The organism is Flavobacterium sandaracinum (assembly GCF_004349135.1).
Classification (GTDB): domain Bacteria; phylum Bacteroidota; class Bacteroidia; order Flavobacteriales; family Flavobacteriaceae; genus Flavobacterium; species Flavobacterium sandaracinum.
Map to the genome: position 1 here is coordinate 1 of NZ_SMFN01000026.1, position 43777 is coordinate 43777.

Sequence of the window (43777 nt, forward strand, 5' to 3'; positions counted from 1 at the left end):
TCTTTACCGTATTTCTTGAAAGGGATAAGTAGCTACTTATAAATAACTTACTCTTTCCATTACAATAGAATTTAATTACTTTTCTAATTTTACTCATGTCTGTTATTTTGTTTGCCATAATCCGTATATTTTTAACGAATGTATGGTTCTAACAACATGAAAAAATCAATAGTTTTTAATCGTTAATTAACCACAAAACCTGGTGGTCAATTTGCTCCGGAATTAGGTGGTCAGTTTGCTCCGGAACGGGTGGTCAATTTACTCCGGAATTAGGTGGTCAAATTCACCGGTTTTTCCAGCTTCATGGCGATCTGTTATTTAAATCTCATGTAAAAGTATTTAATACCAACATTGGAGATAATACATGTCCTTTAAAGGGGGAGTTTGGCTTTTAATTTCCAATGATTACTGGTTAAAGGACTATAAGAAATCTAATCCATTAAGGAGAAATGTTGGTTCGAACTGTTCGGTCAAGTAGCCCCGTCCAAACAAATGTCGAACTATTTTATTGAAGATTTGGAAAAATTAGAAAATATTTCCAAGTAAGTATTTCGAATTTAAGTTATAGATTCAATCCTTGATTCATGTTAATAATTAATTGTAAAATAGCTATACCAAATTAAAACTTCATTCGCTGTATTCTAACTGCATTCAAAATAGCTAATAAAGCCACACCAACATCGGCAAAAACAGCTTCCCACATGGTGGCTAAACCTCAGGCACCAAGAACCATTACAATTGCTTTTACTGTGAATGCCAACCCAATGTTTTGCCAAACGATTTGTTTTGTTTTTCTACCAATATTTATTGCTGTAAAAATTTTCGTGGGCTGGTCGTTTTGAATAACAATGTCGGCAGTTTCGATAGTGGCATCGCTTCCTAAATCTCCCTTGGCAATTCCTGCATCGACCAAAGCGATTACTTGTGCATCATATAGAATTGTAGTCGCGTTTTTCATATTAAAATTTAACTAGCACAACAGCTCAATTTGGCAACATCTTTTCCGAAAGTGATGGCTGCTAGTTTTATGCCTTCGCCTAATGTTAAATAAGGATAAAAACTTTCTGCCAATTCTTTTACGGTTATATTATACTTGATAGCCATACTCAATTGCTGAATGAGTTCGCCACCTTCGGGAGCAACAATTCTAGCACCAATCAATTTATCGGTTTCGGTATTTCGTATTAATTTGATAAATCCTCTTGTGTCATTGGCTGCAATAGCTCTTGGAACGTTATTTAATTCTAATTTGCTTACTTCAAAAGGAATGTTTTGGACTTCTGCCTGTGCTTCGTCCAATCCTGCTCCTGCTACTTGTGGATCGGTAAAAACTACCCAAGGCAAGGAAGAATAATCGGCTTCATTATTGGCTCCCGTAAAAGCATTTTCTACGGCAATTTTACCTTCAAAGGCTGCCGTGTAAACAAATGCAGGCGTGTTGGTAACATCGCCTACTGCATAGATGTTAGGTAAATTGGTTTCCATTTTTTCGTTAACCAAAATGTGCCCTGTTTTAGCAAGTTCCAAACCAATATTTTGCAATCCTAATTTTTGCATATTGGGTGTTGTGCCAGATGCCACTACAACTTTTCCTTTTTCGATAATTTGTGTAAAAGAACCGTCAGGGCATTTGCAATGGATAATGGTTTCATTTCCTTTTTTATCAAATTTTACTGCTCTAAAATTTGGCAGGATTTCTATACCTTCGTTACGCATTTGTGTTTCCAAGGCTTCACTGATGTCGGGCGTTTGTGTTCTCAACACACGATCAGTAAACTCGATGATACGCACTTTTACGCCCAAACGATTGTAAGCCATAGCAATTTCTAAACCAATATAACCAGCCCCCATAATGGTCATGCTTTCGGGTTTTTCTTCTAAATCAAAAAGCGAAACGTTGGTAAGAAAACCTACTTCGTTTAGCCCTTCAATAATTGGAATATTGGTAGTTGCTCCTGTGGCAATGATAAATTTTAGAGCCGTATATTTTACTTTACCATCGACCACAATGGTTTTAGTATCTAAAAATTCTGCCCAACCCGTTAGCATTTTCAGGTTATGAAAATCACTTACCACGTCCATATATTTTTTCTTCTGGAGCGTGGCTACCAATTGTTTTTTGTCTTTAATTACTTGAGCAAAATCTATAGCAACACCTTTGGGTTTGATGCCCGAAAAATTGGAATGTGTTGCGTGATAAGCTGTTTCCGCTGCACGAATAAGGGTTTTAGAAGGGACACAACCTACGTTTACACAAGTTCCGCCAAAGTCTAAACCACCGTTTACCATTAAGGTCGATAATCCTAAACTTTCGGCCTTTATAGCTGCCGAAAATGCCGCCGAACCACCACCGATGATAATTAAATCGAAGTGGTTTGCGTTTGTATTACAACATTTAGTTTCAGCAGTATGAGCTACTTTATAATTTTTTGTGCTGTTAATAGTATTGATAATTTCTTCTTTACTAGTTTTAGAAGGGTCGAAAGAACATTCGCAACTGCCGTTTTGATAACTCACTTTTACTTCTGTTACTCCTTCATTTTTGGTAAGCATTTTTTCAATGCCTGTGGCACAATGGTCGCAGGTCATTCCTGCGATATCGAGTTTTATATTTTCTGTTTTCATTTTCTTATTTTAATTAAATGCTTAATAATAGAGTCAAAAAAATTATTTGCAACCGTTTAGACCACAAACGTGTCCAGTTTGTCAGTGTGGAGGATTTACGGATGTTGGTACTTCTCCTGATACTTTGTAACCTGTGGTATTAATAGCTTTTATGATAGCCTCTTTGTTCGTTTTACTATTGTCAAATTTTACAACTGCGATTCCTTCGTTGCTATTAGCAGAAACGGTTACAATTCCCGGTAATTTGTTTATTTCATTTTTAACGTGATCTTCGCAACTGGCACAAGTCATTCCACTCACATTAAATTTTACTTCTTGTATATTATCAGAAGAAACAACAATTAGCTGTTTGTCCGCTTTTGGATAAAAAACTTGTCCATAGTATGGGAAAGCCATCATTAAAAAAGTAAACACCGTTACAATGCCTAAAAACTTTTTAGTTTTCACAAATGGTATTTTATCCTCTTCTTCACAAGTACATTGTATTTCTTCGGTCGTTCGTGGTTTTAGTTTTTGAGTCCAAGCAAAGCCCAATACCAAAACAGTTATTCCAATTAAGTAAGGGCGAAAAGGTTCTAACCACGAGAACGTTGATGCTACGCCAGAAGCTCCAGAAATAAGAGCTAAAACGGGCGTTATGCAACAAAGTGATGCTGTCACTGCTGATAAAATACTTGCTACAGCAAGTTTTCCTGATTTTGAATTTGTGTTCATATGAGTTCTAAATTTGAATTTTGACTAATAATGTATTTAAAAAAGGGACGAAGTATTTGTAATTGTTCTGATTTTAGAGAATAAAAAATAGTTTGGCCAGACCGTCTTGCTTCAATAACATTTCCGTCTTTCATTTTGCGTAGATGTTGTGAAACGGCAGGAATACTCATTTCTAAAATATCGGCAAGGTCGCAAGGACAAAGTTCATTTTCTTCTTCAAGAAGAAACATTATTTTTAGTCGTACTTCATTGCCAGCTAATGCTAATAAACCACTCAATTGTTCAAAAGCGTTGCTGTTATTTTCTAATTTGTTTTTACAGGTATTGATTTGATTTTTATCAGCCAAAACTCTTATACACGTTTGATTATTGTCCATTGTTGTAATTGTTTAAATTGAATACTAAACAAATGTAGTTAATTGTTTTATTATTTAAGCAAATGCTTAAATAATAAAAATAAGTTTAACATTTTACTTTGAAATGAATACTTCAATTTTTAAAGTAAATGATTTAGTATTGCTTTTCATTCAAACTGTACTCAAATTACCATCGGTAAATACTTTGACTTGAGTCATTATAAGCATTGACAAAGTGTTATTAGAGAGAGGTGACGGTAATGGCAGGATGGAAAGATCCTAAAACTCGTAATCGTTTTATGAAGTTAATCATTCCTACAGCATGATATATATTATTTATTTGTGGAAATAAAAATTTAAAAAATTCCAAGTTACATGCTTAAATAAACCGTAAATTTATATTAAATTACTGAATAATAGTGATTTATAATCAATTAAACATTTTTTAGTGATCGAAATTATTGAGTATTTGTATTTGGTTTAACTTAAAAACTAAAACAACAACTATGAAAAAACCAAAACAATATGGTGTGTTTTTCAGTCAAACTCTGCGTAAACTCTTCCGAACTATCAAAATCGAATTAGTAATCATTACCGCATTAATGTATACACAGTTGATACTTACTTCTTGCAGGAATTCTGAAAAAAAACAGAAACAAGTTAAACAGAACCACCCTCAACAAAAAGAAGAAGAAAATCACAACCATGAACATAGCGAACATTCACAATTAATGAATGAAACTCGCGAATGGTTAAAACAGGAATTGGGCGAAAAATATAATCAGCCCGTATCTCTCGGTACAGAGGAACAACTTGCACAAGGCAAAGATATATTCACAAAATATTGTGCTACTTGTCACGGTATTAGCGGTAAAGGCGATGGTCCAGGAGCAACGACATTACAACCAAAACCAGCCGATTTTACTGATCCTGAACATTCGTCATTTTATTCAAATCAAGGACGAATATACCTCATAAAAAAAGGAATGAAGGGAACTGCAATGGCAGCATGGGAAAACGTTTTGAGCGAAGAAGAAATCCTTTCGGTCTATGCATATGTAAATTCTCTGAAAAATTCAGGCGAAATGATGGAACACCAGGGGCAAAATTATTAGGAAAATGAATGAAAAAAAACATAAATAATTCAAATGATAATAACCGAAGTACTTTTAAAAGAAATGGAGAATATTTCAAATTCAGAAAAGTAATTGCAAACATATATTTATATCGTCATTATGTATAAAGCAATGGTAAAAATTCTTAAAACAGTATGGATATACACTATGGCATTATTACTATGGAGCTTTTCAGCTAAGAGTCAACAAAGATACCAAACAAGGAACGGAAGTATTGTTAAGTTTTTTATTTACGTACAATCTCCACAGAACATTTTGCATGTAATGCCACCGCTTGCGAAACCGAGCCAAGCAGAAAGCCTTCTATAACCCCATGACCATGAGAACCAACGATAATCAAATCAGCACCAAATGTTTCAGCTTCTTTGAGTATTGCACTTTTTGGAGAACCTTCAATAACCACTGTAGTTACAATTAAAGCCGGATTTTTATCACGCAAAATTTTCGCTGCATTTTCAGTAATTTTCTTTGCAGATTTAAAGGCGTTTTGGTCAACTTCAGCATAATACTCATGTGAAACTCCCATTGGTTCAAGAGTATTTATTAGCGACATTCTTTCATAAACAGAAACAATACATACTTTAGTGTTTACTGGAAATAGTCTGTTTGCAACTTCGTCTACAGCTGTTTTACTATATTTTGAACCATCGGTTGCTAGTAGAATTTTCATTCTTTTTTCTCCATTAAATTCATTCCGCATTTGGGACATTTTCCGGGTTTATCCGAAGTAACTTCTGGGTGCATGGGGCAGGTATACGTTTTTTGAGTTTCCATTTTTTTTATATTTTAATGTTGTTTGTATTTGTATTATTTGGACATATCCATATTTTTATCCATTCCAGTCATTTTGTGTGATTGCATTTTTTTATCATTCATCATATCCATCATTTTAGGATTATCCATCATCGATTTACACATTTCAGACATCATCGTAGTATCTGTTTTAGATGCTTCCATCATTTCGGTCATCATTCCTTTCATCATAGCTGGATTATCCTTCATCATTTTCATCATATTTTCGTGATTTGTCATCATCATTTTTCCTTTACTACTGTTCATCATTGCTTGCATCATATCTTTAGACATATCGCTATTGTTAGCAATAGTATCCATAATTGCCTTTTTTGTATCTGAATTTGAAAGAATTTGATTTACATCAGTTTTGGATTGGCACGATGTAAACAAACCAATCGATACAATAATTAATGTGATTTTTTGTAATGTTTTCATAGTTTATAATTTTGATTGTTTAAAATCTCTTAAATAATTCCTCTAAACGAAACTTTATTTAAGAGATTGAAATACTCACATTTTACTCATTTTACGGTGCTTAACTTACTCATATTACTGCACTCAACAGCACATTTTCGACAGGCTTCCGCACAATTTTTGCAATGCTCCATGTGTGCATGTTTTTCACATTCTTTGGCGCAAGCTGTACAAATTTCGGCGCATAATTTGCAGATTTTTTCCGTAAACTCACTTCCGCTTGCCATAGCCTGCATTGCAAATAAACAAATAGCTGCACAATCATGATCTAGTTTTATGCAACGCGCTAACATTTTTACGTCTTGCTCATTCAAGCATTCACTTTCGCAATGCGAACATTCTACTGCACATTCTGAACATGCATCGATACAATCTTTAAATTTTTGATGACTCATCTTTTTTAAATTTAAATTGCGAATTAATTTTCGCAGTTTAAAGGTAGCTTTTTAACTTGAAAAAGTATTGTGAAATTCTAATAAAAATTATATAATTCACACATTATCAGGAATGTATATTGGTTTGTAAAAAATGTAATTGCAAAAAAAGGACGCTTGTCTTTTAGAACAAGCATCCTCCATACAAATTTGAAATTTGAGTTTCTTAATAATTAAAAGTAGCACCTAATCCCATTCCCATATCACTATCATAGTGTGTAGTGATTCCAAAGTTTCTTTTGACAATGTAGCGTAAACCTGCCATATATTCTTTGTCGGTATTCCACATTAAATTCATTCGTAGTCTTTTTGAAACTGGAATGTCTTTTCGTTCAAACTGTAAACGTACATTTCCGTCGGTAAAAACTTCGGCTTGAGCGACTATAAGCATTGGTAATGTGTAATTAACCCCTGCACTAAAAACAGCTCTGTTGTCTTTGGTATTGGTTTGCCCAAAAAGATTTCTTTCTTGATTGTCTATTCCCCCTTTTCTATATCTCCAATCAAAACCTATAAAAGGCATTAACCATTGCATTTTTCCAATGTATCTTCCAATATGAGTTTCGGTTTCATAACCGTGGTGTTCTTTGTAACCCAATCGCCATTCGGTGCCGATACTCCAACGTGTACTTTGATACATCGCTTCTCCATCGTTTCCGTTTGTAGCAAAATCATTTTCTGCCATAAAATGAAATGCTCTATCATCAGCAAACAATTTGCGTTGTGCCAATTTAGGGTTTGGGATTAATGGATTTGCAGGGGAGTTTTCATAACTAAAAACCCTGCCCATTCCGCTCATCATGTGATATAAAATATGACAATGAAAAAACCAATCACCGCTTTCGGTGGCTGCAAATTCGAGCGTATCGGTTTCCATTGGCATGATGTCAATGATGTTTTTCATTGGAGCGTAATCTTCTTGTCCGTTGATTACCCTAAAATCATGTCCGTGCAAGTGCATGGGATGGCGCATCATAGAATTGTTGTGAAGTATCATGCGTACGATTTCTCCTTTTTTAATTAATATTTTATCACTTTCTGAAACTACTTTGTTATCCAGACTCCAAACATAACGATTCATATTTCCGGTAAGTTCAAACTTTAATTCTTTTACTGGTGCATCTTTAGGAAGGGTTGTCTTGATTGGAGCTTTCAACATGGCATAGTTCAAGGTAACGATATCAGAAAGGGCATTGGAATCATATTGATGGTCCATACCTTCCATTTTATGGTCACCCATATTCATAGCATCTTTTTTCTCCTTGTCTGTATCCTTATCTTTCATTCCCTTTTTGTTCATGTCCATTCCATTCATTTTATCTCCTTCCATATCCATGCCTTGCATTTTATCGTCGCCTTTTCGCTTTAGTTCACCAGTTATTTCCGGATACATAACTACGTTCATATCCATTTGGTTAAGCGACATTTGCATTCCCATATCGTCTAAATCTCCGTTCATTTTCATCATGCCGTTCATCATCTTCATCCCTTCAAAATATTTTAACTTGGGTAGCGGAGCCGTTAATTGCTTGATACCATCACCTAAATATAAGGAAGCTGATTTTGTGCGATCTTCGGATGTAACTAAAAATTCATACGCAGTTTTATCAGCAGGAATGGTAACGATAACATCGTAGGTCTCAGAAACCGCAATGATTAATCGATCTACTTCAACGGGCTCTACATCGTTACCATCGCTTGCTACAACAGTCATTTTACCTCCTGCATAAGTAAGCCAAAAATAAGTGGAGGCTCCGCCGTTTGCAATTCGTAATCGGACTTTATCGCCTGCTTTAAAATGTGAAAGTTGGCTTTCACTTTTTCCGTTTATTAAGAATTTATCGTAGTACACATCGCTCACATCCATAGCGTTCATTCGCTTCCATTCGTTATTAAGTTTGGTTTTAAAATAGCCGCTTCTTATGGCTTCTGCATAACTTTGGGTTGTTCCTTTTTTAATAGCAAACCAATCCGAAGCATTATGCAACATTCGATGTACATTATTGGGATTCAGATCCGTCCACTCACTCAAAACTATGGGCACGGTGGGAATGTCAAGCTCTTCTCTTTTATTCATAGTAAAAGAACCGTACATTCCTATTTGTTCCTGCAATCCGGTATGGCTATGATACCAATGCGTACCGTGTTGAATAATTGGAAATTTATACAAATGGGTAGTATGTGGTTTGATTGGCATTTGTGTAAGGTTTGGCACACCATCTTCTTTGTTGGGTAAAAACAAACCGTGCCAATGCAACGATGTTTCTTCGTTCAGCTCATTGTGCACATAAATTTCTGCGGTGTCGCCTTCTGTAAACGTTAGTGGTGGCATTGGTATTTGTCCGTTTACGGCAATGGCTCTTTTAGGTTTACCCGTGAAATTTACAATGGTGTCCCGCACGTATAAATCGTATCGAACTGTCCTTGGCGGTGTGTTGTTTACAATTGTCTTTATGGAGCCTAAGTTTGCTTTTGGCATATCCATTTTGCCCATCTCATGATTTTTAGGAGCCTCATTATTATCCATTTTCATGTTGTCCATGTTGTCTTTCTTTTCAGAACTCTTTTTCATGGGCATTTGCATTTCATCATGCTTCTTCACTACCGATTTCTTAACTGCTTTCGGTTTTTCCTTTACCAAAGTCATTCCGCATTTAGGGCATTTCCCTGGCTTGTCAGCGTGAATCTCGGGATGCATTGGGCAGGTGTATGTTACGGATGCCACCTTATTATTATCCGTTTTCATATTGTCCATGTCGTCCTTCTTTTTAGAAGTCTTTTTCATGGGCATTTGCATTTCATCATGCTTCTTCACCACAGTTTTTTTAACCGTTTTAGCTTTTTCCTTTATCAACGTCATTCCGCATTTAGGGCATTTCCCTGGCTTGTTAGCGTGAATTTCGGGATGCATTGGGCAGGTGTATGTTGTGGGCTGCACCTTTTGCGCCTTTTCTTTTTTTGACATATCCATACCTTTCATATCCTGTGCTTGGGCAAAGGAATTAATAGACATAATGAATATTAATACTATAATTTTTTTCATTTTTTTAGTTTAAAATTAATTTACTAATTCTTATGGAATTATTTGTCTAATTCTTTGAGCTTTGCTTTCATCTGGTCAATCTCTGCCTGTTGGCTGGTAATGATATTTTTAATTAATTCCTTTATTTCAGGGTCGGTAACCGATGACTCTTTACCCATTAATATTGCTGCGGCATGGTGTGGTATCATTGATTTTAAAAATTCTTTATCCCCAACTGCTGCCTGTTGCCTAATGCCTGCAAAAAATAGAATCAAAGCAATAAATCCAGTGACAACCAGTGAAATATTTAATTTCTTATTTCCGTACATGCTACCCATCACTAGAAGTTCAATTATGAGCATCGGCATGGTCATCAGTCCAGCCATGTAAAATTGGTTTATATTGGGTATTACATTGGCAAAAACATCTACCATTGCATACATTAGTATGTACATAGCTATAAATGATAACACTATCATAATCGCTAATTTCTTGTACATAGTCAAACTTAATTCTTTTGAATGCTCTTCTGTTGTGTGTTTCATTGCCATAATTTTTTGATTTAAAATTAATTTATTTTTTTAATAGTAACTCCAACTCTAAAATTTGTTTTTTAAGTGATTCAACACTTTTCATTTTTTTTAATTCTGCTATTGATAAAGCTTTTTTACCTGCTTCAATTGCACTTGGATAGTCTTTTAGTTCCGTTGCTATTTTTTGTCTCAAATTAGGATAGTAAAAATTTTGTGGATCTAATTTTTCGGCTTCAATAAGCCAAGCTATTGCTTGTTTGGAATCTCTGTTTGTACTGTAATAATAGTTTGCTGCTTGAAATAATAAATTAGCATCTTGAGTTTTTTCTTTAATGATGTTTTTATCTATTACTGCTAAAATATTTTCATCTGCTTTGCTTTTCAATGGAATTTTCACCATCGAATTTTCCCATATTATTTTTAGAAATCCCTCCCCTTTACTGTTAACATCATTTATTTCGATTGTAAATGTTTCATATAAATTGGGTATGCTTTCTACTGGAACTGTAAAACGAAAAACATCTTTTTTGGCATCGTATCCGGTTTCTCCATGTAATGTAATATCTGTATTTACAATTATTGTCCACTCCTTTTTAGAAGGTATTGTGAATATTGAGTAACTACCCATTTTTAAAGTAGTATTTCCAAATACAATATCTTCGTTGGTAGTTATTGAAGTACAATCACTAGCGCCAGTTCGCCAGAGTTTTTCAAAAGGTACTAATTCACCAAATATTTTTCTGCCTCTTGCTAGTGGTCTGCTGTAAGAAACTTTGATTATTGTGCTACCCAATTCTTGTTCAAATGATGCAGATGGACTTGCAGAAGTTAGTTTTATTTGAACTTTTTCTTGTGCCGAAATTATTAAAGCTTGTAAAATAAAGAAGTGTATTAGAATTATTTTTTTCATGGTTTTTGATTTTAAATTGATTTTAAATTGATTTTAAATTGATTTTAAATTGATTTTACTGTTTTTTATTATTTTAAATTATTTTTTTATTTTCCTCCAAATTTTTCTAATAGTAGGCGATGAGATATACCAAAGTAAAAAACCACTTAAAACGGTTATTAACCCCAATAATGAAAAGACTCTTAACACAATATTATTCATATTGTCTCTACCCTCATAATCCATAGTATGGGTCATCCATAAAAAATCAAACCATCTCCAATCGCGGTGTCTAATCGTTTGAAAAGCACCATCATTTGCCGAAATATAGACCTTTAAATTATTCGGTTCCTGATAGGATATAACATAGGCTGGCAGTAAATGCTCTCTATATTCATGATGTTTCCCTACTTCTTTAATGAGTTGTATCTCTTTTGCTTTTAAACCTGATACAATATTTTTATCTGCAATTGCCAATGCTTCTTCTTTAGTGATACCCTTTTTTAATTTTCCCGTCTTGGCATTATAAAGCATCTTCCCATTAACCCAATAAAAAGGGTTCTTATTAATCTCCCTTAATTCTATCGATTGGATTGCTATTGAAGGATGGAGTAGGGAAGGGCTTATTAAACCCGAAAACGACTCAGCAACAATTCTTTTTTTATGAAATTGCATGCCATGAATGTCATCAATATTGGTCCAACTAAAATACAGACCACTAATGGTCCACATTAAGAACTGAAGACCTAAAAATATTCCTAAATATCGGTGAGATTTTCTAATCCATTTTACTTTTTTTCCTTTAATCATTTACCTTTTAATTTTTTTTAAATTGTTAAATAAACTGAACCAACTTTGAAAATCGCATTAAAATTTCAATTATATAAAACAGAATATATTAGAATATTCATTGCTTAATTTTCTATTCCATTCCGCCAGTTTCGGACGAATAACTTATTCCATTCGGTTTTTTGCCTACTGCAATTGTATTAATTACTTTTTGAGTTGCCACATCTATTACTGAAACAGTATTGTCACCACTATTGGTTACATAAACTGTTTTTCCGTCTTTGCTAACCACTACACCGTGTGCCTTATTACCTACGGTTATAGTTTTAATAACTTTGTTACTGGTTATGTCAATTACAAATACTTTATTTGAAACAGGTCTACCCATTGTTTCCCCTTGATCGGCTACATATAACAATTTACTGTCTGGCGTGGCATATAATTGAATTGGACCTTGCGCATCATTTGGCAATTTTATTCTTGTTATTTGAGCATTTTTAATATCATATTTTACTACTTCTTTAGTATCATACAAACTCGCAAAAATAAATTTTTCATCTTGTGTAGTTGCAACTTGCACAGCCACTCCTCCCAGTGGAATGTCTGTTATTGTGCCATCAGAAATAGTAATAATCGACATACTTTTTGCATCCATATTTGCAACATAAAGTTTTCCGTTTTGATGTCTAAAACCATGTGGTAAATATCCTTTTCCTAACTCAAATTTTTGAGTTATTTTATATGTTTTAGCATCGACTTGAAATATCTGATTTGTTTCATTTGCAGTTGCATAAGCATATTCAGATTTATTATCTAAAACTACATGAGCCAGATGCAAATCCTTACCAAGTTCAATACGTTTTTTTATTGAATTAGTGTTTGGATCGATTACTATCAATTGATTTGTTGCTGTACTATCCATAGGTATCGCCGTCACCCAAACGGATTTCCCATCAGGTGCAACTTGTACGTTATGAGCCATAAACATCATTCCTGAAGAGTCACTAATTGATATTTCTGTATTTTTTGTGCTGTCCTGAAGGTTTATAACAGAAATGCTACCTCCATCCTCATTGGCTACATATACTTTTGCTAATTGCATTGTTTTTTTAGGATTATTGCAGCTGCCAATTATTAAGCCAGCCACTACTAATACTACCATAATCTGAAATTTTTTGAGTACTACAAGATTTTTCATTTTTTTATTATTTAAGTTGATTTTGCTATTTTTTCCATAATGGAATAATCTGAACCAAACTTGCAAATCGCATCACATTGACTTCGCAATTCTGAAAATAGTATGTATTTGATATTCATTTTTGAATTTTTAACAACAGGTCTATTCAATTGTTGTATCACATCTTTTTCGCGACTGTTTGGAATGATGATATAAAATACCTCTTCGCCATTGGAAATACTAAAATACAAGTCGGATAAACGTAAAATACCTGAATAAATACTGGTGCTTTTTTCTACTTCAAATGCTCCAATGATTTTGTTTGTTCCTTTTTTAAACCAAAGTACATCAATGAGTTTAATCGTATTTTGGGTGTCCTTATCTGTTGGTAATTCAGGAAATTTACTAATTGATATAAACGAAAAACTTTGACCATTGAATGCTTTGCTTTTATCATTACTGGCCGGAGTAACATCGTAACCTAATGAACTGCCAATTTTTAACAAATGGTATTGCATTTCGTTATGAAGGTTTTCTGCTAATTTTTCTTCCTGAATTTCTTTTTGGCGTTTTAGTATATTCTTTTCGAACTTTGTGCGTTCGTCTTCGCTTAAATATTCATCGTTACCAATTAGCATTTTTTGTGTTCCAATCTCAAAACACAATCCGGCAATCGCTCCTAAATCGTTAGATAATTCTGCTTTGTGTTTGCTGTTAGTTTCAATTAATGTTTCTCGGATTTTTAAATATTCTGTCCAACTTCCTAACTTCTTTTTGTCTTTGAATAAAAAATTAAATCCGTTGAGAATTGCCGTATTGAATGGCGGAAACCAAGTGGGGTGCAAGAAATATAAAATACTGGCTACCGCCGGACCTAAACCTTTTATTTTTAACTCATCCAATTTAACAATCTCTTTTATAATCTGTTCTTCGGTTTTGGCATTGATGCAGTTTTCGAGAAATTGGCCGAAAGCAATTTTATTGTTTGGATTTTCGTAAATATCTGGAATTCTTAATTTTGGTTTCCAATAAAAAGGATGTGCCACACCTACAAAAATTTGTTTTTGTTCTGCAATACAACTCAACACAAATTCTAAACTACTCCCTTTAAAATCATTTGGAAAAGTCTTGTCTTTGATATCGTCAATGACTTGTAAAATTCCTCTACGAATGGTTCGAAATGCTTTTAGCCTTTGGTCGTTATCGACAAACCAAGTATTATAAACACTTTCGGCATCGGTTTTGTATTGTTGGACTATTTGAGTAAGGTTATTCATTTTAATTTACCATATAAATTTCTATTCACATGTTCTAAAGTTTCAAACGTCTTAATCTTAACGCATTTACAATTACGGATACTGAACTAAAACTCATTGCCAAAGCTGCTATCATAGGAGAAAGTAAAATCCCGAAAAATGGATATAAAACTCCGGCTGCAATTGGCACACCTAAAACATTGTAGAAAAAGGCAAAAAACAAATTTTGTTTAATGTTACTCATTACTGCGTGGCTCAATTTTTTGGCTTTCACAATACCTTGTAAATCGCCTTTTACTAAAGTTATTTTAGCACTTTCTATCGCCACGTCAGTTCCGGTACCCATGGCAATTCCGATGTCTGACTGTGCTAATGCAGGGGCATCGTTGATGCCGTCTCCTGCCATCGCGACAATTTTTCCGAGGGATTGGAGGCGCTTAATTTCATTTAGTTTGTCTTCGGGGAGGGCTCCTGCGATGAATGAACTAAGATCGAGTTCGGCAGCGACGGCTTTTGCGGTGTTTTCATTGTCGCCCGTTATCATTATTACTTCAACACCCTGACGCATCAGTTCTTTTATTGCTTCTTTGCTTGTTTCTTTTATCTTGTCTGTAATGGTTACAAAACCCAAAGCAACCCCATCGATGGAAATATAAGAAACTGTTTTTCCTAGTTTTTGTTCGGCTACAATTTTATTTTCCAATTCATCAGAAACTGTGGCGTTCACTTGTTCCATTAGTTTTTTATTTCCGAGGGCCACTTTTTTATTGGTTACCGTCCCAATAACTCCTTTTCCAGCAATGGCTTCAAAATCGTTGACTTCGATTAATGAAATATTTTTTGCTTTTGCAAAATTGACTACGGCTTGCGCCAATGGGTGTTCGCTGTACTGATTTAAAGAAGCGATATTTTGCAATAGCCCATTTTCGTCATTTTGTAAGGAGAACACTTTTTCGACAGAAGGTTTTCCTTCGGTAATGGTACCTGTTTTATCAGTTATCAGAACATTTACCTTGTTCATATTCTCTAATGCTTCAGCATTTTTTATCAAAACACCTGATAGTGCTCCTTTACCTACGCCGACCATTACCGACATTGGTGTGGCTAATCCCAAAGCACAAGGACAGGCAATTATTAATACTGCAATGGCATTGATAAAACCATAGACTAGGGCAGGTTCCGGTCCAAATTTTGCCCAAACAAAAAAGGTTAAGACAGAAACTACAACTACAATCGGTACAAAATATTTTGCAATGCTATCCGCGAGTTTTTGAATGGGTGCTTTGGATCGGCTCGCATCATTTACCATCTTAACAATTTGCGAAAGCAAGGTTTCCGAACCAACTTTCTCGGCAATCATAACAAAGGATTTATTTCCGTTTATGGTTCCCGCTATAACTGAATCATCAATCTTTTTATCAACAGGAATAGGCTCTCCTGAAATCATAGATTCATCTATAGTACTTTCTCCATCAGTAATTTTTCCATCTACTGGAATTTTATCTCCCGGTTTTACTCGTAATAAATCTCCTTTTTTGATGTCGTGAATCGAGATTACTTTGTCCCCTCCTTCGATAACCAAAGTCGCTTCGGTGGGCGCTAATTTCAATAATTCTTTTATGGCACCGCTAGTTTGACTGTGTGCTCTTGCTTCTAATAATTGGCCTAACAAAACCAAGGTTAATATGACCGTTGTTGCTTCAAAATAAAGTAACACTGTGCCGCTTTCGGTTTTAAATTCATTTGGAAAAATATCAGGAAAAAACATGCCAACCAAACTAAACAAGAAAGCTACTCCAGTACCAATTCCTATCAGCGTAAACATGTTGAGATTCCAGGTAACAATTGACTTCCAAGCGCGAACAAAGAACATCCAACACGCATAAAAAACCACGGGAAGCGTCAAAATCAATTGTACCCAATTCCAGTATGAAATGCCCATTATCTTTTCTAACGGATTATTTGACATCATTTCTATAGTAGCTATTGCGAAAACAGGAATTGTAAAGGCTGTTGCTACTTTCATTTTCTTAAGCAAATCATTGTAAACCTTTTTGTCTTCACTATCTGTAGGTTCCATTGGTACTAAATCCATTCCGCAAATAGGGCAGGAGCCAGGTTCTTCTTTGATTACCTCCGGGTGCATCGGACAGGTGTATAATTTTTTAACCGCACTTAATTCATGAACTTTTTCTAAATTCATTCCGCATACTGGACAACTCCCGGGCTTATCGTAAACCTTGTCTCCTTCACAATGCATCGGACAATAGTATTTGCCTTGAGCATTACTTAGTGAAGGTATTGTATCCATGTTATCACTAGTTTTAGTACTGCAACACGATTTTGTTATTGGCTCATTGACAGTTTTGTGAGTTGTATCGTTAGCGCTACTCATTTCTATAGTGTACTTTCCAACGGTTGTTAATGCCTCTTGAAATTGATCCAGTGGAATGTGTTTTTCCATTGTTATAGTTGCAATTGGAGGATTCAAAGTAACCGTTGCTTGAATTCCATCGATGGCATTCAATGTTTTTTCCACTTTAGAACGACAGCTATCGCAAGTCATTCCGGTAATTTTATAGGTATGTATCATATGTTTTTTAAAATAAAATTTACTCTTTCATTTGGTGTTAATAATGGAACAAAAATGACTGGAAAACTTAATGAATTGTAAACCTCGAAAATTAATCTATGAATGGTTTTTTGTGCTTCTTCGTCTTCTGTTCTTGCATAGTCTTTTGTAAAAGGTAATCGGTCTAAAATAAAAATCTTTTTATAAGACACCCTCTTAATGGCATTAAGTAATTTTTCGTCATAATCAAGATTTAAAAACTGATAATAGGCCATCGCATCAGGAATAGCCCTGTCAAGAAAAACAGTTTCAATAGGTGATAATTCCGCTTCTTGTTCAATTTGCATATCTAGCACAGCTAATTGAAATTGTCTTTTATTTTCTCTTATTTCTTCTAGACTTTTACCTTCTTCCCTCATGCTATCAATGTAATGTCTGGCGTGTTCAATAGTTGTTTTGTAGCCCCTTTTCGATAACATATCAATTACTGTTGTTTTACCTGTACTAGGTCCACCTGTAATAACATACCAATTGGTATCTACTTTTTGATTGTCCATTTTCATCACTTTTAAAATTGCAAGTAGAACATAATTCATTCATACTAGTTTCAATTCGTTTTCTATTTATTATGGTTTTCAACCTTTGGCTATGATTTTTGCAAAGCACGCAGATCGAATATAATATTATTTTTGAACACGTGCCGTCTCAATAATACTATAGGTATGTGTCATTTCTTTCTAAACACTACATTTTCATTCCCTCCATAGGATCATTTCCTTTTCGGAATTTATATTCGCTATTTATGGCATACGCTCCAGTGATGACTACTTTTTTAGATGGATCCATTTCTGATTTAATTTCAATCATCCCATTGGTTTCTACTCCTGTTTCCACCATTATGCTTTCAAATACTCCTGGTCTTTTTTCAATCCAGATGTAAGAAGCATTTTCTTCCCTGATTACAGCATCAGTAGGTATGAATACTCCTTTTATATTGGATTGTGTCAATCTTGCAATTGCCTGCATTCCGGGTTTCAACAGCAAGTTTTGATTGGGCACTTCCATTCGAATTAAAAGCAGACGAGTATCTGGATTTATTTCAGGATTGATAAAAGAAACTTGCGCATTTATGGTTTTATCAGGAAAATCGGAAAATGTAATTTGGGCTTTTTGTCCTATTTTTAGATTCTTGGCATAGTTTACGTTTACCTGTGTTTCTAACCAAAGACTGTTTAAATCCGCCAATTTAATGATGGGGGAACCTTCCATTGCATAACTGCCTTCTGTGGTACTTATTTCCGATATTGTTCCACTGGCAGTGCTATAAAAAATGGTATAAGGAGAAACTTCCTTACTGGTTTTTATACTTTCAATCTGGGCATTGGTTAAACCAAAGAACAACAGCTTTTGTTTAGCTGCATTGAGCATATTTCGGGCATTCTTTCCAAAATCGCCAGGCATTGCGAGTTGTTTGTATGCCGTAAAATAATCCTGTTTAGCAATAGCAATATCTTCGCTATACAATTGATATACGGCTTGGTTTTTAGCCACATAATCACCAACGGTCTTGAAATACAACTTTTCAATTCTTCCCATTGCTCTTGAAGAAATGGTTTTGATTTTCTCTTGATTAATTGTCAGGACTCCCGTATAATTTTGCTCTAAACTGCTTTGGGTTTCTGAAATAGTTTGGGTAGTGATATTTCCCAGCTGTATTTGCTGTTTACTCAAACTTATTTCGTTTGCCTCTGTATCATCTTGTTTTATTGGGGTTAACTCCATATGGCAAATAGGGCATTTTCCGGGTTTGTCTTCCTTGACTTGTGGATCCATTGAGCAAGTGTAAAATGTTGTTGCTGCACTCTTATTGTGTTTGCTATGGTCTTCTTTTTCTTTAGTATTACAAGCCACCATTACCATAAATAGTATTGATAGTAAACTTATTTTTTTTATTGTCTTCATCATTATTCGGTTTTAATAAAGCTTTCGCTGTCAATTAAATATTGTGCGTTTTTGGCAATGGTGTCTTTTACTGAAATACCTTCCATAATTTGGATAAAATCATCTATTTCAATTCCTGTTTTTATGGACGATGCCTTAAAGCCATTCTCCATTTTTAAGAAAACTATTTTCTTGTTTCCAATACTTACCATTGCCTGTTTTTGAATCCAAATTCCTTTTACGGCATTTGTTTTCACTGCGCCTTGCAATCGCAAACCAACTGGTAATTTCAATTTATTGTTATTTAAATAAACTCGAATTCTATTGGTTTTATCAGCTGCGTTTAATTGTGTTTCGACAAAATTTATTTTTGCATCCATAAATTCATCTTTGTCAAGTTCGGAAGTAATTCTGATGGATTGATTGGCTTTGATTAGACTATTGTATCCTTGGATAACATTGAATATTCCCCATACTTTATCCGTATTTAATAGTTTAAAAATGACTTCTCCCTTTTTTATATAACTCCCTTCTTTAACATTCAAAACTTCAGTGTTGTTATTCGCACTTTGCATCACAGGAATAGTTGTATTATCCATCGTTGCTGTTCCATCAATAATCCCGGAAGCAGGACTATAAATTGTTATTAGCGGGTTTACTTTTTTGGAATTAGACAGCGCATTTATTTGATTTTGAGTCATTCCATAAAGCAACAATTTTTGTCTGGACGCATCAATAATCGAAGGATTTTCAACATCATTAATGACCATATAAATGAAGTTTTGTTGTTCCGTCAGTAATTCAGGGCTGTATAAATCAAATAGTTTTTGTCCTTTATTTACTTTTTGATATTTATAATTGACATACATTCGCTCAATTCTTCCGCTCATTCGAGCTGCAATATTTTCCGATGAATTGGGATCATACCCCACAATTCCTGGTAGATTTATTTCACTGCTCAAAGTAGTGTCTATTGCCGTTGTCGTTTGATAATTTCCTACTATAAAATTGTCGGTAGGTTTTATAAGATTGTCGATTGAATTATCTTCAACTGAATTATTCTCCGTTATTTTTTTTACTAAAGTCATTCCGCAAATGGGACAATTTCCGGGTTTATCTCTAATGATTTCCGGGTGCATCGAACAAGTGTAAACCTCGTTTTGATGCTCCATTTCCGAATGATTATCTGATTTTTTGGCAAAGAAATAGATTGCAATTCCGATAATGGAAATTCCAATAAGAGCTAAACCATACTTTATATACTTGTTCATAATTATTTGGTTTCTAATTGTTTTTCAATTTCTACTTGTGCTGCCAAAATATTTTGCAATTTATCTAAAGCATCAATTTGAGCCATATTTAATGCTTCCCAAGCATCGAGAGTGGCAAATAAATCACCGGTGTTATTTTGCCAAGCCAAAATTGCTGTTTCATAATTTTTCTTCAAAGCAGGGATAATACTTTTTTGGGCAACTTCGTATTGTTTTTTTAAAGCGTTCAATTCATTGCTCATACCCGAAATCATTCCTGTGGCTTCATTCAATATCATTTCTTTTTGCCAATTGAGACTTTCATTTTTAATATGATAACTATTGATGTTGGCTTTATTCATTTTGGTTGACCAAGGCATAGGAATGGTAATCATTCCCATTAAGGAGAACTGTTGAGGTTGTGTTCCAAAAGCAAACATATGGTCGTATTTTATACCAAACTCGGGCAATAATTTTGTTTTTTCGGCTGCAATTTTGAGCTGATTTATTTCCATCGTTTTTTCTATGGCTTTCACATCGCTTCGGTTTTTAGAAAGAGAAGTTGTATCTGATATGGCCAAATTAAAATCTTTTATTTCGTAAGTTTCATCAATTTCAAATTTGGTGTTTTTATCTCTTGCCATCAAGGTGTTTAGCATAATTCGCTTTTGGGAAATGTCATTTTGCAACATTAGAATCATACTCTCTAATGCGCTGTATTGCGATTTTGCTTTGTAATAAGTAGGCAATTTATCCATATTATACTGGTAGCGTATTTCCATACTTTTAATCATATAATCTAAAAGCAACAAATTATCATCGGCTATTTTTATTTTTTTATTTAAAACCAACCATTGATAATAATTTGTTTTTGCCAATGCTTTCAATTGATTAACTGTATAGTTTTTGTTTTCTTTTTCAACAGATGACATTGCATTCATAAGATTAAAATCAGCTTTTAACTTGGATGCATTGGGTATCATTTGCGTAACACCCAACATATAATTTCCCATTCCTTGTCCCATTTCGCTTGCTTTCCAAAGATTGGAATTGTAAGGAGTCATAAAGAAACCCGTTTCCACTTGTGGTGGCATCCAACTTCTGGCACCTTTTGCCGCTGCATCCATACTTTGAATGTCGGCATCGTACATTTTTAGTTGAGGATTGTTTGTCTTGATTGTACTCAAGACATTATCCAAGGAAAGTGTTTGTGCTGCCAAATTAGTGGCGCTCAAAATCAAACAACTTATTGCTATATATAATTTATTCTTTAACATCTATAAGATCTATTTTTCCTTTTGTTCTTAATTCTCGAAGTTTTACCATTTCAAAAACAATCGGTGTTACTAATAATACATAAATCGTGGAAGTAATTGTACCTCCAATTAGTGGAACAGTAATGGGAAGCATTATATCAGATCCTGTTCCTGTTGCCCAAAGAATAGGGATTAATCCAAATAAGGAAACTGAAACCGTCATCAATTTTGGTCTTAACCTTTTGGCTGAACCATCAATAATATATTGTTTCAATATTTCTTCAGTTATGGTTTCCTTCGTGTTTCCGTACTTTTCTACCATTTTATTCATTGCTTCATTCAAATAGATGGTCATTAACATTGCCGTTTCGATTGCCATTCCAAACAAGGCAATAAATCCAACGGCAACAGCAACGGATAAATTAATGCCATAAAAATAAACCATAAATATTCCTCCAATTAAAGCAAAGGGTACTGTAATCATCGTGATTAATGCCTCTTTCATTGAATGGTACGTAAAATATAAAACAAGAAATATAATGACCACAACAATAGGCAGTATTAAACTTAATGTTTTGTTGGCTCTAATTTGATTTTCCCATTGACCGCTCCATTCCACATAATATCCTTTTGGCATTTTAGTCATCATTGCATCGAGTTTTTTCTGCGCCTCTTTTACAGTACTTCCTAAATCACGTTCCCGAACATTGAACAACACAGTGCCCCGAAGCATTGCATTTTCGCTATTTATCATTGGAGGGCCATCACTTATTTTTACATTAGCTACAGTTTCTAATGGTATTGGGCCAAAATCCATTGTTTGCACCTGTAGTTTTTTTAAGGCTTCAATGCTGTTACGGTATTCTTGAGCATATCTTGCATTTACAGAAAAACGCTGTCTTCCCTCGATAGTCGTGGTTAGTTTCATACCTCCAATAGAAGCTTCAACCACATTATTAATGTCGTCTATGGTCAATCCATATCTACCAATAACGTCTCTTTTTGCTTCAATGTCAATATATTTTCCGCCTGTTATGGGTTCCGCATACAAATCTTTAACTCCAGAAGTTCCTTCCAATGTTTTTTTAATTTTTTGAGCCAAAACATTGATGGTGTCTAAACTTGCTCCGTAGATTTTGATTCCTACATCGGTTCTGATTCCTGTTGAAAGCATATTGATACGGTTGATAATAGGTTGCGTAAAACCATTGGTCACACCAGGGATTTGCAGTTTGTTGTTTATTTCCGTGATAATATCATTCTTGGTTTTGTCTTCTCGCCATTCTGCTTGAGGTTTTAGCAAAATAATGGTTTCAACCATACTTATTGGACTGTTATCAGTTGCCGTATTTGCCCTGCCTGCTTTTCCCAACACGTGAGCCACTTCGGGAATCGACTTAATCAATTTGTCTTGAACTTGAAGAATTCTCTTTACTTCGGAGTTGGATACATCGGGTAAGGTTACTGGCATAAACAGTACAGATCCTTCATCTAAAGGGGGCATAAATTCTGAACCTAAACGAGTAAACATTAATACACCAATCAGCAAGGCAATGATGTTGATGCCCAATACCGTTTTCCTCCATTTTAAACAAAAAATCAAAATGGGTGTATAAATGCTTTCCAATTTTTTGTTAATTGGATTTTTATTTTCTGGACGAAGTTTTCCTTTTAGTAAAAAACTAATTAGCACTGGTACAAGTGTAATGGCTAAAAAGGCATCAACTATCAGAATAAAAGATTTCGTCCAAGCCAATGGTCCAAATAACTTGCCTTCCATTCCTGTGAGAAGAAATACAGGCAAAAAGGATGTAATTACAATTATTGTTGAGTAGAAAACACCTGGGCCTACTAATTTGGAAGAGCTTTCTATAAGCTTCAACTTATCTTCAGGAGATAGTGGATCGTTTTCTTTTTTGAATATATTTTTAATTTTATTTTTCATCTTATTTCCAATTACTGATTATTGTCCATTTCTTCTTGTTTCTCCGAAACTGTCCTGTAGGCATTCTCAACCATTACAATACCATCATCAACAACAACACCAATTGCCAGAGCAATACCCGTTAATGACATAATATTAGATGAAATGCCAAATGCTTCAAGTAAAATAAAGCCAATAGACACAGAAATAGGTAATTGAATGAGTATAATTAAAGCACTTCGCCAATGAAAAAGGAAAAGAAGAACCACAAGAGAAACAGTAATCATAATTTCGATTAAAGTTCCTTTAACTGATGCGATTGCTTTTTCTATTAAATCACTTCGGTCATAAGAGGTTTTAAAAGTAACCCCTTCAGGCAATCCTTTTTCAACTTCTTTCATTTTTTCCTTGACTGCCGTTATTACCTTATCAGCATTTTCGCCATAACGCATTACCACAATTCCGCCAACAACTTCACCAGTGCCATTTTCATCAAAAATACCTAGTCTCAAATCGCCACCCATTTGTATTGAACCAATGTCTTTAACTTTTACAGGAACGGAATTATAGTTTTTAATAGCAATGTCTTCTACATCTTTTATGTTTTTGATATATCCTAATCCTCTTATAATGTATGACATATCACTCATTTCGAATTTTCGCCCACCAACATCGTTATTATTAGCCTTGACTGCATTCATCACTTCCATCATACTCACATTGTAGTACTGCATTTTCAAGGGATCTAACACTAATTGGTACTGTTTTTCAAAACCCCCAAATGATGCTACTTCAGCCACGCCGGGAACAGTTTGTAATGCAAATTTCACGTACCAATCTTGTAAAGCTCTTTGTTCTCCCAAGTCCATACCGTTAGCCTCTAAATGATACCAAAAAACGTGACCCACACCTGTGCCATCGGGTCCAAGTGTTGGAACTACATTTTGAGGCAACAAGCGTTGGGCATAATTTAGTCTTTCCAATACACGGGTTCTTGCCCAATAAATATCGACATCATCTTCAAAAATGATGTAAACAAAGCTCATCCCAAACATAGATGCGCCTCGAATGTTTTTAACCTTAGGAATACCTTGCAGGTTGGAAACCAAGGGATATGTTACTTGGGCTTCGATAACCTGTGGACTTCTTCCCATCCACTCCGTAAACACAATAACTTGATTTTCGGATAAATCAGGAATGGCGTCAATGGGGTTTTGTTGGACGCTGTAAACTCCCCAAGCAAATAAGCAAGCTGAAACCAGCAAGACAACGGCTCGATTTCGTAGTGAGAATGTTATTAATTTTTCTACCATAATGTTTAGTTTTCTAATGAAAGACTATCTTTTGTTTTATTTATCCAATTGATTACTTCCTCTTTTTGAGCAGGTGTTACTATTGCATTTTTATGAAGTAACGTGTAGGACGCTAAGGGCATTTCATCAGATTTTATTTGTTTGATGATAGCTTCTAATTTGTTTTCTTGTTTTCGCTTGGAGTACTTTCCAAATTCATTAAAGTTCAAATCCTTCTTACCATCTTTAATGTGTTCTTCCATAAAAAACCGTGCTGGCTGAATGTAAGAATATAATGGATAATTAGTATTGTTACTGTGACAATCGTAGCAAGATGTCCGTAAAATAGTTTCAACATTTTTAGGAACATCGTACATTTTTGTAAAATTTGCAGTTAATTCCTGCTCATAACTTTCATTACGAGCAGGTTGATATAACTGCATCAACAAAAAAATAACAAACCCGATTATGAGTATTTTCTTGATGATTTTTTTCATTTTATAATTGTTTTTTCATAGAACCACAAGTAAGCATTTTCGAACCGTAGTATGGATTTTTTATTTCTTTGCTTTCACTTATCCAAATAGCCCCTTTTCCTTCATTATACATAGGACAAAAATCTTGATATAGTTTTTGTTTTGCTCCAAATATTTTTATCAAATCATTCACATCTTTACTCAACATCGCAAAATGTTCTCTTTGGTGGTCAATTTTCCCACCATTATCACCAATGTGTTCTGCCTGTTCTTTAGCATCATCAGAAATATCAATATATTCTGTTTTCAATTTTGGATCTATTGCATTGGTATTGAATTTATTGAAAGTTGCATATAATGCTTTACCCGCATTGGCTGCTCCTTTTGTATCGTCTTTTGTGAGTGCGTTTTTGAGTTTTAAATAGCCAGAGATTATTTCGCTTGTTGAAAATGTTGTTTGGGTAACCGATGTAGCTTCAGTATTAACTTCAACTGTTGTTGTATCATTATGACTATGACTACCATCAGTATGATCATGAGCTGCTTCATTTTGTACAACTGGTTCGGTTAATTCCATTCCACATTTTGAACATTTTTCACCTTTTTTTCCTGTAACCTCTGGGTGCATAGGACACGCGTATAATTGCGAGGTACTCTCTGTTGTTTCCGAATTAGTTGTTGCAGCTTCTTTATTTTTTTGATTACAAGAAACTAGTACAAATGCCATCGCTATGGCTGAAAGGATTAGATTTTTCATTTTATTATTTTTTTTAATTGATATTGTTGGTATTTGCAACATTTTTTGATGAATATTTTTTTGAAAACCCATTTTTATATAGAAATTAATTTTTTCGTTTTATAGGGTCATTAAAATCATTGCATCCTTATTATTGGTATCATGTGCATTGAATTAAACTAAAAGGAAATTTAAAATTTATGCGACTGGATTATTTTTTCTTACCCTCCGTTTTAGTCATTTCCATTCCACATTTAGGACATTCCCCCGGTTTGTCAGAAGTTGAGCCATCCATTGGACAAACATATTTTGTTACAATTTTAGTTTTAGGTTGACTGCCTTTTGTAGCGTGAGTATCTATCTTTTCGGTAATTTTTACCATTCCAGTTCCACATTTAGAACATTTCCCTTCGGTATCAGAAGTTGAGCCGTCCATTGGACAAACATATTTTGTTACAATTTTAGTTTTAGGTTGACTGCCTTTTGTAGCGTGAGTATCTATCTTTTCGGTAATTTTTACCATCCTAGTTCCACATTTAGAACATTTCCCTTCGGTATCAGAAGTTGAGCCGTCCATTGGACAAACATATTTTGTTACAATTTTAGTTTTAGGTTGACTGCCTTTTGTAGCGTGAGTATCTATTTTTTCAGTGGTTTTTACCATTGTCATTCCACATTTGCTACATTTTCCTTCTATTAAACTCACTTCTTCTGGATGCATTGGGCAAGTATAAGTTGTTTTTTGAGCTTCCTTTTGCGAAGATTTTGTAGCTTCTTGAGCTGATGCTACTGTGCTAACTGCTAAGAATACGCTTAGTACGATAATTAGATTTTTCATTTTTTACAGTTTTAATTAATTGTTTATAATATTAACACTGATCAATTGCAAGCCATTTTAATCGTTTATCAAATTTACATTTGATATTTTAGAAATTAATAGTTTACATTTTTATTACAACCCCATTTGGTTTTTTACCAACATTGATTGTTTTAGTAACGGTATGATTGGTAACATTTACAACAGAAACTGTATTTGCTGTTTGGTTGGTTACATAGGCAGTGTTTCCGTCCATAGTGAAAGAAATTGCGTGAGCACCAGCACCCGTATTAAAAGCGCCACCGTGGATCCACATCATCATACCAGCATCCCAAGTCCAATAATGTACTTTTCCATTCATTGGATCTGAAACCCATAATTCGCTTTTTGTTCCGTTGTGTGAGGCAATTCCGGGCATAAATCCTAAAATAATAGTTTGGTCAACGGCATTTGTAGCTACATTTATAACAGAAATAGATTGTCCGTCTTCGTTATCAACATACATTTTACCATCTGTACCAGTCCAAGCTCCAACAGGATTGTTACCAACTGTAACCGTTGCAACTACTGATTTTGATGCTACATTGATTACTGAAACGTTATCATCATCGCCATTAGCAACATAGGCTTTTGTCCCGTCCGAAGAGAAAGTTAATTCTGCAGGCATCATACCTATAGTAATTGTACTTTTCAACGCATAAGTTGTAGCGTCATACACCAATACTTTTCCGTTCATATCCATTTGAGGCACCCAAATTTCTGTACCATTTGGAGAATAAATAGTATTGTGGTTCATTACAGGTAAACCCATTTTTTTAACAATTGAACCAGTTGTTGCATCAATAACAACAAGTTTACCCGACATAGTTCCTGTCACTGCGTGTCCTGCGCTTAAATCCATTCCCGGAACTCCAATTGCAAGATGATTTGAATGTGAAGAAATATGGTGTGGCCACATTATCATATCTGTATCGGTTCCCATCAATGGAATAGTTCCTGTAACTTCATTAGTTGATAATTTGATTACTGAAATTGTTGCATCTTCACCATTGACAACATACGCTGCTGGATAATTAACGTTTAATGCTGCATTTGTCATATCCATATTATCATCTTTATTACAAGATGATAAAAGTATTGCTCCAATTATTGATGCGGTAAAAGATATATTCTTCATTTTTTAAAGTTTTAATTTTATTATTTTATTGTTTCTACTGTTTTACCACAACTCAACATTTGTGATCCGTAGTAAGGATTTTTAATTGTATTTTCTTTACTTAACCAATTGGCATCTTGCATCGGGCAATATTGATAATAAACCGGTTCAGTAAATTTTGAAACTTTTATCAACTCATACGTATTTTTAGATAATGATTTGAAAAGTTCTCTTTGCTTTTTGATATCCTGTGTTTCAGAAATATTTTTTGCATCAGCAGTTAAATCTTTATAAACTTTCATCCAAGTCATATGTACATCCATTTTCAATGTTTCCATTTTTACGACAGTGATTGCGGTTAATAAATCTTTTGACTTTGCAGAAGCCATTTTACTATCTGTTTTTACCAAGGCATCTTTCAATGAAAAATAATTATCGAAAACTGGTTTTAGTTGGTCTGTTCCTTGGTTTTCAGTCATTGTAGAATGGTCGTTCATTTCCATTTTAGTTTCTTCGGATTTTGTTTCCGTTTTTACTGCAACTTTTGCTTCACGATCGTATTGACAACATCCCGGAAGTTTTGAATATGCAGCATCTGGAGCAAGGAATTTTTCGCTATCATAACCCGCAAGTGCAATACGTTTTAAGATTTCATCTTGATTGGTTTTTTTAGCATCATAAGTAAGCGTAGCCATTTTGGTGTCTTTATTCCAATCAACATTCGCAATTTTCTTGAGACTTCCTGCTTTTTCTATGGTGGTTTCGCACATTCCACAATTCCCGAATATTTTTACGGTTTCAGTTTTAGCGTTTTTGATTTGCGCATTAGACACTGTGAATGATAGCAATAGAGTTATTGCCATCACTATTTTTTTTAGTGATTTCATTGTAAAATAATTTTAAATTGAATTAGTTAAACAAGAACAAAATGACAGCACAACAAAGCCAGCCTTTTGAAAATGAAATTAACTGAGAAAGTAAATGATTTAAAGCAATAATTGCTTTTGATTTGACACAATTATGGCTATCAAATTTAAAATTTAGCCTATTTTTGGTATAAGCCATAAAGAATTGAAACCAGAAGAAATGGAGGTTTCGTAATTGTAAAAATTTTGTTTTTCTGAAAAGAAATTAAAAATATTTTTATTAAAGTTCAATTCATTAATAGAAACAGATGTGTTGCAAGAAGAAGCACAACCACATTTAGAATGGCTGCATTTTCCTCCACAACCTTTATGATTTTTATTCTTCGAATGATTATCACCTTCGCAACAATCTTTTTTATCTGTTTTAGAAGAGATTTCTTTTTTGCAAGATTGTTTTTCTGAATTGTTTCCACACGCAAAAGTTACCATTGGCATCAAGAAGAAGCCAAGTACAACGATTAATAAAATGTGAAACTTTTTCATTTGTATAGAAAAACTAATATTGGACAAAGTTAGAGAAATAATCTTAATTTTCAATAAAGACTTGTTAAAAAAATTTCATCACTACTATTTTGTTTTGATTTATATTCTCATTAAAAGTATTATTAGGGAAGCAAATAGATGAAGACTAAACTACTTAAATCTTTGTTATGAGTGTTAATCTCATCTATGTAAAAATTTAAATCATATAAATGGATTAATTCCTCATTATTATCTGGTATTTGAGCCAGTTGATATAAATTTTAGTTTTTCAGGAAAACTATTATATCGAAATTTTGAGTTTTCTCATCATAATCTAAAGTTAGAAATTTGAATTCACTAGCTTTTAATGTAATTTCATGGAAGATATATGACTATTCAAATCCATCGATAATTTTATCAATTCTTTCCGTTTGTGGAATAAAAGCGATGAATTTCCAGTTCTTCAGTTGGGATACGTTATCAATTAACTGGTTTCATAATCAACAATTATATTTCTTTTAATTTGTAAAAATTACTAATCTACATGTTACAAGTGTTCAGTAAATTAAAAACGATCTTTTAGTCCTAAAAACAAAAATACTGATTATCAATTAATTAAACTGTTTTTATTTCAGCGGGGTGTCACTAAACATAATTGAAGAATCAATTATAATAGAACATTTACAAAAAAATTAACATTCGAGTCAGCTAATAAAATTGTAGATTTGTGCCCAGTATGACAAAAAAGTTCTACATATTGCTACTCGTTATGCTTGGTTTTCTTTTGGGACCAACGCTTACTTATGCGCATGGGACAAAAAAAGAAATGCCATGTTGTAAAAAAGAATTTACAGTAAAAGACTGTTGCAAGAAAAAAGATTCTAATAAGAAAGAACACAATTGCGATAATAGCTGTGTAGGTAATTCTTGTGGTTGCCCAACTGCTTACTGCGGTTATTCCTCGATACTTTCTTTCCAAACAGAAAATAATTCTCTTTTTAGTTTTTCAGAAAGGAAACAAAATTACTATTATTCAGAAATCTTTATTTCTTCAGATTTCCGTTCTATCTGGCTTCCACCTAAAATAAGCTAGATTCATTTCCTGACAGTTACAAATCTGTCTAATCCAAAGCCTGTTTTATGGCTTAAAAAATCATTAAATATTAATCCAATCAACGCTATTCATAGCTCTAAATACTATGGTTTCTGTCATGCTCTAGGATTAATTCATTCAAAATTATAAAAACAATGAACTCAATAAAAAAATTATTGATGGCAATGACTCTATTGCTATCAGTCACTTTCGCCAGCGCGCAAATAAAAAACAAAACAACTGAAACCGTAAAAATCAATGGTAATTGTGGCATGTGCAAAAAAACTATTGAAACGGCTGCAAACATTGATAAAGTTGCCAAAGTAAATTGGGACACGAACACCAAAACCGCTACAGTTACCTACGATACTAAGAAAACCAATCTTGATGCCATACTAAAACGTGTTGCAGATGCTGGATATGACAATGAAAAATTTAGTGCCCCAAATGCTGTTTACGATGAATTGCATGGATGTTGCCAATATGATAGAGAAGCAAGTCCTAAAAAAGCGGAGTAATCATAATCAATCATTTAAATTAAATTTCATGTTCAAAATAAAAAATATAATCACATTACTCTCCCTGATAGCAACTGTTTCTATAGCAAGTGCACAAATAAAAATAGGAGATTCTTTTCCAGATGTTCAGCTTCAAAACAATAAGAACGCTACAGTTAAACTAAATACTTTTAAAGGAAAAACAGTTTTGGTAGATTTTTGGGCATCATGGTGCGCACCTTGCCGAATGGCTAACAAAAAATTGGTAAAAATGTATGACCAATACAAAGGTCAGAATTTTGAAATTGTTGGAATTTCAATTGATATCGATAAATCAAAATGGTTAAAAGCCATTGAAAAAGACAAAATGAAACACCAGCAATTAATCGACCCGAAAGGTTTTGATGCCAAAACGGCTGTGGCTTTTGGAGTTGAAGCACTGCCTGAAACCTATCTTTTTGATGCATCAGGAAAACTGATTGCCATAAACCCAACCGAAGCACAAATAATTGCTCAAATCAAAAAAAACAAAAAATAAAATGAAAACATTACATATAAAATTCGTAGCCGCTACACTTTTAGTATTATTAACTGGTGTAAAATCATATTCTCAAATCACTAAAGCCGAAATAATGGCAACAGGATTAACTTGCTCTATGTGTTCTAATGCTATAAACAAACAGTTAAAATCCTTAACTCAAGTTGATAGTATTGGTACCGATTTAAACACCAATACCTTTACTGTTTACTTTAAGAAAAACAATACATTACAACCTAAAGTGTTGAAAAATGCGGTTGAGAAAGCTGGTTTTTTTGTAGGTTCTATGGTCTTGACCGCAAAGTTTGATACTCCAAAAATTGAAGATAATGCAACAGTAAAAATCGATGATGTTACGTATACTTTTATAGATACTAAAAACGCAGTAGCTGATACAGAAGCAAAATTCAGAGTTTTGGATAAAGGTTTTGTAACCCAAAAAGAGTATAAAAAACTAATTAAATCATATTCAAAATATCCTGGTTATGCCACGGAAAATGAAAATGATTATTATTTAAAAGCCTTATAAAAATGAAATATATATCAATTGTTTTCTTATTACTTGTTTCATTCAAAATAGATGCACAGGAATTATTTGTAGTAACCGAACCCGCTAGTAATGTTCCGGCGGGTTCTATTGGGGTTCGGGTTGGTCAATCTCTTATGAAAAATCAACTGGAAAGTGGGTCTATGTATAATTTAACGCCCGAAGTTACTTGGGGAATAAATAAAAATATCATGGTTCGTACCTCAGCTTTTCTTAGTAACCAAGAAAATGGATTGGGACTTAAAGGTGGTGGTTTTTATGCTAAATATCGTTTCTTTTCTGTAGATGATTTACAAAGTCATTTTAGGATGGCTGCCTTTGGACGATACAGTTATAATAACTCTTTTATTAATCAGGAAGCTATAGACTTAATGGGAGGAAACTCTGGTTACGAAGCTGGTCTGGTAGCTACTCAGTTAATCCATAAAGTTGCCATAAGTTCTTCTGTAAGTTACGCGCGGGCACTTAATAACAGTGATTATAGCTTTCCGGATTTTTTGGGTAACAGCGCAGTAAATTATACGTTCTCAGTAGGGAAATTAATGTATCCAAAAAATTATACAAGTTTTAAACAAACCAACATTAATGCAATGTTGGAATTTACCGGACAAACGATAACCGAAAACGGAAAATCATATCTGGATGTAGTTCCTTCGATTCAGTTTATCATTAACAGTCAGGCGAGAATTGACCTTGCATACAAAAAAGAATTGTATAGCTCGATGCAACGTGCCACATCTGATGGTGTTTTCTTAAAACTGGAATATACTTTTTTTAATGTGACCAAATAAATTACTTCGCCAAGATTTTAATTTAAATCTAAAGTTCATAAAATAAGTGTTTCGATGGCAAAAGACCATCGAAACACTTCCTATGGCTTATCGGGAAATGACACGTGTAAAATCAAATTATCACCAGAACAAATCGTTCTGATTAAACTTATAAAATGAAGAAAATCTTTTATTTATTGCTCTTGGGCTTTGTTTTTGTCAAAGCCCAGGCACAGATTATAAATCCTGTGAAATGGGAACCTATAATCGAGAAGAAATCCACCTCAGAATATGTGCTTACTTTTAAAGGAAACATCGAAACAGGTTGGCATGTATATTCTCAATTTACACCCGAAGATGGTCCGCTTCCTGCCGAATTCCTTTTTCATGATAGTAAAAACAATTATGAACTTATTGGAAAAGCAACCGAAAGTGAAACCAAACGTGAGTTTAATGAAATCTTTGGTGTCGATGAAATCTTCTTCTCAGACAAGGTTGTTTTTACTCAACTAATTAAACAAACTAATCCCGAAAAAGAAACAATACAAGTAGAGCTTTCTTACCAAGTATGCAAGGAGAACTGTATTAGCGAAACAAAATACTTTGAGTTTAATCTTAAAACGCTTGAAGCAAAAGAAATCCAAGCTGCGGATATTGTAAATGAGAAAACTACTAAAACTGATGCGAATTCCACAATAGAAAAACAACCAGAATCTAATGAATCTGATTCTAGTTTATATATGATTTTCTTTATCGCTTTCTTATCTGGTTTTGCAGCCTTGCTTACTCCTTGCGTATTTCCTATGATTCCCATGACGGTAAGTTTCTTTACAAAACAAAGTAAAACCAAAGCCAAAGGGATCAAAAATGCGATTATTTATGGTATTTCGATTATCTTGATTTATGTATTTTTGGGAACAGTAATTACCTTAATTTTTGGTGCCGATGCACTAAATGCATTATCTACCAATGTATGGTTTAATGTTATTTTCTTTGTGTTATTGGTTGTATTTGCATTATCGTTTTTAGGCGCTTTCGAAATTATGTTACCTAATTCCTGGGCAAATAAAGTGGACCGTCAAGCAGATAAAGGTGGAATCTTAGGAATCGTTTTCATGGCGCTGGCTCTTGCAATAGTTTCCTTTTCTTGTACCGGACCAATTATCGGAACATTATTAGTCGAAGCAGCTTCCAAAGGTGGTATAGCACCAATTGTGGGGATGTTAGGTTTTTCTTTTGCTTTAGCATTACCCTTTATGTTATTTGCCATGTTCCCAGGTTGGTTAAATACATTACCAAAATCTGGCGGATGGTTAAATACAGTAAAAGTATTTTTAGGTTTTATAGAATTAGCTTTAGCATTTAAATTCTTGTCTAATGCCGATTTAGTATTGCAATTGCACTGGTTTGAAAGAGAAATATTTTTATCCATTTGGATTGCTATATTTGGAACTTTGGCATTCTACTTATTCGGAAAAATAACCTTGCCACATGATTCTCCTTCGTCTTCAATTTCAGTAGGAAGATTATCTGTTGGACTAGTGGTATTGGTATTTGCAATATATCTTATTCCGGGTTTATGGGGTGCTCCATTAAAATTAATAAGTGGCTTTCCTCCACCTATGACCTATAGTGAATCTCCATACGGTGTAGGCGGCTCAAACAGAGAATCTACATCAGCAATAGTATTACCAGACGGAGCACATAAAGGACCACATGATATTATGGCTTTTACCGATTATGAAAAAGGATTGGCTTATGCCAAAAGTGTAAACAAACCTATTCTCTTGGATTTTACAGGATTTGCTTGTGTAAATTGCCGAAAAATGGAAGATTATGTTTGGTCGGATCCTCGCATTTTATCTATTTTAAATAATGAAGTAGTTCTTATTTCACTATATGTTGATGACAAAAGAGAATTGCCTATCGAGGAACAATATGTCTCTAAAGAAACTGGCAAAAAGATAAAATCAATAGGAAACAAATGGAGTGATTTCCAAATCACTCGTTATAAGGCAAACGCTCAGCCGTATTATATCATATTGGATACAAAAGAGAAAAGTTTAAACCAACCAGTTGGATATATGCCAGACATTACTGAATATGAACAATGGCTGAAATATGGCATTAAACAGTTTCAAAAATAGAAAAAAGCTGTCTAAAAATGATTTGGACAGCTTTTTTTATAACGCAATATTTTTAGGGTTAAAAATAATAACTTTTAAAATACTTTGATTTTATTGGGTAATGGTTCTAGTCTCTAATGAGAAAAAATCTTGTAGTGTAGATGGTTCTTGTTGTGCAGGAGGAAAAGCACCTCCAAAAAAATCATAAATATTTTAAAGAGCGTCCCTATTAATGGACGCTTCTTATTAATATCAGATTTAAAACTTCATTCGCTGTATTCTAACTGCATTCAAAATTGCTAATAACGCTACACCCACATCGGCAAAGACAGCTTCCCACATGGTTGCTAAACCACCCGCACCTAGAACCAAAACAACTGCTTTTACAGCGAATGCTAATCCAATGTTCTGATACACTATTTGTTTTGTTTTTTTACCAATATTTATAGCTGTAAAAATTTTTGTAGGCTGGTCATTTTGAATAACAATATCTGCAGTTTCAATAGTGGCATCGCTTCCTAAACCACCCATTGCAATTCCTGCATCGGCAAGGGCAACTACTGGCGCATCGTTAACCCCATCGCCCACAAAGGCAATTTTAAGGTTTTGCTTTTTCAATTCTTCTACTTTTTCTACTTTGTTTTCAGGTAACAAATCGCCATAGGCTTGATCGATATTTAATTCTTTTGCAACAGCATCTGCAACGGCTTGTTTATCTCCCGAAAGCATTACGGTTTTGATGTTTATTTTATGCAAACTTTCGATAGCTGTTTTTGCATCTTCTTTTATTTCGTCAGCAATTAGAAAGTATCCTGCATATTTTTGATTGATGGCAATAACTATTATTGTAAATGGTGTGTTGTCGATTTCAGCATCGTAACTGATATTGAATTTCTTCATTAATTTTACATTTCCTGCCAATATTTCTTTTCCTTCTACATTACCTTTCAATCCGTGTCCTGCAATTTCTTCGACATCGGTAACTGTTACCTCTTTTTCTGAACCTTTGGCATATTCAATAATAGCAGTTCCTACCGGATGTGTGGATTTGGTTTCTAATGCTGCTGTGAATTTTATTAAATCAGCTTCCGGAATATCAACGGCTACCACTTTTTGAACTTTAAAAACGCCTTTGGTCAGCGTTCCAGTTTTGTCCATAACTACTGTTTGAATAGATGCCATTATATCTAGAAAATTCGAGCCTTTTACTAAAATTCCATTTTTACTTGCTGCACCAATACCTCCAAAATATCCCAAAGGAATAGAAATTACCAGCGCACAAGGACAGGAAATAACCAAGAAAACTAAAGCTCGGTATAACCAATCGTTGAAGATATAATTTTCTATGAATATCATTGGAACTAAACAAATACAGATTGCCAAAAACACAACTATTGGGGTGTATATTTTAGCAAATTTTCGAATAAATAGTTCGGTAGGTGCTTTTTTAGCCGTGGCATCTTGCACCATCTCAAGGATTTTTGACAACTTACTATCAGTGTAAGCCGTTGTCACTTCGACTTGAACAACTGTATTCAGGTTAATCATTCCTGCAAGAACGGTTTCTCCTTTTTGTTTTGTATCTGGTTTGCTTTCTCCTGTTAATGCTGCTGTGTTTAAGGAAGCATTATCTGAAAGTAATTTTCCGTCGAGTGCTAATTTTTCTCCTGGGCGTAATTGGATTATTTCTCCAATGACAATTTCAGCTGCTTTTTTATCAATAGTATTGCCCTCTTTGATAACTGTAGCGGTATCTGGTCTTTGATCCAACAATAATTTGATGTTGTTTTTTGCTCTTTGAACTGCCAGTGTTTGAAATACTTCGCCAACGGCATAAAATAGCATTACGGCAACACCTTCGGGATATTCACCAATAGCGAATGCTCCGATTGTAGCAATACTCATTAATAGGAATTCTGAAAAGATTTCGCCTTTACGTATGCTTTCAAAAGCTTCTTTTATTACCGGAAAACCAACAGGAGCATAAGCTACTACATACCAAGAAATACGGACCCAGCCAGTGAACCAAGTTTGTGGAAAATAATTATCAAAACCAATAGCAATGAGTAATAGCACAAAACTTATAACTGCTGGCAAGAACATTTGAAACGTCGTTTGATTACCGCCTGAATGGTCGTGTCCGTCATCATCCGAATGCTCATCGTGATTGTGCTGGTCCTTTACTATTTTTTTAGCCTTTGTATCATCGTGTTCGTTGCTACAACAGCTTTCTTTTTTAGTTTTCTTTTTTACCTGCTTATCTGCCATTTTATTTATTTTTTCTTCTTGTGAACAGCAAGTCATTTTACCTTGAGCATCATAAGTGTGCTTGTGTTTTGGATCTGTATTTTTCATTTTTTAATCATTTTAAATTAATTAAGAATATTTTATTTAATCATTTTCGTTTTCCTTACCGTGTTTTATTATCATATTTTGCTTCCATTTTATATACCATTTTTGATGGTGTAATGAAAGTAGAAAATACAATGCGCAAGCACCTATTATAGCTATAATAAACATATCTAATCCTACCGCAACACCAACTGCTGATGTACACCATACGGTTGCTGCTGTTGTTAATCCGTGTGATGTTCCTGCAGTAGAATTGCGATAAATAATTCCAGCACCTAGAAAACCAACGCCTGTTACAATATTTGCAATTACTCTTGAAGTATCCGCTGGGTTATTTACCAAATGGGCTGTAATAGCTGTAAACAAAGTTGCGCCAATACATACGGCTGCATACGTTCTTATTCCTGCATCTTGACAGTGTTTTTCTCTATCTAAACCAATAAATCCTCCTAATAAAAAGGAGACAATCAGTTTGGAAACAATAATTAATTCTGCATTTATATCCATAATTTATATATTACATTATATAAAACGATTTTGGCTTTTCTACAATTGGTAAATCTGTATCGCCTATCAATTCTTTAATATTTATTTCTATTGTTATTGCAAGACTTGTCATTGGAATGTCGGTTGTTACATTTTCGAACGGATCTTGTAATATAATTGCCGTTCGTTCTATGGCTATAAATATTATAGGTATCAAAGCTGTTAAAAATATTTCTACTAAAACATATTTATCATCTAACCCAAATGGTAAAAGCGTGGCAAAAACATAAATAAAAAAATGTACCAATAAGCTGTATGATTTTGGAAAAACGGTGTTTTTAATACGTTCGCATTTTCCCATAGAGTCGCACAAGCGACTTAAAGTACTGTCAATCTGTATTTGCTTGAAATCGCTAATTTCTAGTTTAGATAGTGCTTCACTATGTTGATTAATTATTGCATTTGGGATGTTGTTTTTTGATAATTTATGTTCTTTAACATAGTCGTATACTTTTTTTGAATACGATAATTTTCGCAACGATTCTCCTAAAACATAACACCAAATTATTTGACGGTACGCAAAATCCTGCACAATTTTAGTGTCTTTTTCTGGTAAAAATTGCTTTACTTGACGTATTAAAGTTCTTGAATCGTTTACTATTGCACCCCAAATTATTCTTGCTTCCCACCATCTTTCATAAGCTTGGGCTGTTCTAAAAGCCAGTAATAATGATAATGCAGTTCCGATTATGGCACTCATAGCAATTGGTATTTCTATTTTTGACAGAAAACCGTACTGGTCAGCAATTCCTACTACTATAGCATAGATTAGAATGGCAGTTATGTCAAATTTTATTTGTTTCAAAAATGTGAATATTGATATTCTTTTATTTAATAGCATAAATTAATTTTTTAATTATTTAGACAAAATCCATCTAGAACAAAAACATAATCATTTATAATTAATTACTTTGTTTCATCTTACCATTTTTGAATCGTTCACTCGCAGTTTGGTAATAAGAAACAGTTAATTTTTCTAAATCAATTAAATTTTTATTTTCTATTTTTTTCATTATTTTCTTTTCTGCATCCCATATATAATTATTTACTTTTTTTCGGTCATTTATTTCTGTAAAATATTTATTCTTTAATAATCCTAATGTTCTATAATTTCCAATTAAAGCTCTTTCTTCATTAGGTTTCATTATATTAATATCTTTGCCATAAAGTTCTGTTTGATAATTCCAATTCAAATATCCAAATACTGTTGGCATTAGGTCAATTTGCGATACAAGTTTATTGATTTTTTGTTTTTGATTATTCAAATTGTAAATCATTGCTGGAATATGATGATTTTCAATATTTATTTCCCATTTACCAGCACTATTGGCACAATGGTCAGCAACAATTACAAAAATTGTATTTGAAAACCAAGGTTTTGTTTTCACTTTTTTGATATATTGTCCTAAAGCAAAATCAGTATATTTTACTGCACTTTCTCTACTTCCTTGTACCATATTTATTCTTCCATTAGGAAATGAATAGGGTTTATGGTTAGATGTTGTCATTATAAATTGAAAAAAAGGTTTGTTTTTTTTTGAATTTATATTGGCATATTTTATAGATTGAGTATAACTATCTTCATCACAAATTCCCCAAGCATTTTCAAATGTTACTTCGTTGTCTTCTATTGCAAATCGTTTTGTTTTAATATTATCAGATAGCGGATTTCCTCTGTTTCTATCTATTATATTAAACCCTTGACCGCCAAAAAAAGTGTTCATATTATCAAAATAGCCATCGCCTCCATATATAAAACTTAAATCATAATTTTTCTTTTTTAATATCGTAGCTATTGAAAATATACTTTCATTATTTGGTCTTCTTACAATACTGTTTCCTGGTGTTGGTGGAACGCAGAGAGTGAGTGCTTCCATACCTCGAACAGTTCTTGTACCTGTAGCATACATATTAGTAAAGAATATGCTGTTTTTTGCTAATGCTTCATAATTAGGTGTTAGATTTTGTTGGTTTCCAAATTGTTTTAAAAAATCGGCACTAAAACTTTCAATAGCAATTAAAACTATGTTAGGGGCTTGTTCTTTTGAGCCACTTACGTTTCTTGTAATCGCATCTTTTTCTTGATTTGTAAATTCTTGATTGTTTTGAAGCAATTCCTTTTTTACTATTTTATATGCTTCTTTGTTAGGCAATGTTTTATAAAATGTTGTATAATCTAACTCGTTTGAATGCAATGCTGAAAAAAAAGAGAAAACACCATTTTTGCTTAATTCATTTTCATAATTATTGATGCTCCATTCTGCAAGTTTATTTTTTGCAAAAAAAGCGAAAAGTAATGTTACTAGTAATAAAGGTAAAACATTAAAAAGCCTTTCTTTAAATTTTGGTTTTTCTGTGAATGTTTCCCTAAAAACATTTTTCTTCTTATAAATGACATATATAATGAAGATTAAAGTAAATAGAACCAAAATTATTAATGGGATTGGATAGGATTGATTTATATTTTCAAAAACTTCGTAAGTATATATTAAATAATCAACAGCAATAAAGTTAAACCTTGTATTGAATTCCTCCCAAAATGGAAATTCCGCAACAAAAGAAAAAATACTAATGAATAGTAAAATACCCATTAAAAAATAAGTAATTACCTTATCAAGTATGCCACCGACAAGTTTTGAAGGTAAAGCAAGTAGATATGAATAATAAATTGTAGAAAAAAACAAAGCTACTGATAGGTCAAAGAAAAATCCTAAACTGAAAATTTTGATAATTGAAATAAGAGAAAAATCAATATCATCAAATGATAAAGCATAAAGGGAAATTCTTATCCCGAAAGAAATCAGAACATAAGTTGATATAAATGAATATAGTAATGAAAATCGTTTGTTAAATATATTTTTCATTTTTTTAAATTGTATTTTTAGTTATGAGAATCCAGAGACCATTTCTCCTTCATCTTTTATTAAAAGAAATGTACTTCCTAAAAGCATTGCCTAATCGGTTCTACTGCCTTGAAATAGTTTTCAAAATCATCAATGATACTGGCAGTTTGGGATAGGTTTAAGTTTTTTAAAGACTTCATTGCAGATGTTGGGTATTTCTTTCGTTTTAGAATGTTTGTAACCTTTTTATTTTTACTATATATAAAACATAAGTATTTGATTTTAAATAAAAAGAACTATTTATTCCCAAAGTTGTGGGATTTTTTTCCTCTGTTTTTTATTAACCCATTTATTCAATTTATAGGAAAGATAAGCTGATCCGCTTCCTATGATTGCGCCAGCTAACACGTCACTTGGATAATGAACACCCAATACCATACGAGAATAGCTTACTGCACTTGCCCACGCAAACGAAGGAGCAATAATGTACCATTTTGGATACGCCATACTCAAGGAAGTGGCAGTTGCAAAAGCTAAAGAAGCGTGCCCTGATGGGAAAGAAGGTCCGGTTGCTGTTGTAACTTGCTCAATATCTGGATAAGTTACAAATGGTCGTTCTCTATTTACTGTTTTTTTTAAAGCAAATGTTATAAATCCTGAAGCCAAAAAGGCTTCTCCAATAAAAATAGCTTTCTTTTTGACTGTACTATCTTTCATTATCAATCCGACAGAGTACATAATAATTGGAGTTCCAATACTTACAGGAGCTAGACTATTTGTAATTCCTTTTGATGCTGGATAAATAGATTTTATTCGTAATATCATAAACATCAATTATAGAAGCATGGTCCCAGTTTTTTTTACTTTCGTAACGACCACGAAGCCCTGATTGATTAAACAAAAGTTCATTAAAGGCAGCACTTCTTAAATTAACAGTATAAGGCGGAGCTGCAAGTTTACTATCCCCTGATTTTTTGACTCTGACTACTTTTAATTTAGCTCTGGTAGTGGTATCTATAGTCGTAACGTGATGGACAAGTTGCAAAGCTGTATCGGCTACAATAAATTGATTCCGATAGAAATACGTATAAACGATTTTCTTTAAACCCTCACTGTAAGTCAGGGTTCCGTCCGTGTCAAAAATACCGTCTATTTGTTTTTGTAATAAGTGCTTTTGCTTTCTAATTTTTAAAGAATCATCTAAAGCTATTGTACCCAATATATTTTCGTAAGTACCTAATTGTTGCCCTCTAAATACACAAAGAGTAGAATCAATTGGCTGTAATGTAGTAAAGTAAGGTTTTTTGGTAACCCAAATGGTAGCTTTCCAATCAGAAACTAAACCCCGATAAATGATAGGAATAGAACCATCATAAAGAAAAAAATGAGCACCCAAAATTTTTGTTTTAACGGCTCTAAAAGGTAAAGTATCCGGAGTAAGTTGAATAGAATATTGTTTTTTATGTTGCAATGTGCTGTCAAACTCAATGATAGTTAAAGGAGAAATGGTATTTCCTAAATAGATATTTCCTTTAGAGTGGCCGGCAAAGTAAAATCCATAATTATTTAAGTTTTTTGTTAAAGTCCTTGATGCAACGTTAGGAGTAAATCGACGAATAAATGGATTTTGCTTCTTCATAGTATCCTCTGATGATAGAAATAAAAAAACAACGAAAAGCACACTTGATACTACTATTAATAACAGTGAGATAATCCCTTTTTTATCATATTGATGAAGCAACAGACTACAACTACCTATGAAAATGAAAAAAAGGTTGAAAATCAAGTGTTCATTCCATCCTAACTTTTCTAAAATTCCACCACAAGAGCATGGAATAAACGAACTAAAATTCAAAATCAAAATAATATATGTAGTAAAAACAGTCATTAAGCCCACTGATAAATAAAGGGCCTTTATTCGACTTACTCGCAGAGATAAAGCAACTACTAGTCCCAATTCCGCAAAAATTACAAGAAACGAGATAGAAGCAGCATAAGCACTTAAAAGTGGAGACTGGCCTAATTGTGTTTGAAAGTTTTCAAAATCAATTAGTTTACTGATTGCAGCATACGTAAACAAAATGATATACAGGAAGCAGACCATCTCTAAAAATACATTTTGTAATTTAATATTCAGTTTCATAGTACTTTTTATTTAAAGCAAAATTCTGAATTATAAAATGACTATAGTTGTCTTTTTGGGAGTAAGAGATGACTAAAACGGATAACTTTAATCCTCAACTGACGAAATAAAACCAACTTCATTTCGCTTTAATTCGTTGGGAGAAAAACCAAATTGTTTTTTAAATGATTTTGAAAAATTTGGATAATTATTAAAACCATTCATGACAGAAATATTTTTTAACGGTATTCCAGTATGTTCAATCATAAAGAAAGCTCTTTTGAGACGCTCTTGATTATAAAACTGATAAATACTAGTCTTAAAAAAATGGCGAAAACCATCTTTTAATTTATGTTCATTAGTACCAAATTTAGAAGAAAGCACCTTTAAGGAGGGAAGGGGTTCTTCAAGGTGTGCTAAAATATAATCATAAAGTTTTTGAATCAATAACGCATCTGCCTTTCGAGTTTTATTATGTTTCTCGTTTTCATTCCCATACAGTAAAGGACTATAAGTATCTTGACGTGCAGGAGTAACCAGATTTATTATAATTTCCGAACCATTAACCAACCTTACAATGTTACTGGCAACCGAAATAGGTAAATGTTCTTTAGGTGTAAAATCTAATGTAATAGTTGTAGGCAAAGTACTATTTGCATCAACTACTTCTTGAAGTTGTTCAAAAGAAGCTGTAGTAATAATGTCCGCCAAAGATAGGTTGATCAACTCAGATTCGGAATGACCCAAAAAGGAAGTAACTTCAGGAGTAAAGCTCTTGATTAAAAAAGACGAATCTAAAACAAATGTGCTTATAGCTGTAACTTGAAGGGTCTTATGTGTATTAATGTAACCAATTTGAAAAACCGACTCCTGCATTTCTTCCGCTACCATATTAATTAAAACAACTAGCGTTTCCAATTGTTCATCATTTGAACTTAAAGGAATGCGCGTGTTGAAATTGCCACGTGCCATCTCAAATAACATTTGATGAATTGTAACAATACGCTCTTCGTTGTATGTTTTATTCATAAGATTCAACTTTTAATTTTTTATCTTATAGTAAACGCTAAACAAACCCTTTTAGATAAATTAAAGCGTCATCTTCTTTCGTGAAAATTTGAGTAGGTACAGAGGGCTTACTAATCTCTACATAAAAAGTACTAATAATCAAGGAAAGTTTTTCATTTACAATAAGTGCTACTGCTTGCGTCAAAATAGAGCCCGACTGTGCTAAATGATCTCTTCCAGCTTTCTCAGTAGCAACAACACCCCTAATATCACATAAAATAGGATAAGTACATTCGTTTTGAAAATGAATTCTATCGGTTACAACGC

General features: G+C 33.5%; 40 protein-coding genes and 2 pseudogenes. 7 read left to right on the plus strand and 35 right to left on the minus strand.

The window, feature by feature from the left end; all coding sequences use genetic code 11:
* Nucleotides 1-619 precede the first annotated feature (619 nt).
* The 4 genes and pseudogenes from E0F91_RS15680 to E0F91_RS15695 all read right to left on the minus strand — a co-directional run.
* Nucleotides 620-931 (minus strand): annotated as a pseudogene (locus E0F91_RS15680) (heavy metal translocating P-type ATPase); the annotation flags it as partial.
* 35 nt (nt 932-966) lie between these two features.
* A complete protein-coding gene (gene merA / locus E0F91_RS15685) occupies nt 967-2625 on the minus strand; it encodes a mercury(II) reductase (RefSeq protein WP_132067384.1) in 1659 nt (552 codons plus the stop codon).
* 81 nt (nt 2626-2706) lie between these two features.
* Entirely contained in the window at nt 2707-3339 is a 633-nt protein-coding gene (gene merTP, locus E0F91_RS15690; RefSeq protein ID WP_099715363.1) for a mercuric transport protein MerTP, read from the minus strand.
* Nucleotides 3336-3716, minus strand: a complete 381-nt coding sequence (locus E0F91_RS15695; RefSeq protein ID WP_099715364.1) for an ArsR/SmtB family transcription factor — start codon at nt 3714-3716, stop codon at nt 3336-3338. Before E0F91_RS15695 ends, merTP begins: the two co-directional genes overlap by 4 nt.
* Before the next feature lie 485 nt (nt 3717-4201).
* Between E0F91_RS15695 and E0F91_RS15700 the strand changes: the two genes are divergently transcribed.
* Complete coding sequence (locus E0F91_RS15700; RefSeq protein ID WP_113634461.1) at nt 4202-4810, plus strand: c-type cytochrome; 609 nt, start codon at nt 4202-4204, stop codon at nt 4808-4810.
* A 247-nt stretch (nt 4811-5057) separates the two neighbouring features.
* On the opposite strand, the gene E0F91_RS15710 is transcribed toward E0F91_RS15700, so the two are convergent.
* From E0F91_RS15710 to E0F91_RS15815, 23 genes and pseudogenes are all read right to left on the minus strand, one after another.
* Nucleotides 5058-5501: a universal stress protein gene (locus E0F91_RS15710; protein WP_165930149.1), complete on the minus strand. Its 444-nt coding sequence runs from the start codon at nt 5499-5501 to the stop codon at nt 5058-5060.
* A pseudogene (locus E0F91_RS18110) lies at nt 5501-5593 on the minus strand (heavy metal-binding domain-containing protein); the annotation flags it as partial. The pseudogene E0F91_RS18110 and the gene E0F91_RS15710, both read right to left, overlap by 1 nt.
* Before the next feature lie 45 nt (nt 5594-5638).
* On the minus strand, nt 5639-6061 hold the full coding sequence (locus tag E0F91_RS15715; RefSeq protein WP_099715366.1) for a membrane or secreted protein: 423 nt from the start codon (nt 6059-6061) through the stop codon (nt 5639-5641).
* 86 nt (nt 6062-6147) lie between these two features.
* A complete protein-coding gene (locus E0F91_RS15720; protein WP_132067386.1) occupies nt 6148-6495 on the minus strand; it encodes a four-helix bundle copper-binding protein in 348 nt (115 codons plus the stop codon).
* A 205-nt stretch (nt 6496-6700) separates the two neighbouring features.
* Complete coding sequence (locus E0F91_RS15725) at nt 6701-9577, minus strand: multicopper oxidase domain-containing protein (RefSeq protein ID WP_243698919.1); 2877 nt, start codon at nt 9575-9577, stop codon at nt 6701-6703.
* A gap of 38 nt (nt 9578-9615) precedes the next feature.
* Nucleotides 9616-10101 carry a DUF305 domain-containing protein gene (locus tag E0F91_RS15730; RefSeq protein ID WP_243698920.1) on the minus strand — a complete coding sequence of 162 codons (486 nt, stop codon included), beginning with the start codon at nt 10099-10101 and terminating at the stop codon, nt 9616-9618.
* A 28-nt stretch (nt 10102-10129) separates the two neighbouring features.
* On the minus strand, nt 10130-10999 hold the full coding sequence (locus tag E0F91_RS15735) for a DUF2911 domain-containing protein (RefSeq protein ID WP_132067388.1): 870 nt from the start codon (nt 10997-10999) through the stop codon (nt 10130-10132).
* Nucleotides 11000-11077: 78 nt separating this feature from the next.
* Nucleotides 11078-11788, minus strand: a complete 711-nt coding sequence (locus E0F91_RS15740) for a PepSY domain-containing protein (protein WP_132067389.1) — start codon at nt 11786-11788, stop codon at nt 11078-11080.
* 112 nt (nt 11789-11900) lie between these two features.
* A complete protein-coding gene (locus E0F91_RS15745) occupies nt 11901-12965 on the minus strand; it encodes a Vgb family protein (protein WP_132067390.1) in 1065 nt (354 codons plus the stop codon).
* An 11-nt stretch (nt 12966-12976) separates the two neighbouring features.
* Nucleotides 12977-14221, minus strand: a complete 1245-nt coding sequence (locus E0F91_RS15750) for a hypothetical protein (RefSeq protein WP_099715372.1) — start codon at nt 14219-14221, stop codon at nt 12977-12979.
* Nucleotides 14222-14255: 34 nt separating this feature from the next.
* A complete protein-coding gene (locus tag E0F91_RS15755) occupies nt 14256-16793 on the minus strand; it encodes a heavy metal translocating P-type ATPase (protein ID WP_099715373.1) in 2538 nt (845 codons plus the stop codon).
* Complete coding sequence (locus E0F91_RS15760) at nt 16790-17368, minus strand: AAA family ATPase (protein WP_225876010.1); 579 nt, start codon at nt 17366-17368, stop codon at nt 16790-16792. Before E0F91_RS15760 ends, E0F91_RS15755 begins: the two co-directional genes overlap by 4 nt.
* 148 nt (nt 17369-17516) lie before the next feature.
* Complete coding sequence (locus E0F91_RS15765; protein ID WP_225876011.1) at nt 17517-18737, minus strand: efflux RND transporter periplasmic adaptor subunit; 1221 nt, start codon at nt 18735-18737, stop codon at nt 17517-17519.
* A complete protein-coding gene (locus E0F91_RS15770; protein WP_086452981.1) occupies nt 18737-19984 on the minus strand; it encodes a heavy metal-binding domain-containing protein in 1248 nt (415 codons plus the stop codon). Before E0F91_RS15770 ends, E0F91_RS15765 begins: the two co-directional genes overlap by 1 nt.
* A 2-nt stretch (nt 19985-19986) precedes the next feature.
* Entirely contained in the window at nt 19987-21240 is a 1254-nt protein-coding gene (locus E0F91_RS15775; RefSeq protein ID WP_086452982.1) for a TolC family protein, read from the minus strand.
* Entirely contained in the window at nt 21227-23164 is a 1938-nt protein-coding gene (locus tag E0F91_RS15780) for an efflux RND transporter permease subunit (RefSeq protein ID WP_086452983.1), read from the minus strand. The genes E0F91_RS15775 and E0F91_RS15780 overlap by 14 nt, the downstream gene beginning before the upstream one ends.
* 11 nt (nt 23165-23175) lie before the next feature.
* Nucleotides 23176-24456 (minus strand): efflux RND transporter permease subunit, encoded by a 1281-nt coding sequence (locus E0F91_RS15785; protein WP_132067391.1) that lies wholly within the window; start codon nt 24454-24456, stop codon nt 23176-23178.
* Between the two features lie 5 nt (nt 24457-24461).
* Nucleotides 24462-24932, minus strand: a complete 471-nt coding sequence (locus tag E0F91_RS15790; protein ID WP_086452985.1) for a heme-binding domain-containing protein — start codon at nt 24930-24932, stop codon at nt 24462-24464.
* A gap of 1 nt (nt 24933) precedes the next feature.
* Nucleotides 24934-25668, minus strand: a complete 735-nt coding sequence (locus tag E0F91_RS15795) for a DUF3347 domain-containing protein (protein ID WP_132067392.1) — start codon at nt 25666-25668, stop codon at nt 24934-24936.
* A gap of 190 nt (nt 25669-25858) precedes the next feature.
* A complete protein-coding gene (locus E0F91_RS15800; RefSeq protein ID WP_086452986.1) occupies nt 25859-26485 on the minus strand; it encodes a heavy metal-binding domain-containing protein in 627 nt (208 codons plus the stop codon).
* Nucleotides 26486-26588: 103 nt separating this feature from the next.
* The gene (locus E0F91_RS15805; protein ID WP_132067393.1) at nt 26589-27641 is read right to left on the minus strand and encodes a YncE family protein; all 1053 of its coding nucleotides are present in this window, start codon (nt 27639-27641) and stop codon (nt 26589-26591) included.
* A 20-nt stretch (nt 27642-27661) separates the two neighbouring features.
* The gene (locus E0F91_RS15810) at nt 27662-28507 is read right to left on the minus strand and encodes a DUF3347 domain-containing protein (RefSeq protein WP_086452988.1); all 846 of its coding nucleotides are present in this window, start codon (nt 28505-28507) and stop codon (nt 27662-27664) included.
* A 153-nt stretch (nt 28508-28660) separates the two neighbouring features.
* A complete protein-coding gene (locus tag E0F91_RS15815) occupies nt 28661-29029 on the minus strand; it encodes a hypothetical protein (protein WP_086452989.1) in 369 nt (122 codons plus the stop codon).
* Between the two features lie 715 nt (nt 29030-29744).
* Here E0F91_RS15815 and E0F91_RS15820 point away from each other — a divergent pair.
* The 6 genes from E0F91_RS15820 (at nt 29745) to E0F91_RS15845 (ending at nt 34600) form a co-directional block, all read left to right on the plus strand.
* Complete coding sequence (locus tag E0F91_RS15820) at nt 29745-30101, plus strand: hypothetical protein (protein WP_086452990.1); 357 nt, start codon at nt 29745-29747, stop codon at nt 30099-30101.
* Between the two features lie 155 nt (nt 30102-30256).
* Complete coding sequence (locus E0F91_RS15825; protein WP_086452991.1) at nt 30257-30619, plus strand: heavy-metal-associated domain-containing protein; 363 nt, start codon at nt 30257-30259, stop codon at nt 30617-30619.
* A 28-nt stretch (nt 30620-30647) separates the two neighbouring features.
* Entirely contained in the window at nt 30648-31136 is a 489-nt protein-coding gene (locus E0F91_RS15830; protein ID WP_113634453.1) for a TlpA family protein disulfide reductase, read from the plus strand.
* Nucleotide 31137: 1 nt separating this feature from the next.
* A complete protein-coding gene (locus tag E0F91_RS15835; RefSeq protein ID WP_225876014.1) occupies nt 31138-31665 on the plus strand; it encodes a heavy-metal-associated domain-containing protein in 528 nt (175 codons plus the stop codon).
* 2 nt (nt 31666-31667) lie between these two features.
* Nucleotides 31668-32474, plus strand: coding sequence for a hypothetical protein (locus tag E0F91_RS15840; RefSeq protein WP_132067394.1), 807 nt, complete (start codon nt 31668-31670; stop codon nt 32472-32474).
* Nucleotides 32475-32629: 155 nt separating this feature from the next.
* Nucleotides 32630-34600 (plus strand): protein-disulfide reductase DsbD family protein, encoded by a 1971-nt coding sequence (locus tag E0F91_RS15845; RefSeq protein ID WP_132067395.1) that lies wholly within the window; start codon nt 32630-32632, stop codon nt 34598-34600.
* 237 nt (nt 34601-34837) lie between these two features.
* Here E0F91_RS15845 and E0F91_RS15850 read toward each other — a convergent pair whose 3' ends face one another.
* The 8 genes from E0F91_RS15850 to E0F91_RS17805 all read right to left on the minus strand — a co-directional run.
* Nucleotides 34838-36934, minus strand: a complete 2097-nt coding sequence (locus E0F91_RS15850) for a heavy metal translocating P-type ATPase (protein ID WP_131910600.1) — start codon at nt 36932-36934, stop codon at nt 34838-34840.
* Nucleotides 36935-36970: 36 nt separating this feature from the next.
* A complete protein-coding gene (locus tag E0F91_RS15855) occupies nt 36971-37438 on the minus strand; it encodes an MgtC/SapB family protein (protein WP_086452997.1) in 468 nt (155 codons plus the stop codon).
* Between the two features lie 10 nt (nt 37439-37448).
* Complete coding sequence (locus tag E0F91_RS15860; protein ID WP_131910601.1) at nt 37449-38318, minus strand: bestrophin family protein; 870 nt, start codon at nt 38316-38318, stop codon at nt 37449-37451.
* Nucleotides 38319-38379: 61 nt separating this feature from the next.
* Nucleotides 38380-40341 (minus strand): LTA synthase family protein, encoded by a 1962-nt coding sequence (locus tag E0F91_RS15865; protein WP_131910602.1) that lies wholly within the window; start codon nt 40339-40341, stop codon nt 38380-38382.
* A gap of 279 nt (nt 40342-40620) precedes the next feature.
* Nucleotides 40621-41145, minus strand: a complete 525-nt coding sequence (locus tag E0F91_RS15870; protein ID WP_207919055.1) for a phosphatase PAP2 family protein — start codon at nt 41143-41145, stop codon at nt 40621-40623.
* Complete coding sequence (locus E0F91_RS15875; protein WP_132067397.1) at nt 41093-42463, minus strand: MauE/DoxX family redox-associated membrane protein; 1371 nt, start codon at nt 42461-42463, stop codon at nt 41093-41095. Before E0F91_RS15875 ends, E0F91_RS15870 begins: the two co-directional genes overlap by 53 nt.
* Nucleotides 42464-42550: 87 nt before the next feature.
* Nucleotides 42551-43471, minus strand: a complete 921-nt coding sequence (locus E0F91_RS15880; protein WP_132067398.1) for an AraC family transcriptional regulator — start codon at nt 43469-43471, stop codon at nt 42551-42553.
* A gap of 37 nt (nt 43472-43508) precedes the next feature.
* On the minus strand, nt 43509-43777 hold a 269-nt coding region (locus tag E0F91_RS17805), incomplete at its 5' end, for a DUF7793 family protein (protein ID WP_165930150.1).

Coding starts and splice junctions, on each gene's coding strand:
- E0F91_RS15830 (WP_113634453.1), top strand. CDS start 30,648: ATGTTCAAAATAAAAAATATAATCACATTACTCTCCCTGATAGCAACT.
- E0F91_RS15855 (WP_086452997.1), bottom strand. CDS start 37,438: ATGGATATAAATGCAGAATTAATTATTGTTTCCAAACTGATTGTCTCC.
- E0F91_RS15750 (WP_099715372.1), bottom strand. CDS start 14,221: ATGAATAACCTTACTCAAATAGTCCAACAATACAAAACCGATGCCGAA.
- E0F91_RS15790 (WP_086452985.1), bottom strand. CDS start 24,932: ATGAAAAAAATCATCAAGAAAATACTCATAATCGGGTTTGTTATTTTT.
- E0F91_RS15765 (WP_225876011.1), bottom strand. CDS start 18,737: ATGATGAAGACAATAAAAAAAATAAGTTTACTATCAATACTATTTATG.
- E0F91_RS15880 (WP_132067398.1), bottom strand. CDS start 43,471: ATGAATAAAACATACAACGAAGAGCGTATTGTTACAATTCATCAAATG.
- E0F91_RS15700 (WP_113634461.1), top strand. CDS start 4,202: ATGAAAAAACCAAAACAATATGGTGTGTTTTTCAGTCAAACTCTGCGT.
- merA (WP_132067384.1), bottom strand. CDS start 2,625: ATGAAAACAGAAAATATAAAACTCGATATCGCAGGAATGACCTGCGAC.
- E0F91_RS15755 (WP_099715373.1), bottom strand. CDS start 16,793: ATGATACATACCTATAAAATTACCGGAATGACTTGCGATAGCTGTCGT.
- E0F91_RS15805 (WP_132067393.1), bottom strand. CDS start 27,641: ATGAAGAATATATCTTTTACCGCATCAATAATTGGAGCAATACTTTTA.
- E0F91_RS15875 (WP_132067397.1), bottom strand. CDS start 42,463: ATGAAACTGAATATTAAATTACAAAATGTATTTTTAGAGATGGTCTGC.
- E0F91_RS15720 (WP_132067386.1), bottom strand. CDS start 6,495: ATGAGTCATCAAAAATTTAAAGATTGTATCGATGCATGTTCAGAATGT.
- E0F91_RS15800 (WP_086452986.1), bottom strand. CDS start 26,485: ATGAAAAATCTAATTATCGTACTAAGCGTATTCTTAGCAGTTAGCACA.
- E0F91_RS15785 (WP_132067391.1), bottom strand. CDS start 24,456: ATGGTAGAAAAATTAATAACATTCTCACTACGAAATCGAGCCGTTGTC.
- E0F91_RS15840 (WP_132067394.1), top strand. CDS start 31,668: ATGAAATATATATCAATTGTTTTCTTATTACTTGTTTCATTCAAAATA.
- E0F91_RS15845 (WP_132067395.1), top strand. CDS start 32,630: ATGAAGAAAATCTTTTATTTATTGCTCTTGGGCTTTGTTTTTGTCAAA.
- E0F91_RS15815 (WP_086452989.1), bottom strand. CDS start 29,029: ATGAAAAAGTTTCACATTTTATTAATCGTTGTACTTGGCTTCTTCTTG.
- E0F91_RS15795 (WP_132067392.1), bottom strand. CDS start 25,668: ATGAAAAATCTAATCCTTTCAGCCATAGCGATGGCATTTGTACTAGTT.
- E0F91_RS15735 (WP_132067388.1), bottom strand. CDS start 10,999: ATGAAAAAAATAATTCTAATACACTTCTTTATTTTACAAGCTTTAATA.
- E0F91_RS15745 (WP_132067390.1), bottom strand. CDS start 12,965: ATGAAAAATCTTGTAGTACTCAAAAAATTTCAGATTATGGTAGTATTA.
- E0F91_RS15810 (WP_086452988.1), bottom strand. CDS start 28,507: ATGAAATCACTAAAAAAAATAGTGATGGCAATAACTCTATTGCTATCA.
- E0F91_RS15695 (WP_099715364.1), bottom strand. CDS start 3,716: ATGGACAATAATCAAACGTGTATAAGAGTTTTGGCTGATAAAAATCAA.
- E0F91_RS15825 (WP_086452991.1), top strand. CDS start 30,257: ATGAACTCAATAAAAAAATTATTGATGGCAATGACTCTATTGCTATCA.
- E0F91_RS15835 (WP_225876014.1), top strand. CDS start 31,138: ATGAAAACATTACATATAAAATTCGTAGCCGCTACACTTTTAGTATTA.
- E0F91_RS15760 (WP_225876010.1), bottom strand. CDS start 17,368: ATGAATTATGTTCTACTTGCAATTTTAAAAGTGATGAAAATGGACAAT.
- E0F91_RS15740 (WP_132067389.1), bottom strand. CDS start 11,788: ATGATTAAAGGAAAAAAAGTAAAATGGATTAGAAAATCTCACCGATAT.
- E0F91_RS15820 (WP_086452990.1), top strand. CDS start 29,745: ATGACAAAAAAGTTCTACATATTGCTACTCGTTATGCTTGGTTTTCTT.
- E0F91_RS15770 (WP_086452981.1), bottom strand. CDS start 19,984: ATGAACAAGTATATAAAGTATGGTTTAGCTCTTATTGGAATTTCCATT.
- E0F91_RS15775 (WP_086452982.1), bottom strand. CDS start 21,240: ATGTTAAAGAATAAATTATATATAGCAATAAGTTGTTTGATTTTGAGC.
- E0F91_RS15850 (WP_131910600.1), bottom strand. CDS start 36,934: ATGAAAAATACAGATCCAAAACACAAGCACACTTATGATGCTCAAGGT.
- E0F91_RS15860 (WP_131910601.1), bottom strand. CDS start 38,318: ATGCTATTAAATAAAAGAATATCAATATTCACATTTTTGAAACAAATA.
- E0F91_RS15870 (WP_207919055.1), bottom strand. CDS start 41,145: ATGATATTACGAATAAAATCTATTTATCCAGCATCAAAAGGAATTACA.
- E0F91_RS15725 (WP_243698919.1), bottom strand. CDS start 9,577: ATGAAAAAAATTATAGTATTAATATTCATTATGTCTATTAATTCCTTT.
- E0F91_RS15715 (WP_099715366.1), bottom strand. CDS start 6,061: ATGAAAACATTACAAAAAATCACATTAATTATTGTATCGATTGGTTTG.
- E0F91_RS15780 (WP_086452983.1), bottom strand. CDS start 23,164: ATGAAAAATAAAATTAAAAATATATTCAAAAAAGAAAACGATCCACTA.
- E0F91_RS15710 (WP_165930149.1), bottom strand. CDS start 5,501: ATGAAAATTCTACTAGCAACCGATGGTTCAAAATATAGTAAAACAGCT.
- E0F91_RS15730 (WP_243698920.1), bottom strand. CDS start 10,101: ATGAAACACACAACAGAAGAGCATTCAAAAGAATTAAGTTTGACTATG.
- merTP (WP_099715363.1), bottom strand. CDS start 3,339: ATGAACACAAATTCAAAATCAGGAAAACTTGCTGTAGCAAGTATTTTA.
- E0F91_RS15865 (WP_131910602.1), bottom strand. CDS start 40,341: ATGAAAAATATATTTAACAAACGATTTTCATTACTATATTCATTTATA.